The organism is Pseudomonas sp., assembly GCF_017744435.1.
Lineage (GTDB): Bacteria > Pseudomonadota > Gammaproteobacteria > Pseudomonadales > Pseudomonadaceae > Aquipseudomonas.
Genome location: NZ_JAGIBG010000015.1, coordinates 1 through 56,322, shown reverse-complemented (window position 1 = coordinate 56,322; position 56,322 = coordinate 1). Strand labels below are relative to the sequence as shown.

The window sequence follows — 56,322 nt, the reverse complement described above, 5'->3', positions numbered from 1 at the left end:
GTGCGCCAGGAGGCCGAGGAGGCGCTCGCCGTCAAGCTGGCCAGCCTGGAGCAGCTGATGGGGCATTTGCTGGAGCCGATCGCCGAGCAGGACACGCAGATCGAACGCAGCATGGTGCATCTGGTTGCCCACATGGCGCGCCAGGTCGTCGGCCGGGAACTGCGCAGCGACTCCAGCCAGATTACTCAAGTACTGCGCGAGGCACTGAAGCTGCTGCCGATGGGCGCCGACAACATTCGCATCCACCTCAACCCGCAGGATTTCGAGCTGGCCAAGGCTTTGCGCGAACGCCATGAGGAGAGCTGGAAGCTGCTCGAAGACGAAGCCCTGCTGCCAGGCGGCTGCCGGATCGAGACCCTGCACAGCCGCATCGACGCGACCATGGAAACCCGCATCGAGAAAGCCGTGGCGCAATTGTTCGACCAGCTGCACGACCAGGCCCTGCATCCGGCGGCTGCGGACCTGTCGGTCGAACTGGACACCCACGATGCGCCTTGACCGCACCAGCTTCGGCAAGCGCCTGGGCGGCTACGCCGAGGCGATCGAGCTGCCGGTGCAGCCGGTGGTCGAAGGCCGCCTGTTGCGCATGGTCGGCCTCACCCTCGAAGCCGAAGGCCTGCGTGCTGCGGTAGGCGGTCGCTGCCTGGTGATCAACGACGACAGCTACCACCCGGTGCAGGTGGAGGCCGAGGTGATGGGCTTTGCCGGCAACAAGGTCTTCCTGATGCCGGTGGGCAGCATTGCCGGCATCGCGCCGGGTGCCCGTGTGGTGCCGCTGGACGACAGTGGTCGCCTGCCCATGGGCATGAGCATGCTCGGCCGGGTGCTCGACGGTGCCGGGCGCGCCCTCGACGGCAAGGGCGGCATGCGCGCCGAAGACTGGGTGCCGATGGATGGCCCGATCATCAACCCGCTCAACCGTGACCCGATCAGCACGCCGCTGGACGTAGGCATTCGCAGCATCAACGGCCTGCTCACCGTCGGTCGCGGCCAGCGCCTGGGGCTGTTCGCCGGTACCGGTGTGGGTAAGTCGGTGTTGCTGGGCATGATGACCCGCTTCACCGAGGCGGACATCATCGTGGTCGGCCTGATCGGCGAGCGGGGCCGCGAGGTCAAGGAATTCATTGAACACATCCTCGGCGAGGAGGGGCTCAAGCGCTCGGTGGTGGTGGCATCGCCCGCTGACGATGCGCCACTGATGCGCTTGCGCGCAGCCATGTACTGCACGCGCATTGCCGAGTACTTCCGCGACAAGGGCAAGAACGTCCTGCTGTTGATGGACTCGCTGACCCGTTTCGCTCAGGCCCAGCGCGAGATCGCCCTGGCCATCGGCGAGCCGCCGGCCACGCGTGGCTACCCGCCGTCAGTGTTCGCCAAGCTGCCCAAACTGGTGGAGCGCGCCGGTAACGGTGAGCCCGGCGGTGGCTCGATCACCGCGTTCTATACCGTGTTGTCCGAGGGGGACGACCAGCAGGATCCGATCGCCGACTCGGCGCGGGGCGTGCTCGACGGCCACTTCGTGCTGTCGCGGCGCCTGGCCGAGGAAGGTCATTACCCGGCCATCGACATCGAGGCCTCGATCAGCCGGGTCATGCCGCAGGTGGTGGATGCCGACCACTTGCGCCAGGCACAGAAATTCAAGCAACTGTGGTCGCGCCTGTCCCAGAGCCGTGATCTGATCAGCGTTGGCGCCTATGTCGCCGGCGGCGATCCGGAAACCGACCTGGCCATTGCCTTGCAGCCCAGGCTGGTGGACTTCCTGCGCCAGGGCCTGGACGAGAATGTCGGCATGGGCCAGAGCCGCGACGAGTTGGGGGCGATCTTCACGCCTCCGGCCAAGGGCTGATAGGCCATGAGCCTGCCCGGTCGCGCCGCGCGCCTGGCCCCTGTGGTCAACATGGCCGAAGAGGCTGAGCGCAAGGCTGCCCAGCGCGTGGGGCACTTCCAGCAGCAGGTGGTTCAGGCCCAGGCCAAGCTGGCCGAGCTGGAATCGTTCCGCGAAGGGTACCAGGCGCAGTGGATCAATCGTGGCGGGCAGGGGGTCAATGGCAGCTGGCTGCTCAACTACCAGCGCTTCCTGGCCCAGCTGGAAACCGCCATGACCCAGCAGCGGCAGAGCCTGGCCTGGCATGAGAACAACCTGAAGAATGCCCGTGGCACCTGGCAGCAGGCCTATGCCCGGGTGGAAGGGTTGCGCAAGCTGGTGCAGCGCTACATGGACGAGGCGCGGCGCGCTGAAGACAAGCGCGAGCAGCGTTTGCTGGATGAACTGTCGCAGCGCTTGCCTCGGCAAGGCCATCTGTAACCTGTGCCGGCCTCTTCGCGGGCACGCCCGCTCCTACAGGTGTCGCGTAGCCCTCAGGTCTTGTGAGGTTCCTGTGGGAGCGGGCATGCCCGCGAAGAGGCCAGTGCAGGCTTGCCTTGCTAGTCCTGCCACTGGCTGCTAAACCTTGAAGAGTTGCATTCGCCATCATCGAAGGAATCGCTAGCATGGCAGTCGAGACTGATTTTTCGCAGGACGGGAAAAAGCTCACGATCAAGGTCAAGGGCCGTTTCGATTTCGGCAAGCATCAGGAATTTCGTGATGCCTACGAACGCCAGCCTAAAAGGCCTGATTCGGTGGTAGTCGACTTGAAGGACGCCACTTATCTGGACAGCTCTGCGCTGGGCATGCTGCTGTTGCTGCGTGATCATGCCGGCGGTGACGACTCGGACGTGCGCGTGGTGCATGCCAGCTCCGACGTGCGCAAGATTCTGGCCATTTCCAATTTCGAAAAATTGTTCGATATCAGTTGAGTGTCGAGATGCCGGCCGAACAGGCATTGACCGTGCTGGTGGCTGAGGACGGGGCGGTTGACCGTCTGCTGCTGGCGCAGATCGTCCGTCGTCAGGGCCATCATGTGTACACCGCGGAAAATGGCGAGCAAGCTGTGGCGCTGTTCGCCGAGAAGCGTCCGCAGCTGGTGTTGCTCGACGCCTTGATGCCGGTGATGGATGGTTTCGAGGCGGCGCGGCGGATCAAGGCGCTGGCCGGTGAGGCGCTGGTGCCGATCATCTTCCTGACCTCGCTGAACGAGGAGGATGCCCTGGTGCGTTGCCTGGAGGCCGGGGGCGACGACTTCATGGCCAAACCCTACAGTGCGGTGATCCTCGGTGCCAAGATCCGCGCCATGGACCGCCTGCGCCGCTTGCAGGCGACCGTGCTCGAGCAGCGGGACCAAATCACCCGTCACCATCACCACTTGCTCAACGAGCAGCGGGTGGCCAAGGCGGTGTTCGACAAGGTCGCGCATTCCGGCTGCATCACGGCGCCGAACATCCGCTACCTGCAGTCACCCTATGCGCTGTTCAATGGCGACTTGCTGCTGGCCGCGTTCACCCCGGCCGGTGACATGCATGTGCTGCTGGGTGACTTCACCGGCCATGGGTTGCCAGCCGCAGTCGGCGCGATGCCGCTGGCAGAAGTGTTCTACGGCATGACCGCGAAAGGCTACGGCCTGGCGCAGATGCTGCGCGAGATGAATGCCAAGCTCAAGCGCATCCTGCCGGTGGACATGTTCTGCTGCGCGCTGCTGCTCAACCTGAGCGTGCAGCGCGGTGCGGTGGAGGTGTGGAATGGCGGCATGCCGGATGGCTACCGGCTGTCGGCCGACGGCGACGTGCTCGGCTGTCTCGGTTCGCGTCACCTGCCGCTGGGCATCCTGGCGCCAGAGCGTTTCGATGACAGCACCGAAGTGCTGCCGCTGGCGGCGGGAGAGCGGCTGTTGCTGCTGTCCGATGGCGTGGTCGATACTGCGGACGAGCAGGAGCGCCTGTTCGGTGTCGAACGCTTGCGCGAGGTGCTGGCCGCCAATCGTGACCCGGCGCACTTGTTCGATGAAGTGATGCAGGCCCTGGAGCGTTTCGGCGGGCGGCCCCGGGATGACATCAGCCTGTGTGACATTCGCATGTTCAGTGGCGAAGACCGGGTGCCCGCGCCGACCCTGTATTCCGACAGCGGGCGCTCCAGCCCGCTGGACTGGGCGCTGGGGTTCGAATTGCGCGGTGAAAGCCTCAAGCGATTCAACCCGGTGCCTTACCTGGTGCAGTTGTTGCAGGAAATTCATGGCCTGCGGCCGCGCACCGGCGCCTTGCACAGTGTGCTCAGTGAACTGTATTCCAATGCCCTGGAGCATGGTGTGCTGGGTCTGGATTCACAGCTCAAGCGTGATGTGCAGGGGTTTGCCGACTACTATCAGGAACGGGCCCGACGCCTGCTGGTGCTGAACGAGGGCTTCGTGCGCATCGACCTGAAGGTGGAGCCCTCAGGGGCGGGTGGGCGTCTCACCGTCGAGGTCCGCGACAGTGGTGCGGGGTTCGACGTGCAACGTGTGTTGTCGCGCCCGTCCCAGGAGCAGGAATTGAGCGGGCGCGGGCTGAACCTGGTGCAGCGGCTTGGCAGCCATGCCGAGTGGTGCGAAGGCGGACGCTGCGCCCGCGTACGGTTTGATTGGTGATGCGCCTGGAGCGTCGCCTGGCTGCTCAGGCATAATCCGGCTTGATCAAGGAGTGAACAAGTGACTGACATGCATATTGACCACAAGGTACTCAGCGACTTGCAGGAGGTCATGGAAGATGGCTACTTGCAGCTGCTGGAAACCTTTCTGGAAGACTCCGAGCGGCGTTTGAGCCAGCTGCATGAGGCCAAGAGCGCCGATGAACTGGGCATGGCCGCGCACAGCTTCAAGGGCAGTAGCAGCAACATGGGTGCTGTTGGCCTTGCCCAGTTGTGCCAGCAACTGGAGGAGCGGGTGAGGGTGCGGCCGCTGTATGGCATCGAAGACCTGATCAACCGAATCGATCAGGAATATGTCGAAGTACAGCGCTTCTACCGTGGCGAGCGTGAGCGCGTTTCGGCGAATTGAGTGCGAGTTGGCGCGAGTCTTGCTTTTCTGTGGCCAGATGATTTTCCAGTTTCTGGCGCGGAGACCGCTCAATGCCTGTCGCATCCAACCCTTTGTTGCAAGCCAACACCCTGAGCAAGCCTTCGAATGCAGGCTCATCGCGGCTGGACAAACCGCTACAGGCGGCGGGTGGACTGGGCGGCGGCTTCGACCAGGTCATGGCTGGGCAGGGGCGTGACAAGGCACCCGTGCGCAATGACAAAGTTGCCCAGCCCGCCCCGAAAGACAAGCCTGAGGTTGCCCAGGGCGGCAAGCAGCAGGACGCCGATAAACCGGCGGTTGCCGATGACGGCAATAGTTTGCCAGCAGACGATGCGGCACCGGCACCGGCACCGGCACCGGCACCGGCACCGGCCACTGCCGATGCTGCAGCGCCCAGCGACTCGGGGCTGCTCGATGCCAGCCTGGTGGCCGGCCAGGTGACCGATGCGCAACCCGGCGCGCAGTTGCTGCAGGCCCAGGCCGAAGCAGTGGCGCCGATGTTGCAGGCAGCTATCCAGCAGCCTCCCGTGGCAGCGGTTGCCGAACCAGTGCCGGAGCAGCCCGAGGCCGAGGCCTTCGATCCGGATGCCGACCCCTTGGCCAACCTGCCAACCTTGCGCCTGGCCCTGGAGCAGAACGCCCAGGCCAAAGGCACGACGTCGGCGCACGCTGCCGACCCTGGTAAAACCCAGGCCGATGATGGGCAGGCGGCCGTCAATCCGTTGGCGACCCTGATCGACAAGGTCGAGGGCGAGGCAGGAAAGTCCGAGACTGGCGACAAGGCTTTTGGCGCCTTGCTTGAAGACGGGCTCAAGGACACCAAGAGTGCCAGCAGCGATACCCGTGTCGATGACTTTGCCAACCGTCTGGCCAGCCTGACCCAGGCCGTCACAGCCAAGACCGCCAATGCCGTGCCGGTAAGTGCCAACCCCCTGCATCAGCCATTGCAGATGAACCAGGGCGCGTGGGCTGAAGGCCTGGTCAACCGGGTCATGTACCTGTCCAGCCAGAACCTGAAGTCTGCGGATATCCAGTTGGAACCCGCTGAGCTCGGACGCCTCGATATCCGGGTCAATGTCGCGACCGACCAATCCACCCAGATTACCTTCGTCAGTGGCCATGCTGGCGTACGTGATGCACTGGACAGCCAGGTGTATCGCCTGCGCGAGCTGTTTGCCCAGCAGGGGCTGGCGCAGCCGGACGTGAATGTCGCCGACCAGTCGCGCCAGCAACAGCAGCAGGCGCAGCAGGATGGCTCGCAGCTGTCCGGGGTGGCCGCGCGCCGGGCCCAGGGCGCAGAGGGCGAGCAAGGTGGGCTGGGCGACGTCGCTCGTCCTGTCGAGCAACAGGTGGTCATTGGCGACAGCGCTGTCGATTATTACGCTTAAACCATTTACTGCCTGTGCTGGCCCTTTCGCGGCGGTTCGGCGTCCCGATGAACCCGCTCCCACAGGGTTTCTCGTTGTCTGGAGGGCGGTGCCATACCTGTGGGAGCGGGTTCACCCGCGAATGGGCCGGGACAGGAAAAACACATCCTGACAAATCTGGCATAACACTTGCTCAAGCCACGTCATCCTCCTTTGAAACCCCGCTGGACGACGGATTATTGGCATGGCGAAGAGCGACGCAGTGAAAGACCCCGCCGCAAAAGGCAAACTCAAGCTGATCCTGCTGCTGGTGCTGGCCCTGTTGCTGGCAGTCGGCCTGTCGGTGGGTGCCACCTGGTTCATCATGCACAAGAGTGAATCGGCACCCGCCCCTGAAGCGGCCGCTACCAACGTCAAGGCTCCCGCGATCTACGTGCCGCTGGCGCCCGCCTTCGTGGTCAACTTCAACCAGAATGGCCGCCAGCGCTACATGCAGCTGAGCATCACCATGCAGGGCCGTAGTCAGGCCGACCTGGACGCGCTCTCGGTGCACATGCCGGTGATTCGCAACAACCTGGTGATGATGTTCTCCGGGCAGGGCTTCGACACCCTGGCGGCCAGTTCGGTGGGCCAGGAAATGCTGCGTCAGAAAGCCACCGCGGTGGTCCAGGAAGTGGCGCAGAAGGAAGTCGGCAAGCCGGTGGTCGACCAGCTGCTGTTCACCAATTTCGTATTGCAGTAGGAGTCCGCAATGGCCGTACAGGACCTGCTGTCCCAGGATGAGATCGATGCCCTGTTGCATGGCGTCGACGATGGTCTGGTGCAGACCGAGAGCGTTGCCGAGCCTGGCAGCATCAAAAGCTACGACCTGACCAGCCAGGATCGGATCGTGCGGGGTCGCATGCCGACCCTGGAAATGATCAACGAGCGTTTTGCCCGCTACACCCGTATCAGCATGTTCAACCTGCTGCGCCGCTCTGCGGATGTGGCGGTAGGCGGCGTGCAGGTGATGAAGTTCGGTGAGTACGTGCATTCGCTGTACGTGCCGACCAGCCTCAACCTGGTCAAGATCAAGCCACTGCGTGGCACCGCGCTGTTCATTCTCGATGCCAAGCTGGTGTTCAAGCTGGTGGACAATTTCTTTGGCGGTGACGGTCGTCACGCCAAGATCGAGGGCCGCGAATTCACCCCCACCGAGCTGCGCGTGGTGCGCATGGTGCTGGACCAGTGCTTTGTCGATCTCAAGGAAGCCTGGCAGGCGATCATGCCGGTCAACTTCGAGTACATGAACTCCGAGGTCAACCCGGCCATGGCCAACATCGTCGGCCCGAGCGAGGCGGTGGTGGTGTCGACCTTCCATATCGAACTGGACGGTGGCGGCGGCGACCTGCATGTGACCATGCCGTATTCGATGATCGAGCCGGTGCGGGAAATGCTCGATGCCGGCTTCCAGTCCGACCTCGATGACCAGGACGAGCGCTGGGTCAAGGCCCTGCGCGAGGACGTGCTGGACGTCTCCGTACCGGTGAGCGCCACGGTTGCCCGCCGCCAGCTGAAGCTGCGCGACATCCTGCACATGCAGGCCGGTGATGTGATCCCGGTGGAGTTGCCCGAGCACCTGGTGCTGCGCGCCAATGGCGTGCCGTCGTTCAAGGCGCGCCTGGGCTCGCACAAGGGCAACCTGGCCCTGCAGATCATCGACCCGATCGAACGCCGCTGAACGCGTACCGGTCGCTCTTAACGAATTGAATGCCTGTCGAGGACATCATGGCTAACGAAAACGAGATCACTTCCCCGGAAGACCAGGCTTTGGCCGATGAATGGGCTGCGGCCCTGGAAGAAACCGGTGATGCCGGCCAGTCCGATATCGACGCGCTGCTCGCCGGTGACAGTGGCAAGCCCGGTGCCGGTCGCCTGCCGATGGAAGAGTTCGCAAGCTCCCCGCGACCGAACGAAAACGTCAGCCTCGAAGGCCCGAACCTGGATGTGATCCTGGACATTCCGGTGAGCATTTCCATGGAAGTGGGCAGTACCGAAATCAACATCCGCAACCTGCTGCAGTTGAACCAGGGCTCGGTGATCGAACTCGATCGCCTGGCCGGTGAGCCGCTCGATGTGCTGGTCAACGGCACGCTGATCGCCCATGGCGAAGTGGTCGTGGTCAACGAGAAGTTCGGCATCCGCCTGACCGACGTGATCAGCCCCAGCGAACGTATCAAGAAGCTGCGCTGAGTGAAGGGTACGATGCGGGCCGTGATGGCCCTGGCCACGATGTTGGTCAGCGATCTGGCCATCGCCGCCGCTTCGCCTGCAGCCAGCCCGGCTGCGGCGCCGGCCGCTGCGCCTGGCAGCCTGGGCGGGCAGCTGGCGCAGATGGTGTTCGGCCTGTTGCTGGTGGTAGGGCTGATCTTCTTCCTGGCCTGGGCGCTGCGCCGCATGCAGGGCGCCACGCCCAAGGGCGGCCAGGTGATCGAGATCGTCGGTAGCCGTGCCATCGGCCCGCGTGACCGGCTGTTGCTGGTGCAGGTCGGCAAGGAGCAGATCCTCATCGGCCATACCCCAGGCAGCATCGAGGCCTTGCATGTGCTGGCCGAGCCCGTCGAAGTGCCCGCCAGCGCCCGCCAGGCGACGCCGGAATTTGCCCAGCGGCTGATGGAGCTGATGGGCAAGGATCAGAAGGACAAGAAGTGATGAGCAGCGCGCTGCGCATTGTAGTGACCCTGGCGCTGCTGCTGGCCGCGCCACTGGCTTTGGCCGCCGACCCGCTGTCGATCCCGGCCATCACCCTGTCCAACACCGCGGACGGGCAGCAGGAGTATTCGGTCAGCCTGCAGATCCTGCTGATCATGACGGCGCTGAGCTTCATTCCGGCGTTCGTCATCCTGATGACCAGCTTCACCCGCATCATCATCGTGTTCTCGATCCTGCGTCAGGCCCTGGGCCTGCAGCAGACACCATCGAACCAGGTGCTGACCGGCATGGCGCTGTTCCTGACCATGTTCATCATGGCGCCGGTGTTCGATCGGGTGAACCAGGATGCCCTGCAGCCGTACCTGAGTGAGAAGATGACGGCCCAGCAAGCCATCGAAAAGGCCCAGGGTCCGCTCAAGGACTTCATGCTGGCACAGACCCGGCAGAGTGACCTCGACCTGTTCATGCGCCTGTCCAAGCGCACCGACATCGCCGGCCCCGATCAGGTCCCGCTGACGATCCTGGTGCCGGCGTTCGTCACCTCGGAGTTGAAAACCGCGTTCCAGATCGGCTTCATGATCTTCATCCCGTTCCTGATCATCGACATGGTGGTGGCCAGTGTGCTGATGGCCATGGGTATGATGATGTTGTCGCCGCTGATCATCTCGCTGCCATTCAAGATCATGCTGTTCGTCCTGGTCGATGGCTGGGCGCTGATCATGGGCACCTTGGCCGGCAGTTTCGGCGGCGTCTGACGCCGTCAAGGAGAGCCCCGCATGACACCTGAAGTAGCTGTCGACCTGTTCCGTGACGCGTTGTGGCTGACCACCCTGATGGTGGCGGTGCTGGTGGTGCCGAGCCTGCTGGTCGGCCTGGTGGTGGCGATGTTCCAGGCCGCCACGCAGATCAACGAACAGACCTTGAGCTTCCTGCCGCGCTTGCTGGTGATGCTGGTCACGCTGATTGTCGCCGGGCCCTGGCTGGTGCAGAAGTTCATGGAGTACATCACTGGCCTGTACACCAGCATCCCGCAGCTGATCGGTTGAGCCTGCCATGCTGGAGCTGACCGACGCGCAGATCGGCACCTGGGTCGCCACCTTCATCCTGCCGCTGTTCCGGGTGACTGCGGTGCTGATGACCATGCCGATCTTCGGCACGCGCATGTTGCCGGCACGCATCCGCCTGTACGTGGCGGTGGCCATCACTGTGGTGATCGTACCGGCGCTGCCACCGTTGCCTGAGTTCGATCCGCTGAGCTTGCGCGGCCTGCTGCTGTGTGGCGAGCAGGTGATCGTCGGCGCGTTGTTTGGTTTCTCCTTGCAGTTGCTGTTCCAGGCCTTCGTCATCGCCGGGCAGATCATCGCCGTGCAGATGGGCATGGCCTTCGCCTCGATGGTCGACCCGGCCAACGGCGTCAACGTGGCGGTGGTCAGCCAGTTCATGACCATGCTGGTGAGTGTGCTGTTCTTGCTGATGAACGGCCACCTTGTGGTGTTCGAGGTCATGACCGAGAGCTTTACCACCTTGCCGGTGGGTAATGCCCTGGTGGTCAACCACTTCTGGGAGATGGCCGGCCGCCTGGGCTGGGTGTTTGGTGCCGGCCTGCTGCTGATCCTGCCGGCGATCACCGCGCTGCTGGTGGTGAATATCGCCTTCGGCGTGATGACCCGTGCGGCTCCCCAGCTGAACATCTTTTCGATCGGTTTTCCGCTGACCCTGGTGCTGGGCATGGGCATTTTCTGGATTGGCCTGGCCGATGTGCTTTCCCACTACCAGACGTTGGCCAGTGAAGCGCTGCAATGGCTGCGTGAACTGGCGAGGGCGCCCTGAGCATGGCGGAGAGCGAGAGCGGTCAGGACAAGACGGAAGACCCCACCGACAAGCGCAAGCGCGACGCGCGCGAGAAAGGCGAGATCGCCCGTTCCAAGGAGCTCAACACCGTTGCTTCGACCCTGGCCGGTGCCGGGGCGCTGCTGGCCTTCGGCGGCAACCTGGCGCAGACGTTGATGACGCTGATGCGGATGAACTTCTCGCTGACCCGCGAGGTGCTGACCGACGAGCGCTCGATGGGCATGTTCCTGCTGGCCTCGGGCAAGATGGCGATCTGGGCGGTGCAGCCCGTTCTCATGCTGTTGTTCGTCATCGCCTTCGTTTCACCGATTGCCCTTGGCGGGTTCATTTTCTCAGGCAGCCTGCTGCAGCCTAAATTCAGCCGCATGAACCCATTGTCGGGTATCAAGCGGATGTTTTCGCTGAACTCGCTCACCGAGCTGCTCAAGGCGATGGCCAAGTTCATGGTGATCCTGGTGGTGGCGCTGGTGGTGTTGGGCAACGACCGGCAGGCGCTGCTGGCGATTGCCAATGAGCCGTTGGAGCAGGCGATCATCCATAGCGCCCAGGTGGTTGGCTGGAGTGCTCTGTGGATGGCGGCCGGGCTGCTGTTGATCGCGGCGGCCGACGTGCCGTTCCAGCTGTGGCAGACCCACAAGAAGCTGAAGATGACCAAGCAGGAGATCAAGGACGAGTACAAGGACAGCGAAGGCAAGCCCGAGGTCAAGCAGCGCATCCGCCAGCTGCAGCGCGAGGTGTCGCAGCGGCGCATGATGGCCGCCGTGCCTGAGGCTGACGTGATCATCACCAACCCGACGCACTATGCCGTGGCCCTGCAGTACGACCCGGAGAAGGGTGGGGTGGCGCCATTGCTGGTGGCCAAGGGCACCGATTTCATCGCCTTGAAGATTCGCGAGATTGGCGTCGAGCACAAGGTGCAGATCCTCGAATCGCCGGCCCTGGCGCGGGCGATCTACTACTCCACCGAGGTCGAAGGGGAAATCCCGGCAGGGCTGTACCTGGCGGTGGCGCAGGTGCTGGCCTACGTGTTCCAGATCCGCCAGTACCGCGCCGGCAAGGGCAAGCGGCCCGAGCCGCTTAAAGAAGACCTGCCGATTCCGTCGGACCTTCGTCGCGACGATTGATTCAAGCCTGTGCCGGCCCCTTCGCGGGCGCGCCCGCTCCCACAGGGATATCACAAGGGTTGAGTGTGCGCTGTACTTGTGGGAGCGGGCGCGCCCGCGAAGAGGCCGTTACAGGCAACATGAATCCATAACCGAGTAAAGTTGGAAGGCTTCTTGCAGAGCCACGCCCAAGCGCCCCTTGGGCGTCAAAGTTTTGCATCAAGAGGACTCGCGGTGGATCGCACTCAGTTAATCAGCAACGCCCGCAACAACCTGGCCGGGCTCGGCCGGGGCAACCTGGGCGTACCGTTGCTGCTGCTGGTGATGTTGGCAATGATGATGTTGCCGATACCGCCGTTCCTGCTCGACGTGTTCTTCACCTTCAACATCGCCCTGTCGATCGTGGTCCTGCTGGTCTGCGTGTACGCCTTGCGCCCGCTGGACTTCGCCGCGTTCCCGACCATCCTGCTGGTAGCGACCTTGTTGCGCCTGGCGCTGAACGTGGCCTCCACGCGGGTGGTCATGCTCCATGGTCAGGAAGGCCACGGCGCTGCCGGTAAAGTGATCCAGGCCTTCGGTGAGGTGGTGATCGGCGGCAACTATGTGGTCGGTGCGGTGGTGTTCGCCATCCTCATGATCATCAACTTCGTGGTGGTCACCAAAGGTGCCGGGCGTATTTCCGAGGTGAGCGCACGCTTCACCCTCGACGCCATGCCCGGCAAGCAGATGGCTATCGACGCCGACCTCAACGCTGGCCTGATCGACCAGGCCCAGGCCAAGGCGCGCCGCGCCGAGGTGGCCCAGGAGGCCGAGTTCTACGGTTCGATGGACGGTGCCAGCAAGTTCGTCCGCGGTGACGCCATCGCCGGCCTGCTGATCCTCTTCATCAACCTGATCGGCGGCATGCTGATCGGTATGCTGCAACACAACATGTCGTTCAGCGATGCGGGCAAGGTCTATGCCTTGCTGACCATCGGTGACGGTTTGGTGGCGCAATTGCCATCACTGCTGCTGTCTACCGCCGCCGCGATCATGGTCACCCGTGCCTCGGGCTCCGAGGACATGGGCAAGCTGATCAATCGTCAGATGTTCGACTCGCCCAAGGCGCTGGGTGTGTCCGCGGCACTGATGATCATCATGGGCCTGGTGCCGGGCATGCCGCACATGGCCTTCCTCAGCCTTGGCCTGCTGGCCGGTGGCGGCGCCTACCTGGTGTGGAAGAAACAACAGAAGGCCAAGGTAGAAGCGCAGAAGGAAGCTCAGCGCCAGCAGGACCTGCTGCCGTCGCCGCAGCGCGCGCTGGAAACCAAGGAGCTGGGTTGGGACGATGTGACACCGATCGACATGATCGGCCTGGAAGTTGGCTACCGGCTGATTCCGCTGGTCGACCGCAACCAGGGTGGCCAACTGCTGGCGCGTATCAAGGGCGTGCGCAAGAAGCTGTCCCAGGACCTGGGCTTCCTCATGCCGACCGTGCATATTCGCGACAACCTCGACCTGCAGCCCAGTGCCTATCGCCTGACGCTGATGGGGGTGATCCTCGCCGAGGCCGACATCTACCCGGACCGCGAGCTTGCGATCAACCCGGGTCAGGTGTTTGGCGTTCTCAATGGCATCGCCGCGCGCGATCCGGCATTCGGTCTTGAGGCGGTATGGATCGACGTCGGTCAGCGCGCCCAGGCGCAGTCGCTGGGTTATACCGTGGTCGACGCCAGCACCGTGGTTGCCACCCACCTCAACCAGATCCTGCAGAAGCACTGCCACGAGCTGATCGGCCACGAAGAGGTTCAGCAGCTGTTGCAGGTATTGTCCAAGGCATCGCCTAAACTTGCAGAAGAGCTGGTGCCCGGTGTCATTTCCTTGTCGGGGCTGCTCAAGGTCCTGCAAGCATTGTTGTCCGAGCAAGTGCCGGTGCGTGACATCCGCAGTATTGCCGAGGCCATCGCCAACAATGCCAGCAAGAGTCAAGATACCGCCGCGCTGGTGGCGGCAGTGCGCGTCGGATTGTGTCGTGCCATCGTCCAAAGCATTGTCGGCGTTGAGTCCGAGCTGCCTGTGATCACCCTTGAGCCAAGGTTGGAACAGATCTTGCTCAATAGTTTGCAAAGGGCCGGGCAAGGTCAGGAAGACGGTGTTCTTCTTGAGCCGAGCATGGCCGAAAAGCTGCAGCGTTCGCTGATCGACGCCTGCCAGCGCCAGGAAATGCAAGGCCAACCGGCCATTCTTCTGGTAGCTGGCCCGATCCGTGCCATGTTGTCGCGCTTCGGTCGCCTGGCTGTACCGAATTTGCATGTTCTGGCGTATCAGGAAATACCGGATAACAAGCAAGTCACCATCGTTGCCACAGTGGGCCCCAACGGCTGAGGTAGTGGGTTATGCAAGTCAAGCGTTTTTTCGCCGCCGATATGCGTCAGGCCATGAAGCTGGTCCGTGATGAGCTGGGCTCCGATGCCGCCATCATCGGCAACCGCCGCATCGCCGGTGGTGTCGAGCTGACCGCCGCGCTGGACTACAAACTGTCCGCGCTGGCCCCGCGCGTGCCCAACGTCGAACTGGAAGAAGAGCTGCGCAAGACCCAGTCGCGCATCGCCACTGCCCAGGCCGAGCTGGACAACCGCGCCGAGGCCAGCGAAGGCAACCGCCAATTGTTCGCCGGCCAGTCGCTGACCGCCGCCGAGCCGTTGATCGAGCCGCATGTCGATGCCCCGGCAGCCGCTGCGGCACCTGCTCCGGCCCCGATTGACCCGCGCCTGTTCGACGCCATGCGTTCGGAGCTGTCGGGCCTGCGTGAACTGCTCGAAGTGCAGCTCGGCTCGCTGGCCTGGAACCAGCTGCAAGGCAGCAAGCCGGCCCAGGCCAACCTCTGGCGTCGCCTGCAGCGCATTGGCCTGTCCGGCCCGATCGCCCGCGAACTGCTCGATCTCACCAATGGGATCGAAGAGCCGCGCCAGGCCTGGCGCATGCTGCTGGCGCACCTGGCGCGGATGATCAAAGTGCCACAGGTCGAACCGATCGAAGAGGGCGGCGTGATCGCCATGGTCGGCCCGGCCGGCATGGGCAAGACCACCACCCTGGCCAAGCTGGCAGCGCGTTACGTGCTCAAGTACGGCCCGCAGAACCTGGCCCTGGTGAGCATGGACAGCTTCCGCATCGGTGCCCAGGAGCAGCTCAAGACCCTGGGGCGCATCCTCAACGTGCCGGTGACCTATGTCGATCCGGGCCAGTCGCTGGCAGCCGCGTTGGAACCGCTGCTGCGCAAGCGCGTGGTGCTGATCGATACCGCCGGCCTGCAAGCCAGCGACCCGGCCCTGCGCATGCAGCTGGAAACCCTGGCCGGGCGTGGCATTGCCGCGAAGAACTACCTGGTGCTGGCTACCACCAGCCAGAAGCAGGTGCTGACCGCTGCCTACCACAGCTACAAGCGCTGCGGCCTGGCTGGCTGCATCCTGACCAAACTCGATGAAACGGCGAGCCTCGGCGACGTGCTGAGCCTGGCCATCAGTCATGAACTGCCCGTGGCCTACCTCACTGACGGTCCGCGCATTCCTGACGACCTGCACCTGCCGCGTCCGCACCAGCTGGTGACCCGCGCGGTCAACGTGCAGTTGCAGGACGAGCCCAGCGAAGAGGCGATGGCCGACATGTTCGCTGATCTCTACCACAACCCGCGGCGCGCAGGTTGAGGATGAAGCGTATGCAAAGTACCTACATTCCGGGGCTGGCAGTGCTACCCCGCGTGTGGCTTGGGTCCAAGCGAGACAAGGTAAACAACGAACATGGGTAGCATGCATCCCGTACAGGTGATCGCCGTCACCGGTGGCAAAGGTGGCGTCGGCAAGACTAACGTTTCAGTGAACCTGTCCCTGGCGCTGGCCGAACTCGGCCGCCGGGTGATGTTGCTGGACGCCGACCTTGGCCTGGCCAACGTCGACGTATTGCTGGGCCTCACCCCGAAGCGCACCCTGGCCGATGTCATCGAAGGGCGCTGCGAGCTGCGTGATGTGCTGTTGCAGGGGCCTGGCGGTGTGCGCATCGTGCCGGCCGCCTCCGGCACCCAGAGCATGGTGCACCTGGCCCCGGCCCAGCATGCCGGGCTGATCCAGGCCTTCAGCGAGATCGGCGACAACCTCGATGTGCTGGTGATCGACACCGCTGCGGGTATTGGTGACTCGGTAGTCAGCTTCGTGCGCGCGGCCCAGGAAGTGCTGCTGGTGGTGTGCGACGAGCCGACCTCGATCACCGATGCCTACGCGCTGATCAAGCTGCTCAACCGCGACTACGGCATGAACCGTTTCCGCGTGCTGGCCAACATGGCGCAGAGCCCGCAGGAAGGGCGCAACCTGTTCGCCAAGTTGACCAAGGTCACCGATCGCTTCCTTGACGTCGCGCTGCAATACGTCGGCGCCGTGCCGTATGACGAGAGCGTGCGCAAGGCGGTGCAGAAACAGCGCGCGGTCTACGAGGCCTTCCCGCGCTCCAAGTGTGCCCTGGCCTTCAAGGCCATCGCGCAGAAGGTCGACAGCTGGCCGCTGCCGGCCAACCCGCGCGGGCACCTTGAGTTCTTTGTCGAGCGCCTGGTGCAACCCACCAGCGCAGGACCCGTGCTATGAACGCGAGCGGCTTCAAGATGTACAGCAAGGCGTCGAAAGACGCCCAGTTCGAGCTGGTGGAGCGCTACGCGCCGCTGGTCAAGCGTATCGCCTACCACTTGTTGGCACGCTTGCCGGCCAACGTCCAGGTCGAGGATCTGATCCAGGCCGGCATGATCGGCCTGCTGGAAGTGGCCAACAAGTACGACGCCAGCAAGGGCGCCAGCTTCGAAACCTACGCCGGCATCCGCATCCGCGGGGCGATGCTCGACGAGGTCCGCAAGGGCGATTGGGCACCGCGTTCGGTGCACCGCAATACGCGCATGGTCAGTGATGCGATGCGCGCCGTGGAAGCAAGAACTGGCCGCGACGCTAAAGATCATGAAGTTGCTGCCGAACTCCAATTGAGTCTCGATGATTACTACGGGATCTTGAACGATACCTTGGGGAGCCGCCTGTTCAGTTTCGACGACCTGTTGCAGGACGGCGAGCACGAAGGGCTGCACGAGGACGGCGCCAGTGGCCAGGTCGAGCCGTCGCGCGATCTGGAGGACGAGCGCTTCCAGGCTGCCCTGACCGATGCGATCGCCAACCTGCCGGAGCGTGAGCGCCTGGTACTGGCGCTGTACTACGACGAAGAGCTGAACCTCAAGGAAATCGGTGAGGTGCTGGGGGTCAGCGAATCGCGTGTCAGCCAGTTGCACAGCCAGTGTGCCGCGCGCCTGCGCAGCCGCCTGGGGGAGTGGCGGGCGCGTTGAGCCCGGGGTCGTTGCAGTCGTTTTCCATGTTGTACCGAATTGAATGAATGCGCGCTCGGGGGCCGAGCGCGTTTGAGACTGCTTGGAGGTCTACTTGAACAAAGACATGAAAATCCTCATCGTTGACGACTTTTCGACGATGCGGCGGATCATCAAGAACCTGTTGCGTGACCTGGGCTTCACCAACACCGATGAAGCCGATGACGGCACCACCGCGCTGCCGATGCTTGAAAGCGGCCATTACGACTTCCTGGTGACCGACTGGAACATGCCTGGCATGTCCGGTATCGACCTGCTGCGCAAGGTCCGTGCCCACGATCGCCTGAAAACCATGCCGGTGCTGATGGTGACCGCCGAAGCCAAGCGCGACCAGATCATCGAAGCGGCCCAGGCCGGCGTCAATGGTTACGTGGTCAAGCCGTTCACCGCCCAGGTGCTCAAAGAAAAGATCGAGAAGATCTTCGAACGCGTCAACGGCTGAGTCACGTCAGGGGGCGCCATGGAATCAACACAGACGTCTTTGGGGGAGTTCGAGTCGACCCTGAAGAAACATGCCCAGGAGCTGGTCGAGAGCCTGGAACGGGGGCGTTTCGGCGATGCGGTGCAGCTGATTCATCAGCTCAACCAGACCCGCGACCGTGGCCTGTACCAGGAAGTCGGCAAGCTTACCCGTGAGCTGCACAGTGCGATCGTCAGCTTCCAGATCGACCCGCGCATGCCGCAGGCCGAGGAAGTCTCGCAGATTACCGATGCCACCGAGCGCCTGTCCTACGTGGTCAAGCTCACCGAGGGTGCCGCCAACCGCACCATGGACCTGGTGGAGGAGAGCACCCCGGTGCTCAACGAGCTGGCAGCCGAGGCGCAAGGCCTGAGCGTCGACTGGCAGCGCTTCATGCGCCGTGAAGTCGCAGCGCCGGAGTTCCGCGAGCTGGTCAGGCGCGTCGACAGTTTCCTGACGCACAGCGCCGAGGGCAACCGCAAGGTCGCCGGCCACCTCAACGACATTCTGCTGGCCCAGGACTATCAGGACCTGACTGGCCAGGTGATCAAGCGCGTGACCGCGCTGGTCACCGAAGTGGAAAGCAATCTGCTCAAGCTCGTGCTGATGGCCAGTCAGGTCGACCGGTTTGCCGGTATCGAACACGACCACCAGCAGCTGCGCGCTGAAAAAGATGAAGAAAAACATCCGACTCGGGGTGAAGGTCCGCAGATTCATGCCGATAAGCGTGAAGACGTTGTGTCCGGTCAGGACGACGTCGACGATCTGCTGTCCAGCCTGGGTTTTTAAGGAGCACGTTTAATGAGCTTCGGCGCCGATGAAGAAATCCTTCAGGATTTCCTGGTAGAAGCCGGCGAAATTCTTGAGCAACTGTCCGAGCAACTGGTCGAGCTGGAAAGCCGGCCCGACGATGCCGACCTGCTCAATGCGATCTTTCGCGGTTTCCACACTGTAAAAGGGGGCGCCGGCTTCCTTCAGCTGAACGAGCTGGTGGAGTGCTGCCACATCGCCGAGAACGTGTTCGACATCCTGCGCAAAGGTGAGCGCCGGGTCGACGCGGAACTGATGGATGTGGTGCTCGAAGCACTGGACACAGTCAACAGCATGTTCGGCCAGGTGCGCGAGCGCAGCGAAGTGACCCCGGCCACGCCGGAGCTGCTGGCGGCCCTGTCGCGCCTGGCGGAGCCTGCCAGCGCCGACGCCCCGGCACCTGTGGTCGAGGTTGCGCCGGAGCCGGTGGCCGCCGAGGCGGATATCACCGACACCGAGTTCGAACAGCTGCTCGACTCGCTCGACGCGGTCAAGGCCGAAGCGGCCGCTGCCGAAGAGCAGATGCAGGGCGAGGCCCTGGGCGGCGCGGGTGACGACATCACCGATGCCGAGTTTGAATCGCTGCTCGACCAGTTGCATGGCAAGGGCCAGTTCTCGCCCGAAGTCGCCGCTGCCGAAGCGGTGGTCGATGCCAGTGCGCCGGTGAGCGACGAGATCACCGACGAAGAATTCGAGTCGTTGTTGGACCAGTTGCACGGCAAGGGCACCTTCCAGGCCGATGCCTTGCCAGCTGCCACTGCTGCAGTGGAGCGCGTTGTTGCGCCCGGCAGCGGCGACGAGATCACCGAGCATGAGTTCGAAGCCTTGCTCGACCAGTTGCACGGCAAGGGCAAGTTCACCGGTGAAACCGTTGCTGCCGAAGCGCCTGTCGCCGTGGCAGCGCCGGTTGCGGCCGTGGCTGAAAGCAAACCGGTCGCCAAGCCTGCTGCAGCCCCGGCTGCCGCTGCACCTGCTGCCGCCGCCAAGCCGGCCGCGCCAGCCCGCAGCCCGGCTCCGGCCGCGGAAAAGCCTGCCAGCGAAGCGGAAACCACGGTGCGTGTCGACACTGCGCGCCTGGACGAGATCATGAACATGGTCGGCGAACTGGTGCTGGTGCGTAACCGCCTGGTGCGCCTGGGCCTGAACAGCGGTGACGAGGCCATGTCCAAGGCCGTGTCCAACCTCGACGTGGTCACCGCCGACTTGCAGACCGCGGTGATGAAGACCCGCATGCAGCCGATCAAGAAGGTCTTCGGGCGCTTCCCGCGCCTGGTCCGCGACCTGGCTCGGCAACTGAAGAAAGAGATCAACCTGGAGCTGGTCGGCGAAGAAACCGACCTCGACAAGAACCTGGTCGAGGCCCTGGCCGACCCGTTGGTGCACCTGGTGCGCAACGCCGTCGACCACGGTGTCGAGATGCCGGACGAGCGTGAAGCCTCTGGCAAGGCCCGGACCGGCCGCGTGGTGCTGTCGGCCGAGCAGGAAGGCGACCACATCCTGCTGTCGATCTCCGACGACGGCAAGGGCATGGACCCGAACATCCTGCGCGCCAAGGCCGTGGAAAAAGGCCTGATGGACAAGGACGCGGCCGATCGCCTGAGCGAGTCGGACTGCTACAACCTGATCTTCGCCCCGGGCTTCTCGACCAAGACCGAGATTTCCGACGTGTCCGGCCGCGGTGTCGGCATGGACGTGGTGAAGACCAAGATTTCCCAGCTCAACGGCTCGATCAACATCTTCTCGGCCAAGGGCCAGGGCTCGAAGATCGTCATCAAGGTGCCGCTGACCCTGGCGATCATGCCGACCCTGATGGTGATGCTGGGCAACCAGGCGTTCGCCTTCCCGCTGGTCAACGTCAACGAGATCTTCCACCTCGACCTGTCGCGCACCAACGTGGTCGACGGTCAGGAAGTGGTGATCGTGCGCGACAAGGCGCTGCCGCTGTTCTACCTCAAGCGCTGGCTGGTTCAGGGCCAGGTGCATGAGGAGCAGCGCGAGGGCCATGTGGTGATCCTCTCGGTCGGCACCCAGCGTATCGGCTTCGTGGTCGACCAGTTGGTGGGCCAGGAAGAGGTGGTGATCAAGCCGCTGGGCAAGATGCTGCAGGGCACCCCGGGCATGTCCGGCGCCACCATCACTGGTGACGGCCGCATCGCGCTGATTCTCGACGTGCCGAGCATGCTCAAGCGTTACGCGGCACGGCGTATCTGATTTTCGGCGGCGCGCCCTGGCGGGTGGCGCCGCCTATATGGAGTGTTTATGGCAGTCAAGGTCCTGGTGGTGGATGATTCCGGTTTCTTCCGCCGCCGCGTTTCGGAAATCCTCTCGGCGGACCCGACGATCCAGGTGGTCGGCACCGCGACCAACGGCAGGGAAGCGATCGACCAGGCACTGGCGCTCAAACCCGATGTCATCACCATGGACTACGAAATGCCCATGATGGATGGCATCACCGCCGTGCGGCACATCATGCAGCGCTGCCCGACGCCAGTATTGATGTTCTCCTCGCTGACCCATGAAGGCGCCCGCGTCACCCTCGACGCGCTGGATGCCGGTGCGGTGGATTACCTGCCGAAGAACTTCGAAGACATCTCGCGCAACCCGGAGAAGGTCAAGCAGCTGCTGTGCGAGAAGGTGCATACCATCTCACGCAGCAACCGCCGTTTCGGCGGCTACACCAGCCACGCGCCGGTCAGCGCACCTGCACCGGCCGCCAGCCATGCACCCGCCAGCAGCCTGGCCAGCGCCGCGCCGGTCCGTCCTGCCGCGCCTGCCCGTGCGGCGGCGCCGGCAGCGGCGCATGCCCCGGCTCCCAAGCGCAAGCCTTACAAGCTGGTGGCGATCGGTACCTCCACCGGCGGCCCGGTGGCCCTGCAGCGGGTGCTGACCCAGTTGCCGGCGAACTTCCCGGCGCCGATCGTGCTGATCCAGCACATGCCCGCCGCGTTCACCAAGGCATTCGCCGAACGCCTCGACAAGCTGTGCAAGATCAGCGTCAAGGAAGCCGAGGACGGCGATATGCTGCGCCCGGGCCTGGCGCTGCTGGCCCCGGGTGGCAAGCAGATGATGATCGACGGCCGTGGCACGGTGAAGATCCTGCCGGGCGACGAGCGCCTGAACTACAAGCCGTGCGTGGACATCACCTTCGGTTCGGCGGCCAAGTCCTATGGCGATAAGGTGCTGTCGGTGGTGCTCACCGGCATGGGCGCCGATGGTCGCGAAGGCGCGCGCCTGCTCAAGCAGGGTGGCAGTACCGTGTGGGCCCAGGATGAGGCCAGCTGTGTGATCTACGGCATGCCCATGGCCATCGTCAAAGCCAACCTGGCGGACGCGGTGTACAGCCTGGATGAAATCGGCAAACACCTGGTCGAGGCTTGTGTCTGATGGATGTGCTCAGCCTGATTGGCCTGATCCTGGCGTTCGTCGCCATCGTCGGTGGCAACTTCCTTGAAGGTGGCCACGTCGGTGCCTTGCTCAATGGCCCGGCGGGCCTGATCGTGCTCGGTGGCACCCTGGCAGCGGCACTGCTGCAGTCGCCGCTGTCGGCGTTCAAGCGCGCGTTGCAGATCCTGCGCTGGATCTTCTTCCCGCCGCGGGTCGACCTGGCCGGTGGTATCGACCGGGTGGTCAACTGGAGCCTGACGGCGCGCAAGGAAGGCCTGCTCGGCCTGGAAGGGGTGGCCGATGCCGAACCCGACCCTTACGCCCGCAAGGGCCTGCAACTGCTGGTCGATGGTGCGGAGCCGGAATCGATCCGCAGCATCCTCGAAGTCGACTTCCTGACCCAGGAAAGCCGTGACATCCAGGCCGCCAAGGTGTTCGAGAGCATGGGCGGCTACGCCCCGACCATCGGTATCATCGGTGCGGTCATGGGCCTGATCCACGTCATGGGCAACCTGGCCGACCCGTCGCAACTGGGCAACGGCATTGCCGTGGCCTTCGTCGCCACCATCTATGGCGTGGCCAGTGCCAACTTGATCCTGCTGCCGATCGCCAACAAGCTCAAGGCCATCGTCATGCGCCAGTCGCGCTACCGCGAGATGCTGCTCGAAGGCCTGCTGTCGATCGCCGAGGGCGAGAACCCGCGCTCGATCGAGTTGAAGCTGCAAGGCTTCATGGAGTAAGCCATGCGCCGTCGCCGTCATACCGAGGAGCACGAGAATCACGAACGCTGGCTGGTGTCGTACGCCGACTTCATCACCTTGCTGTTCGCCTTCTTCGTGGTCATGTATTCGATCTCCTCGATCAACGAGGGCAAGTACAAGGTCATCTCGCAAGCGCTGCTCGGGGTGTTCAACGACCCTGAGCGGAGCATGAAGCCGATCCCGATCGGCGATGAGCAGCCGCTCAGCGTGAAACCCGCAGAACCCTTGATCAAGGACAGCGAGCAGACCGATGCGGGCCTGGCGCAGACCAACGTCGACCCGCTGAAGACCATCAGCGACGACGTGCGCGATGCCTTCGGCGACCTGATCAAGTCCGACCAGATGACCGTGCGCGGCAACGAGCTGTGGGTGGAAATCGAGCTCAACTCGTCCTTGCTATTCGGCAGTGGCGATGCCATGCCCAGTGACCAGGCGTTCGCCATCATCGAGAAAGTCGGCAACATCCTCAAACCGTTCGCCAACCCGGTGCACGTCGAGGGCTTCACCGACAACCTGCCGATCCGCACGGCGCAGTACCCGACCAACTGGGAACTGTCGGCGGCGCGGGCGGCGAGCATCGTGCGCCTGCTGGCGATGGAAGGGGTCAACCCGGCGCGCATGGCCTCGGTGGGTTACGGCGAGTACCAGCCGGTGGCCAGCAATGACACCGCCGAAGGGCGTGCGCGCAATCGCCGGGTCGTGCTGGTGATTTCCCGCAACCTCGAAGTACGCCGCAGCCTGACCGGTTCGGGCAGTGCCAATGCGACCCCGGACGCAGCGTTGCGCCGTGCTGGCACACAAAGTGCACCGCCAGCCCCAGCAGCGACGATGGCCAAGTGAGCCGTCAATTCTCCGTCACCGCATGCCCTGTGGCAGCCGGCGGCACCCATGAAGCAAGAGTTGTCCTATGAGAGTCTGGGCAGTAGCCAATCAAAAAGGTGGCGTTGGCAAGACCACGACCACCATCGCCCTGGCCGGCCTGCTGGCCGAGGCGGGCAAGCGTGTGGTCGTCGTCGACCTCGACCCGCATGGCTCCATGACCAGCTATTTCGGGCACAACCCGGATGCCCTGGAGCACAGCTGCTACGACCTGTTCCTGCACAAGGGCAGCGTGCCCGAAGGCCTGCCGGGGCAGTTGTTGCTGCCCACCAGCGATGAGCGTATCTCGCTGCTGCCGTCGAGTACCGCATTGGCCGTGCTGGAGCGTCAGTCGCCGGGGCAGAGTGGCCTGGGCCTGGTGATCGCCAAGAGTCTGGCGCAGTTATGGCAGGATTTCGATTTCGCCCTGATCGACAGCCCGCCATTGCTCGGCGTGCTGATGGTCAATGCCCTGGCTGCCAGCCAGCAGCTGGTGATACCGGTGCAGACAGAATTCCTCGCGGTGAAAGGCCTGGAGCGCATGATCGGCACCTTGGCCATGGTCAACCGCTCGCGCAAGCAAGCGCTGCCTTACCAGATCGTGCCGACCTTGTTCGACCGCCGTACGCAAGCTTCTTTGGGCACCCTCAAGGTGCTGCGAGATACCTATGAACACCAGGTGTGGCAGGGCTACATCCCGGTCGACACACGCCTGCGCGATGCCAGCCGCAATGGCGTCACGCCGTCGCAGTTCGATGGCAAGAGCCGCGGGGTGATCGCCTACCGGGCATTGCTCAAGCACATGCTCACCTACAAGCCGGTTGCGCAGGTGGTTTCATGAACCGGCCTGTCGGTACCAATCCACAACTGGCCCTGCAGTCGTACCTCGATGGGCTGTTGCAGGAGGCCACCGAGGCCGAGGATATCCTCGACCTGCCAGCGCCGGCTGAAGCGCTCGGGGCCAATGATGAGTTCGCCGCTGCCGTGCGCGAAGAGCAGGTGCGGGACGCTCGCCAGCCAACACCCGCAGCCAGGCCTTTTGCCGAGCCGCAGGTAAAGGTGCTGCCAGCCGTGCTGCCGGTCGAGCAGCCGGTGGTGGCGGTGGTCGAGACTGAAGTGGTGGCTGAGGCCAGTATCCCGGTGCTGACCGAAGTGCCGGCGCCGGAGCCGGTTGCCCCCTTGGTGGACGTGCACCTGCCAGCGGCAGGCATGGCCGACACGCCGGCCCCGCCGGCCAGCGTCGACGGCCGCCCGGCCTGGGCCGCAGAACCGTTCGAGTGCCTGCTGTTCGACGTCGCCGGGCTGACCCTGGCGGTGCCGCTGGTTTGCCTGGGCTCGATCTACAGCCTGGAAGGCCAGGAGCTGACACCGCTGTTCGGCCAGCCAGACTGGTTCCTGGGCATCCTGACCTGCCAGGCCGGCAACCTCAAGGTGCTGGATACCGCGCGCTGGGTCATGCCCGACCGTTACCGCGACGACTTCCGCCAGGGCCTGAATTACGTGATTTCCGTGCAGGGCTACGAATGGGGCCTGGCGGTGCATCAGGTCAGCCGCTCGCTGCGCCTGGACCCCGCCGAGATCAAGTGGCGCAGCCAGCGTGGCCAGCGTCCCTGGTTGGCCGGCACGGTCATCGAACACATGTGTGCACTGCTCGACGTTGCCGAACTGGCCGAGTTGATCGCCAGCGGCGCGGTCAAGCAGTTGCATGCCAAACAGAAATGACACCGAACACAACCGCCAACAGCGGATTTAGAGGGCTAGGGGAATGAAAAAGTCGTCTGCGCAAGGTTCTGAAGATCCGATCCTGCAGTGGGTAACCTTCCGTCTGGACAACGAGTCCTACGGCATCAACGTCATGCAGGTGCAGGAAGTGCTGCGCTACACCGAGATCGCTCCGGTGCCGGGCGCGCCAAGCTACGTGCTGGGCATCATCAACCTGCGCGGCAACGTGGTGACGGTGATCGACACCCGCCAGCGCTTCGGGCTGATGCCGTCGGACGTGACCGACAACACCCGTATCGTCATCATCGAGGCTGACAAGCAAGTGGTCGGCATCCTGGTCGATAGCGTTGCCGAGGTGGTGTACCTGCGTCAGTCGGAAATCGAAACGGCGCCGAACGTGGGTAACGAAGAGTCGGCCAAGTTCATCCAGGGCGTGTGCAACAAGAACGGCGAACTGCTGATCCTGGTCGAGCTGGACAAGATGATGACCGAGGAAGAGTGGTCCGAGCTGGAGAACATCTGAGTTGATCTTCGAGGTGGCGGTAATCTTCCTGGCGCTGCTGTGGGCCCTGAGCCTGTGGTTCTTCCTCAACTACAGCAAGCGCCAGCGCGAACTGGCGGCGCAGCAGGCCGAGGGCGACGCCCTGCGCGACCAGCGCATCAAGGACCTGGCCAAGCGCCTGGATGACTACCAGAACGGCACCGTGCGCATGGGTGAAGCCCTCCATGAACTGCGCGCGACCGTGGCACCGCTGCCGGAGAAGCTCCAGCAGCTGGAGCAGCGCGACCCCAACAGCGTGACCTTTACCCAGGCCGCCAAGCTGGTGGGCATGGGCGCCAGCGTGGCGGAGCTCACCGAAACCTGCGGCCTGACCCAGGCCGAGGCGGAGTTGATGAGCAAGCTGCATCGCGGCGAATGAAATTCAAAGGGCGCCTGCGGGCGCCCTTTGATTTTCTGGCCCAGTGCGCGACGCACTACGTCAATGATTCAGGTTGCGCCAACCGAACCCGTTATTGACGCGCACTACCCGTGAAACACGGAACAGTGACTGGAGCGTGTTCTGCAACTCTTCGGTCGAAACAGGGTGCAGGTCGGCCCCCAGCAGCGTGGGCGGGTTCAGCAAGGGGCAACTGAACAGCTTGTAGATCTTTTTCATCTGCCGCAGTGCAGGCAGGCTATGGTCCACGGCCTGATTGAACATGCCAATGCCGGTGAGCTCGCTCAGGGCTTTGGCATAGGTTGCATACTTGGGGGCATGAGCGCTTTTGCCCGGCCAGTGGCTGTTCTGTGTGAAAAAACCAGGCCGTGTATCCAGCTGAAGGTCCATGTTGCGAATCACATTCAGCAGTGTCGGGTTGCCGGGATGGCTGCCGATCACGCTGGTGTTGTATTGCTGGTGCACCCCTTTGAACGGGTTCGATGTAGGCTGCTCCAGCAATAGCCCGTCGAGCGTGGTCCGCAGGGGTATGTTGCCTATCCATTCACTGGGTGAGGCTTCATTGCTGATGCCTGCCGCTGAAGGGTGAGCCGACGGGGCCAGCAGGTCGTTGCCAATGTCCATGTACAAGCCGCCATTTTGATGCAACGCATGGTACTTCAGCATGTCGGTGGCGGCGGTCAGGTGGGATGAGCCCCGCGCAGGGCCTTCCATGGCAGCATCGTAGAAGCGCCTGGTGTATCCCATGTTGGCGAAAAAGCCTTGTTGCTCAAGCGGGAGTACCTGCAGGTTGGGTGCGGCAACCGCCAAGGCACGGGCATTCTGGTTGAACGCTGCGGCGTTTTGTTCGGAAAGATAGAGGCAATGGCCATAACCCGCGTCCCTGAGCAGCCTGGAATTGCGGGCGATGCGTGTGAGCATGCCAGGTGCAAGGAGATCGTCGTTGACCCACAGGAACATCACGCGCCTGGGAATATCTATCTGGTTTACCTCAGGCACCCTTGGTATTTCGATGGGCAGGCTTATTTCTATGCCGAGGGTGCGCAGCGTGCTTTCGCGCATGGCGTCCGTTACCACACGTGGGCCGTTGATTTCTGGCAGGTAGACACTCAAGCGGGAATTCTCGGCGATGTAGCGTTCGGGCGAGTGTTGTTCAAGGTCACTTGTTTTTACAAAGGCGTCCGTTTCGAGCTCATACACCCACTGCGTTACCGGATTGCTTGTATTCACGAGGGTATCCATGCCCGCGTGGGTGGTCTGGCGGCTGATCAGCATCTGGCGAGCAGGTGCCGGCAGTGGCTCGACCGGGACCGGTTGCTCAAAGAACTTCTCGAAGTTGGCTCCGACCCATCGCGACCTGGGTGCCCGTATCGGGCTGAGCGGGTAGCCGATCTGTCCATTGACCCTGCCAGGGGCGACGAATCCATCGAATTGTGTCCGGAATACCTTCTTGCCGGCGGACCACACCTTGTCAGCCAACGGCAGGGCACACAGTGCTCCAAACGCGACGTTCAGGGCACCATCGGCTTTTTCCTGAAGATTCTTGCCATTGATGACTTCATCCAGGCCCAGGCCGAGCTGGGCGATTCCGCCAATGGCAACCACCCATCCCAGGCCAGGCACCACCAAGGTTAACGGTGCAAGCAGAGTCATCGTCTGATTCAGGTAGCCTCGCCATCTGGCCTTGATTACATCGCTGTTGGTCGTGATGATGAACCGGGCATCTTCATAGCTTCGTTGGCGTAACCGCGAGGTGATGTGGCTGAACAGGCCGTCGGTTATCAGCGGGCTGTATTCGTCGACCTTGTGATTGATGTACTGCGTTGACCAGCCGCTGGCCGGGATGACCAGGTTGTTGACATACAGGAAGCGCGGCCCCTGGTAACTGGCCAGCCCTTTGAGGGTATCCTCCAGCCCTGTGTAGCCGAGCCCGGTTGAAAAGTCCTGGAGGCGAAAGTGCGTCAGCAATGACTTACGCTTTTCGCTGTCCTTGCACTGTTGCACCAGCCAGGCTTTCATCGCGCTGGCGTTCTCGAACTCGTGCAAAGGCGACGAATTGCCGGGAACGTACAGCAAGGTCAGCCCTGAGTTTCGATCCGTAAGGCACGGGATATCAGTGGCTACATAGCCGTAGATGTTGAGCATGCGTGCTTCTACGGTGTCAGCGTGCTTTGTCGAGGCTTCATCATCATGTGCGATGCCAATAGCGCGCCAGGCCAGGTCGCAACCTGCTTCGCTCAGACTGCCTTCCTCGACCTGCTTGTTGCAGGCCGCGAGAAAATTCACCTGGGACAGCGTCGCGTAATCGTCGAACTTGTGTTGCCAGTAGTCGTCGAGTCTGGCGATGTACTCATCGTGCAGATCCAGTTCCCAGATGAACGTTTGAAATGCTCGCGTGTCGGTGGAGATCTGAGTTTGCTGGGTATACCGCATGGGCTGCGTCTTGCGGAACACGCCTTGATAGACGGCGTAATCATCCAGCGTGCCGAACAGACCGCCCTCTGGGAGCTCATCGACGATCTGCACGTTCCCTTGGGCAAACGCCCTGGCCCAGCTCTCCTGAGGCAGGCTCCAGTCGCGCAGGAGCCCGAGAAAGTCGAGCACAGCATAGGTACTCAGCGCAATGTGCTGCAGGTTGTCGGGTTGTTCTTGCCACTTTGACAGCACCGCCTGGCCGAGGGGTATCTGCTCGACGACCTTGGCAATCCAGCCTCCCTCAGGGTTGGGCTTGTAATGCAAGGTCACCGCCAAGGCGGTGTCGGGATCGAAGTCCGAGCCCTGGGTCTTGGCCCACTCCCGTATTCGTTCGATGCTGAGCCGATCGGGGCGCGGGATCTGGGTGAGGTGATCGAGTGCGTGCTGGATCCCGGAGGGGTGCAATTGAGTCGTCATATGCTGACCTGCCATTGTCGTGGGGCCTGCATGATGGACGCAGGCCCGACGCCGCAAGGGGTATGTATGTACTCAGGTCGTGACCCAGGAATGGTTGCCGCCGACCTTGACCAGGCGGTTCAGTGGTAGCAGGTTGTGCAATGCCTGTTGGTAGTGGTCGAGGGTGACGAACTGCCAGGAGTGGATGCGCGGCATGTTGTACAGGTTCATGATCTGGCGCAGGGTGCGCAGAGCCGGCAGGCGTTGATCGACAACATGGGTGAGCAGGTCAGGCCCTGTCAGGTAGCTCAGGCGCCTGGCGTAGCGATAGAAGCCTGCAGGGTCTTCGGCCAGGCTCGGCTTGCTGTCGTAGAAATCCCGATTGGCCTGGTAACGGGCGAGCATTTCCTCGGAAATTGCCTCGAGTGTGGGGTTGCCTGCATGGCTGCCGATCACGCTGGTGTTGTAGAGGCAGTTCATGCTCATTTTCTCGTTGGACATCGGGGGCGGCAGCAGCAGGCCATCCGGGGCGGTGAGCAGTGCAAGCTGGTCAAGCGCTTCACCAGGGCTGCCGACGGGGTGCCCGTCGACCACCAGGGGCGGTTCGCCCTCTGCCAGCAGGTAGTCGTCCACATCCATGTACAGCCCACCTTCATGGTGCAGCATGGGGTAGCGCAGGACGTCGGAAGCTGAGGCGAAGTTGCACGCCACTCCGCCGTTCCCGTCCAGCGCAGCCTGGTACTGGGCGTAGTATCGGCTTTGCTGGAAGGTGCGGAAGAAGGTCTGCTCTTCCAACGGCAGCACCTGCAGGCCCGGGGCCTGCTCGGCGAGGAGACGCAGGTTTTCGGCATAGGCCGATGGCGACTCAGCGGAAAGAAACAAACGGACAACATAGGCGCTGTCGTTGGTGCGCGTGGCATTGCTCGCCAGGTTGGCGATGAGCGACGGGCTGATCACCTTGTCGCCAACCCAAAGGCAGGAGATCGTTTTTGGGATTGCCTGGCTGCTCTCGTCCGGCACCAGAGGAAAATCCACCGGCAGTGGCAAGTCGACGCCCAGAGCCCGAAGGGTGCGCATGCGGGTGGCGTTGCTGACTTCCCGACCGGTACCTGCCGGCACCAGATCGTGGCTGCCAGGGCGGGCGATGTAGGCAATCGAGTCGACTTCATTGAGTGCGTATTCATGAATGAAGGCGTCTCGCTCCATGTCGTAGACGACGCGTGCGTTGTAGGTATCGATACGTGCGTCGAGGTTATCGGGTGTGCCATCGTAGCGAGGCACCCGTATCACCGAGTCGGCCACGGCCTGGTCGCCTTCCGGCAATGGCGGGATGGGGTCAGGGATATGGAAGTACGGCGCGATATCGACATCGGGCAGGTGCGGCGGTGAAAGCGGGCTGAGCGGGTAACCGAGCTGATCGTTGATGCGGCTTGGCACTACGAAACGGTCGCTCTTGCTTTCGAACAGCACCTTGCTGCGGGCAACCCCGTGCACGATCAGCGGCACGGCATTGAGCAGGCCCCAGGCGATGTCGGCCACGCCGTCTTGCCTGTCTTGCAAGCCCTTGCCATTGATCGCCTGGTCCAGCCCAAGGCCGAGCTGGGCGATACCACCGAGCGCCAGCAGCGGTGCCAGGCCGGGTATCACAAGACTCAGCGGCGCTAGTAGGTTGAGCGTGGTGTTCAGGTAGGCGCGCCAACTTGCCTTGGTGACGTCACTGTCGGTGGTGATGATGAAGTCGACATCATCGTAGCTGCGCTGGCGCTGCCGTTCAGCCAGGGCCTGGAACAGGTCGCCAGTGATTCTGGGGTTGTACTTGCCAGGCCGATAGTTCACATAGTCGCGGGGCGACCAGGTGCCATCGTCGTTGAAAAAGCCGTGTTGCGGCGGCAAACGATGCCTGCGGGGATATTCGCCCAAACCTTCCAGGGCGGTATCAAGGCCACTGAAGTCTAGGCCCTGGGGGCCGTCGGCCAGTCTGAAGTGCTGCCTGAGGGCCTGGCGGCTGGCGGGTGCCTTGCATTGTTGGCCAACCCAGTCCTTGAGTAGCGTCTCGCTGGCGAACTCCAACAGCGGAGCGCTGTTGCCTGGGGCGTAGAGCAGGGTGAGATCGGTACTGGCGTCGTTGATGTACAACAGGTCGGTTGCGGCGTAGCCATAGATGCTCAGCGTGCTCAGGCGCAGGCCTTGGCCGCGCGGCAGCAGGTCGGCGGCACGCCAGGCCAGGTGGCGTCCGGCATCGCTGAGGCTGCCTTGTGCGACCTGAAGGTTGCAGGCGGCGACGAAATTGAGCTTGCTGGACAGCCGATAGCTCTCCAGATGGTCACGCCAATAGGCGTCGAGCATGGCTTTGAACGGCGCATGGAAGTCCAGTTGCTCGATGAATTGCTGAAAGGCCTCGGCGGCTATTGGCAGCTGCGTGGAGGTGTCGTAACGGGCCGGTTCGCTGCGGCGGAAGAGGCCGTTGAACACGCTGTAGGCAGCACCATAGTGGTTGAGCTCAGGTGCGGGCAGGGTTTCGACAAGGCGAATGGGGCCGTCAGGCAGGGTGCCTGCCCAAGGGGTTCCGAACAGCCCTCCGAACAGATCGTTGTTCGATTCGCCCTGCCAGTTGGCCAGCAGTGCCTGCGCAAGGCTCTGACGCTGGACGACGGCGGCCAGGTGGCTGCCCTCGCCATCGCTGCGATAGTGCAGCGTGACCACATCGATCTGTTCCGGGTCCAGGTCGATGCCGTGTGGCACGAGCCATTGGCGGATCAGTCGGTTGGCTTCGCGGTCCGGGCGTGGGACGTTGCCTAGATGATCGCGCACGTACTGCACGCCGAGGGCGTTGATGTTGCTCGTGGACATGGTGCTCATCCTGCACTGAGTGGGGGCGGCGAAGGATGAGCGGGTGAGGGGGGGAGCGGTGGTAGATATCTATCGGGCCTGCTGTAACGGGCGGTCGAAGCTTGCCTGTTGTCAATAGCCCTGGGCGTTCCCTGCATTAGCCACGTCTTCAAGAGGCAGTAGCCGTAGCTCTGCGCGTTGCAGGGCTGAAACGTCTATGAGCGCCTCGTGGTAAAAGGCGGGAATGTTCGCCAGATCCGCCAACTGCCTGTAGGTATAGAGCGCTGGCAGGCGTTGATCGATCACGTGGTTGAGCACCGCAGGGCCTGTCAGCTGGTTGAGCTGGCGAGTGTAGGCCTGGAACGCAGCTTCGCTATGCCGAGCGGGCTTGGGGGCCCGGTAGAAGTCCTGGCCCTCTGGGGTGAGGTAGCGATTGAGGATCTCGTCGGATATATCATTCAACACCGGATTGAAAGCACGGCTGCCGATCATGCTGGTGTTGTAGCTTGTGTACATCCCCAGCTGTGCGTTGCACACCGGACTGCGCAGCAGCAGGCCGTCGATGGGGGTATTCAGTGCTACACCGTCGATTCTGGCGCGCGGCAGCCCGCTCGAGGGATCAGGCTCGGTCAACAGGTGATCGTCCATGTCCAGGTAGATCCCACCTTCACTGTGCAGTATCCGATAGCGCAAGATGTCCGAGGCCGAAGAAAAATTGGACGCCACGCCGCCATTTCCGTTGATTGCCGCCTGATACTGTTCGAAGTACTCGCTTACCATGAACTGGCTGTAGAAGGTCTGATGCTCCAGGGGGGCAACCTCCAGGCCTTTCTGCATGCGGCTTTGCAGCAGGACCATGTTACGTTCGAATGCCTGCGGATCAGCCTTGGAAAGGTACAGTTTCAGCCTGAAGTCGCTGTTGCGCAGCACGTTGACATTGTTGTCCAGCGCATTCAGGTAGTCCCCGGCAATCATCCGGTCGCCCACCCAGATATGAAATACCTGCCTGGGGACGGGCATCCCGGGCTCGTTGCCGAGCGCATCCAGGTCTAGCGGCAGTTGCAGGTCTATACCCAGGGCGCGCAGCGTTCGCGAACGTGTGGCCGGGCTTGTTTCACGGGAAGGTTCGGTATCGGGTACCAGTCGACTGGTTTCAGGGCGAAGCGGGTCGGCGGTGGCGACGTAATGCTGGGCACCCCGTGTTCCATCGGCATGCTTGAGCACGAAACTGTCTTGGCTGGCATCGTAATAGAGCGCTTGAAGGCCATTCCCGACATCGCCCCTCAGTTCGTCGCCTGTGCCAAATGCCCGAAAGCGCGTGACGCAGTGGGCAATGTGCGGGTCGGCACCCGGGCTGGCGGCGGCCGTCTCCTCGCCGACTTCAGCCAGTTCGCGGAAGAAGGGCGTCATCGCCGCACCTGGCAGGTGAGGCGGTGTTACCGGGCTCAGTGGGTAGCCGATTCGACCATTGAGCCTGACGGGTTTGATGAAGCCCAGCGGGCGGCTACCGAACAAGGTTTTGCTCGCGCTCACTCCCCGAGCGAGCCCGGGGGCGGCATTCAGCAGGCCGAAAACGGCTTGCTCGGCGCCTTCTTCCTGCTGTTCCAATGGCTTGTCGTTGAGCATCTGGTCCAGGCCGACACCGAATTGCGCGGCGCCGGCGATGGCCAGCAGAGGAACGAGTTCGGGGGCCAGCAGCAGAAACGGCGTAAGCAAGTTCATGGTCAGGTAGAAGTAGCCACGCCAGGCTGCTTTGGTTACGTCACTATCGCGGGCAATCAGGTAGTCGCCATCGCTTTGGCTACGTAGTCGCTGCGCTTGCGCGAAGGCCGTGAACACGTCGTTTTCGATCTGTGGGCTGTAGGTGTCGGCCTTGTAATTGATCAAGGCATGCGGGTTCCAGACTCTCGCCAACCGGTAGACGGAGGTTGCCGGCAGGATGTTGTGGCGAGGCGGCCAGGCCGCCATGCCCTGAAGAATGGTGGCCAGCCCGGAGCGGGTGAGCCGGTCGGCAATGTCACTGGCGCAGAAGTGTGCGAGCAGTGCGGCACGCTTGCTGGCATCACGACATTGCCTGGCCAGCCAGGTGCGCATGGCGCTGATACTGGCGAACTCATGAAGGGGGCTGGTGTTGCCAGGTAGGTACAGCAGGGTCAGGCCGCTGCTGGCGTCGCTCAGGCAAAGGATATCGCTCGAGCGGTAACCATTGATACTGAGCATCCTGGCGATGACGCCGTTGTTGCTGAGCCTGCTGTCGTGGTGCCAGCGCGCGACGCCTGCAGCGCGCCATGCCAGGCTGCGCCCGCGCTCGCTCAGGTTGCCTTGCTGTGTTTGTCGGTTGCAGGCGGCCAGGAAGGCAATGCGTGAGCTGACGATATAGTGGTTGAAAGCGTGCCCCCAAAACGTTTCAAGCTGGCGTTTGTACACCTCATGAAAATCCAGCTTCCAGATGAAGGCTTGGAATGCCGCGGCGTCGAACTGGACAAAGGTACTGGCGTCGTAACGCAAGGGTTGACTCAGGCGGAAGAGCCCATTGAAAACGGTAGAGACCTCGATGTCGTGCCACAGGCCGGCTTTGGGCAGTTGTGCGACGATTTCAACCTGGCTTGTGCCAAACGCTTTGGCCCAGGACTGCCGGCCGTGCGGTAGCTGAAGTTCGGGCAATGCACCAAGCAGGTCGAGCGCACCGGTCAGTGGGTTCACGGCCAGCTGGAACGCTTGCTGCACGGTCAGTGACAGCGCGCGGTCCTGCCAGTTGGTCAGTAACGCCTCGGTCATGGTCATCTGCTCGGCCACTTGTGCGAGCCAGCCTCGACCGGGGATGAGTCTGCAGTGCAGGGTAATGGCAAGCGTCTGGTCGGGGTCGAGGTCCAGTTGCTGCTGGCGGGCCCAGCCGAGGATGGCATCTCTGGCGTATCGATCCGGGCGAGGTACGTGGGTGAGCACCTGTTTGAAGAAGTTTTTGCCGGTTTGGCCGACAGGGGGCTGGCGCTTTCTCATGATCTGCTCTGCAATCTTGCCACTTTGAAAAAAGGCAAGGTTGGGCGCAGGCGGGTGGCGCAGGGTGGTAGATAGCTACCGGTTGTTGCTCGGTGGCAGCAGGGCGGTTTGTGGGGTAACGTCCCTGCAAGCATAGGCTTCGTCGTCGAAACCAGCAGGTACCTTGCCCCGCAGTTGCCAGGCAAAGGCAATGATTTCGGCAATGGTCAGGTAGAGCGCTTCAGGGATCTGCTCACCCAGATCAAGGCGCGCCAACAGGCGCACCAGTTCGGCATTTTCGTAGATCGGCACTTCATGTTCGCGGGCCAGTGCCAGAATCGCCTCAGCCAGTTCGTCATCGCCTTTGGCCGTCAAGGTCGGGGCTTGCTGGCCGTCATAGCTCAGGGCAATGGCCTGTCGCGGTTGCTTGTCGATCATGCAGTTTCGTCCACCCAGCGTTGTTCCACCCGCGTACGCGGGCCCTGTGGCGGAATGCCGGGGTGGCATTCCAGGTCACCGACCTCCAGGCCACGGGCCAGCAGGCGTTCGCGCAGAGCGCCGAGCTGGCTGTCGATCAGCCGCGCGGTCTGCTCGCGCTCGGCCCACAGCTGGCCGGACAGGCGCCCCTGAATCAGTTGTGCCTGGACTTGCAACGGGCCCAGAGGGGCAAGATCAAAGGCCAGGTCGATCCGCCATAGCGCCTGCAGCGGGTCTTGCTGCTCGCGCTGCTGACGCTCGGCCTGTTGTTCCGGGGTTTCTTCGCGCTGCAGCTTCACTTGCAGAGGGATGAACTCCTGGCCGTGGCGGACGGGTATTTCGGTTTGCCAGGTGGTCTGCAGGTTGCCGTTATCCAGCGTGCCGGATTGCTGCAGGCTGCTCAGGGCGTGGCTCTGCAGGCGCGAGATGGCAGCGGCGGCCAAGCGCAGCAATTGTTGCAGGTCGCCTTCGTTTTCCATGGCCTGCAGCAACCGTGATGGCAGCGGGAATGCGCCTGGCGGTGTCCTTGGGCTGACCCGGTCGAGCATGCCTAGTGCGCTGCGGGCAATGGCCGGCAGCGCCTGGGCCAGTGTGCTGGAGGCGGTCACCGGGTTGGCCGGCGCGTTGACCGAGGCCTGCGCCACCAGCCGCACCAGTTGTGCCTTGAGGTCGGTGGCCACGCTGGCGCTGAGGCCGCCGAGCAACTTGGCCTCGAGAAAGGCGCCGCTGTTGTTCAAGGCCTGGGCAAGCGCCTTGCCATCACTGAGTTGGCGGGCATCCGGCAGGCTGGCCAGCAGGTTGCTGGCGGTGCTGCGCAGTTCACCGTCACTGCCCGGGCTGTTGGCAATCTGCTGCAGCGCACCGAGCAGGCCGGGCAGGGAGGCCTGGCGGCCCTGCTGGGTAAGCAGCTGCTGGGCAATGTTCAATTGCTCCTGGCGACCGCTGAGTGGCACAAAGCGCAGTGACTGGTCGCCTTGCACCAGGGCGCTGAGCAGGCTGCCGATCGGCAGTGGGCGCGGGCTGTCGATGGTCAGCGTGGCGCCGGCCTGGGCAGTGTTGAGCAGGCTGACCAGCGAGCGGAAGCTGGCCACTTCGCCCGCCGCTTGTGGCAGTGGCTGGTTGGTCAGGACCTTGCCCTGCAGCAGGGTGCCGATTGGCACCTTACTGGTGTCGAGTTGGGTGAGGGTGGCGACGTTACTGGCGCTGGCCTGCTGCACCATGACAGCCAGGCGGTTGCTCTCGGGCTGGCTGACGGTGAACTGACTGCCTTGCGCGAACGGCTGGCTGGCAGTGGCCTGGACCTGGGTCTGGTTGCCGCTGGCCTGAATCACTTGCAGCACCAGCTGGAAGGTACTGCCGCTCTGGCGCATCGCCAGCACTTCGGCCTGGGCGGTTTCGCCGGGCTTGAGCAAACCGGGTTGGGCCTGGGTCAGGCTGAGCAGCTCACCGGTCAGCTGGGCCTTGATCGCCTGCGGATTGATGGCGGTTTGTGCGCCGAGACTATTGATTTCAGTCATGATTGTATACAACCTGTGGAGCCCGCCCTCTTGGCAGCGTGGCAGCACATGTAATAATGCCTGCCGCCTGTCACTGCCAGTATAACGGCAGCGAGTTGGGCGACTTGAGAAGCATATAGATAAGGCGAATCCGTGACCCTTCACCTCCAAGCCGTGGGCCTGGCCTGCGAGCGCGACTGGCGCCTGTTGTTCGAGCACCTCGATTTCGAGCTGCGCCCCGGCGACATGCTGCAGATCAGCGGCCCCAACGGCAGTGGCAAGACCAGCCTGCTGCGCCTGTTGGCCGGGCTGATGCAGCCGACTGCCGGGCAGATCCTGCTGGGTGGCCAGCCGCTCGGCGACCAGCGCCATGCCCTGGCCAGCATCCTGCTGTGGATCGGCCACGCGGCGGGCATCAAGGACCTGCTCACGGCGGAGGAGAACCTCACCTGGCTCTGCGCCCTGCACCAACCGGCGTCTCCCGAAGCCATCTGGTCGGCACTCGAAGCGGTCGGCCTGCGCGGTTTCGAAGATGTCCCCTGCCATACCCTGTCCGCTGGCCAGCAGCGCCGTGTGGCCCTGGCCCGGCTGCACTTGGACAGCCCGCCGCTGTGGATCCTCGACGAACCCTTCACTGCCCTCGACAAGCAGGGCGTGGCCCAGCTTGAAGCGCACCTGGCCGCCCACTGCGAACAGGGCGGCACGGTGGTGCTGACGACGCACCACACGCTGGAACGCAAGCCAACCGGCTACCGGGAACTCAATCTGGGGCAATGGGCGGCATGAGCGTATTCATCCTGTTGCTGCGCCGAGAAGCGCGCCTGCTGTTCCGTCGCCCGGCCGAGCTGGCCAACCCGCTGGTGTTCTTCGCCATCGTCGTGGCGCTGTTCCCACTGGCGGTGGGGCCGGAAAGCCAATTGTTGCAAACCTTGTCGCCTGGGCTGGTCTGGGTCGCGGCCTTGCTGGCCGTGCTGCTGTCGCTCGACGGCCTGTTCCGCAGCGATTTCGAGGACGGCTCGCTGGAGCAGTGGGTGCTGTCGCCACACCCGCTGGCCCTGCTGGTGCTGGCCAAGGTGCTGGCGCACTGGATCTTTTCCGGGCTGGCGCTGGTATTGTTGGCGCCATTGCTGGCGCTGATGCTGGGTTTGCCCAGCCACTGCCTGCCGGTGCTGCTCGGTTCACTGCTGCTGGGCACGCCGGTATTGAGCTTGCTGGGCGCTGTTGGCGCTGCGCTGACGGTCGGTCTCAAGCGCGGTGGTTTGTTACTGGCGTTGCTGATTCTGCCGTTGTATATCCCTGTATTGATCCTGGGCAGTGGTGCGCTGCAGGCGGCATTGCAGAATATGCCTGCCACCGGCCATCTGCTCTGGCTCGCCAGCCTGACGGCCCTGGCGGTCACCCTGGCGCCCTTTGCGATAGCGGCCGGCCTGAAGATCAGCGTCGGCGAATAACGAGTCCCGGGCTCCCAAGCCCGGCTAATACCGGATGTACCTGATGAAAATGAGCTGGACGTGGTTCCACAAACTGGGTTCGCCGAAATGGTTCTATGCCATCAGCGGCCGCATGCTGCCATGGCTGGCCGTTTCCGCCGTGCTGCTGCTGGTCACCGGCGTGATCTGGGGCCTGGCCTTCGCCCCCGAGGACTACCAGCAGGGCAATAGCTTCCGCATCATCTATATCCACGTGCCGGCGGCCATGCTGGCGCAGTCCTGCTATGTACTGCTGGCAGTGGCTGGCGTGGTGGGGCTGGTGTGGAAGATGAAACTGGCCGATGTCGCCCTGCAATGCGCAGCCCCCATCGGTGCCTGGATGACCGCCGTGGCACTGGTCACCGGGGCTATCTGGGGCAAGCCGACCTGGGGCAGCTGGTGGGTCTGGGACGCACGGTTGACGTCGATGCTGATCCTGCTGTTCCTGTACTTCGGCATCATTGCCCTGGGCCAGGCCATCAGCAACCGCGACAGCGCGGCCAAGGCCTGTGCGGTGCTGGCCATCGTCGGTGTGATCAACATTCCGATCATCAAGTACTCGGTGGAATGGTGGAACACCCTGCACCAGGGCGCGACCTTCACCCTCACCGAAAAACCGGCGATGCCGGCCGAGATGTGGCTGCCGCTGCTGTGCACGGCGCTGGGTTTCTACTGCTTTTTCGGTGCCGTGCTGCTGCTGCGCATGCGCCTCGAAGTGCTCAAGCGCGAGGCGCGCGCCAGTTGGGTCAAGGATGAAGTGTTGAACAGCCTGGGGCGGAGGGCCGCGCGATGAGTTTCGCTTCCTTCGGCGATTTTCTCGCCATGGGCCATCATGCCCTGTATGTCTGGTCGGCCTATGGCATCTGCCTGGCGGTGCTGGCGCTGAATGTCGCTGCACCGTTGCTGGCCCGCCGTCGCTACCTGCAAGATGAGGCGCGCCGTTTGCGCCGGGAGAACCACCAGTGAATCCGCAACGCAAGAAACGCCTGTTCATTATCCTCGGCCTGCTGGTCGGGGTTGCGGTTGCCGTCGGCTTTGCCTTGAGCGCGCTGCAGCAGAACATCAACCTGTTCTACACCCCGACCCAGATCGCCAACGGCGAGGCGCCGCTGGACACGCGCATCCGTGCCGGCGGCATGGTCGAGAAGGGTTCGGTGCAACGTTCCTCCGATTCCCTCGACGTGCGCTTCGTGGTCACCGACTTCAACAAGTCGGTGCCGATCACCTACCGCGGCATCCTGCCGGACCTGTTCCGTGAAGGGCAGGGCATCGTCGCACTCGGCAAGCTCAATGGCGACGGCGTGGTGGTGGCTGACGAAGTGCTGGCCAAGCACGACGAGAAGTACATGCCACCCGAGGTCACCAAGGCCCTGAAGGAAAGCGGCCAGGCGGCCAGCGGTGCGGGGGCCAAGCCATGAACGCGGCACTGGTGATTCCCGAACTCGGCCAGTTGGCGATGATCCTGGCAATCTGCTTCGCTGCCGTGCAGGCCACGGTGCCGCTGCTGGGGGCCTGGCGGGGCGACAGCCTGTGGATGAGCCTGGCGCGCCCGGCTGCCTGGGGCCAGTTCACCTTCCTGGTCTTCGCCTTTGCCTGCCTGACCCACGCCTTCATGACCGACAACTTCTCGGTCGCCTACGTGGCCAGCAACTCCAACAGCGCCTTGCCGTGGTACTACAAGTTCAGTGCCGTCTGGGGCGCCCACGAAGGCTCGTTGCTGCTGTGGGCACTGATCCTCGGGGGCTGGACCTTTGCCGTGTCGATCTTCTCGCGGCAACTGCCGCAAGTCATGCTGGCCCGCGTGCTGGCAGTCATGGGCATGATCAGCGTCGGCTTCCTGAGCTTCCTGATCATCACCTCCAACCCGTTCCAGCGCCTGCTGCCGCAGGTGCCGACCGATGGTCGTGACCTCAACCCGTTGCTGCAGGACTTCGGCCTGATCGTCCACCCGCCGATGCTGTACATGGGCTATGTGGGCTTCTCGGTGGCCTTCGCCTTCGCCATCGCCGCGCTGCTCGGCGGGCGCCTGGACGCGGCCTGGGCGCGTTGGTCGCGGCCTTGGACCATCGTCGCCTGGGCCTTCCTCGGCGTGGGTATCACCTTGGGCTCGTGGTGGGCCTACTACGAACTGGGCTGGGGTGGCTGGTGGTTCTGGGACCCGGTGGAAAACGCCTCGTTCATGCCCTGGCTGGTGGGTACCGCGCTGATCCACTCGCTGGCGGTGACCGAAAAACGCGGGGTATTCAAGAGCTGGACCGTGCTGCTGGCGATTGCCGCTTTCTCGTTGAGCCTGCTGGGGACCTTCCTGGTGCGCTCCGGGGTGCTGACCTCGGTGCATGCGTTCGCCGCCGACCCGGCGCGCGGCGTGTTCATCCTGATCTTCCTGCTTTTCGTGGTGGGTGGCTCGCTGACCCTGTTCGCCCTGCGCGCCCCGGTGGTCAAGAGCCAGGTCGGCTTCGCCCTGTGGTCGCGTGAAACCCTGCTGCTGGCCAACAACCTGATCCTGGTGGTGGCGGCTTCGATGATCCTGCTGGGCACCTTGTACCCGCTGGTGCTCGATGCCCTGACCGGGGCCAAGCTGTCGGTCGGCCCACCTTACTTCGATGCCCTGTTCCTGCCGCTGATGGCGCTGCTGATGGTGGTGCTGAGCGTGGGGGTGGTGGTGCGCTGGAAGGACACCCCCGGCAAGTGGCTGGCAAACATGATGACCCCGGTGCTGATCGGCAGCGCGGTGCTGGCGCCGATCGCCGGCTTGATCGTCGACGACCTCGACTGGCCGGTCCTCAGCGCTTTCGCCCTGGCGGCCTGGGTGGTGCTCGGCGGGCTGCGTGACATCGTCGACAAGACTCGCCACAAGGGCCTGGCCAAGGGCGTGCTGGGCCTTTCCCGCAGCTACTGGGGCATGCAGCTGGCGCACCTGGGCCTGGCGGTGTGTGCCCTGGGCGTGGTGCTGTCGAGCAACAACAGCGCCGAGCGCGACCTGCGCATGGCGCCGGGCGAGAGCGTCGAGCTGGGCGGTTACCACTTCCTGTTCGAGGGCGCCAAGCACTTCGAGGGGCCGAACTTCATCTCCGACAAGGGCACCATCGTGGTCACCCGCGACGGCCGCGAAGTGACCACCCTGCACCCGGAGAAACGGCTGTACACCGTGCAGCAGTCGATGATGACCGAGGCCGGCATCGATGCCGGTTTCACCCGTGACCTGTACGTTGCCCTGGGCGAGCCGCTGGAGAACGGCGCCTGGGCGGTGCGCGTGCATATCAAGCCTTATGTCCGCTGGATCTGGCTGGGCGGTCTGCTGACCGGCCTGGGCGGGTTACTGGCGGCCTTCGACCGGCGCTATCGCGTCAAGGTCAAGACCCGGGTGCGTGAAGCCCTGGGCGTGTCTGGAGCTGCTGCATGAAGCGTTGGATCATGGTCGTGCCACTGGCGGTATTCCTGCTGATGGCGGTTTTCCTCTACAAGGGGCTGTTCCTCAAGCCCGACGAGCTGCCATCGGCGATGATCGGCAAGCCGTTCCCGGCGTTCGCCCTGGCGTCGACCCAGGGTGACCGCAACCTGACCCAGGCCGACCTGCACGGCCGGCCAGCGTTGGTCAACGTGTGGGCCACCTGGTGCCCATCGTGCAAGGTCGAACACCCGTATCTGAACCAGCTGGCCCAGCAGGGCGTGGTGATCCACGGCATCAACTACAAGGACGACAACGCTGCCGCGCAGAAGTGGCTGGCCGAGTTCCACAACCCGTACCAGCTGGATATCCGCGACGAGCAGGGCAGCCTGGGCCTGGACCTGGGCGTGTATGGCGCGCCGGAGACCTTCCTTATCGACGCCAAGGGCATCATCCGCTACAAGCACGTCGGCATCGTCGATGCCGACGTGTGGCGCGAGCAGCTGGCGCCGCTGTACCAGGGCCTGGTCGACGAGGCCAAACCATGAGGCGCTGGCTGGCAGCCGCCGTGCTGGGCTTGAGCCTGGCCGGCGTGGCCAAGGCGGCCATCGATACCTACCAGTTCCGCGATGACGCCGAGCGCGAGCGTTACCAGCAGCTGACCAAGGAACTGCGCTGCCCCAAGTGCCAGAACCAGGACATCGCCGACTCCAACGCTCCGATCGCCGCCGACCTGCGCCGCGAGATCTTCCGCATGCTCGGCGAAGGCAAGAGCAACCAGCAGATCGTCGACTTCATGGTCGACCGCTATGGCGATTTCGTGCGCTACAAGCCGGCGCTCAGCGGCCGTACCTGGCTGCTGTGGTTCGGCCCGGGCATCTTGCTGGCCGGTGGATTCGTGGTGCTGGCGGTGATCGTCCGCCGTCGCCGTGGCCCGGCGACCCAGGCTGCGCAGGAACTGTCCGTCGAAGAACGCGAGCGTCTCGCCAAACTGCTGGAAAAAGAACAGACCCATGACTGAATTCTGGCTTAGCGCGGGCCTGCTGCTGCTCGCCGCCCTCGGCTTTTTGCTGATCCCGATCCTGCGTGGCCGTCGCCAGCAGCAGGAAGAAGACCGCACCGCGTTGAACGTCGCCCTGTACCAGGAGCGCGTCGCCGAATTGGCCGCCCAGCAGGCCGCCGGCGTGCTCGACGAGGCGCAAATGGCCAAGGGCCGCGATGAGGCGGCCCGTGAGTTGCTGGCCGACACCGAAGGCGCGGAAGCGGCGCGCCAGGGTCACCTGGGCAAGGCCCTGCCATTGCTGGCGGCCGTACTGGTGCCTGCATTGGCGCTGGGGCTGTACCTGCACTTTGGCGCGGCGGACAAGGTCGAGCTGACCCAGGAGTTCGCCGCCGCACCGAAGACCATGGATGAAATGACCACGCGCCTCGAACGTGCCGTGCAGGCCCAGCCGGACTCGGCCGAAGGCCTGTACTTCCTTGGCCGTGCCTACATGGCTCAGCAACGCCCGGCCGACGCGGCGCGGGCCTACGAGCGTGCCGTCGCCCTGGCCGGTCGCCAGCCCGAGCTGCTGGGCCAGTGGGCCCAGGCGCTGTACTTCGCCGCAGACAAAAAATGGAGCCCGCAGGTGCAGGCGCTGACCGACGAAGCGCTCAAGGCCGACCCGAACGAGGTCACCAGCCTTGGCCTGCGGGGCATCGCCGCCTTCGAGGGCGAGCGCTACCAGGAAGCCATCGACTACTGGAACCGCCTGCTGGCGCAATTGCCTGAAGGCGATGCCTCGCGGGCGGCGCTGCAAGGTGGCATCGACCGCGCCGCAGAGCGCCTGGGCAGCACCGGCAGCAAAGCGCAGGCCACCACGGCAGCCCGCCTGAAGGTGCGGGTGGAGCTGGCAGCGGCGCTCAAGGACAAGGTCAAGCCTGACGACACCGTGTTCATCTTCGCCCGTGCCAGCAACGGCCCGCCCATGCCGCTGGCGGCCAAGCGGGTCACTGTGGCGCAATTGCCGCTGGAGGTGGAATTGTCCGATGCTGACGCTATGCTGCCGCAGATGAAACTGTCCCAATTCGCCGAAGTCCAACTGGTTGCACGCGTATCGCGCGCCGGCCAGCCGACCCACGGCGAATGGATCGGCCAGGGCGCGCCGCTGGCCAATACCACCCAGGCCACCCAGCACCTGACCATCGACAGCCCCGACCAGTAAGAGAACAACGCCATGCACAGCACCGTCCGCCTGACCCTAATCACCCTGGCCCTGGGGTTGTCCGCGTGTACGGCGCATCAACCGTATGAGCAGCCGTCGCCGCCGATCGAGACAGCGCCACCGCACCAGGGGCCCGCGGTGAAACCGTTGCCAGGTGGCCAGCCGTCGACCCAGCCGAGCAAGCCGGCTGCGATCCCCAAGCCGATGCCGCGTACCTCCGCCAGCTTCGCGCCACCGCCGGGTGGCGCCAGCCACTGGGACCCCAAACTCGGGGTGTATGTGCTGGAGAACAAGACCAATGTCTTTTACCGGCAGCGTACCTACTACCGCTATGACAATGGCTGGAGCTGGTCGCTGAACCCGGACGGCCCATGGCAGGAAACCGACAGCAGTGGTGTGCCTGGAGGGCTGGGGCGCGCCTACGGGCAGTAATCCGTAAGCCGGTACAGTACAGTTTTGGCTGGATATTTCAGTTGACTGTACTGGTCGGTGACTCCGCATAATGCCCCTTCGAATTGACTCGGAGGTGGCATGAGCAAGACAGTCCTGGTACTGGTAGAAACCGTCGATGACTATCTGCCATTACTCGAAAAGGCCGGCTACCGCCTGATTCGTGCTCCCTCCCCGCAAATGCGCGCTGACGCCATCCAGCGCCATGCCGGCCAGATCGACGCCGTGCTTACCCGAGGCCCGCTGGGCCTGACCGCTGCTGAAATCGCCGCCTTGCCCAAGCTGCAGATCATCTGCGTGATCGGTGCTGGCTACGAGCAGGTCGACCTGGCCGCCGCTGCCGCCCGTGGCATCACCGTCACCAATGGCGCCGGCGCCAATGCCGCGGCAGTCGCCGACCACACCCTGGCCATGCTGCTGGCGCTGTTGCGCGACATCCCTCGCGCTGACGCCAGTACCCGTCGTGGCGAGTGGAACCGGGTGATCAGCCCGTCGGTCAGCGGCAAACGCCTGGGCCTGCTGGGCCTTGGCGCGGTTGGCCAGGCCATCGCCCAGCGCGCCAGCCTGGGCTTCGACATGAACATCAGCTATCACAGCCGCACCCCGCGAATGGACGTGCCTTACACCTGGTACGACAGCCCGTTGCACCTGGCAGAGGCCGTCGACATCCTGGTCGTTGCCACCCCCGGTGGCGCCCGCACCCGCCACCTGGTCGATGCCCAGGTGCTCGAGGCACTGGGCGCGGAGGGTTACCTGGTGAATATCGCCCGGGCCAGCGTGGTCGACACCCAGGCGCTGGTATCAGCCCTTGAACAAGGCCGGCTCGCCGGCGCCGCGCTCGATGTGTTCGATGACGAACCCTTCGTGCCAGATGCCCTCAAGGCCCTTGGCAATACAGTGCTCACTCCGCATGTGGCCGGCCAGTCGCCCGAGGCCGCTCGCGACACCGTGACCCTGGTGCTGCGCAACCTGCAGGCCTTCTTTGCCGGCGAACCGGTGCTCACGCCGGTCCGCGCGTAACTCTTTAATTACCCACCCGGCATTGCCCGGATCACAAGGAGCGTTAGATGCAACTCGAAATCTTCCAGGTCGATGCCTTCTCCGCCGAGCCTTTTGGTGGTAACCCGGCGGCGGTGATCCCGCTGCAAAGCTGGCTGCAGGACGATGTGCTGCAACGCATCGCCGAAGAGAACAACCTGTCGGAAACAGCCTACTTCGTGCGCAATGGCGAGGCCTTCGACCTGCGCTGGTTTACCCCCACCGTCGAAGTCGACCTGTGCGGCCACGCCACGCTGGCTTCGGCCTACGTGCTGTTCGAACAACTGGGCGAGCAAGCCGAAGTGCTGCGCTTCAACACCCGCAGTGGCGAGCTGCGGGTCAGCCGTGGCGCCAACGGCCTGCTGGCCATGGACTTCCCGGCCAAGCAGCCGCAAGCCGTGGACGTGCCAGCCGGCTTGCTGGAAGCGCTGGGCCTGAGCGCGGCCAAGGCCGTCTACCGCTCCGACGACTATGTGGTGGTGGTCGATGACGCCGCGCTGCTCGACCCGCTGAAGCCCGATTTCGTCGCCCTGTCGGCATTCGACGTGCGTGGCATCGCGGTCACTGCCGCCGGCCGTGGCTACGATTTCGTCACCCGCTGGTTCGGCCCGCGGGTCGGCGTCAATGAAGACCCGGTTACCGGCTCTGCGCATACCTCTTTGGCGCCGTTGTGGGCCGAGCGACTGGGCAAGTCGTCGCTGAGCTGCGAGCAGGGCGGGGCGCGCAAAGGGCAATTGCACTGTGAAGTCCCGGGCAATGGCCGGGTGATCATCAGCGGGCGTGCGGCGCTGTACCTGCGCGGTAGCGTGTTCATCTGACCGGCCGGGTGGGGCTGCGGGCGCTGTGGTGTGGGGCCCGATCTATACTTGCTGACCCAACCTGCAAGGAGCCCCATCATGACTTTGGAAAAAAGCGGTAGCTGCCTTTGCGGTGAAACCCGTCTGCGGGTCACTGTCGACAATACTCACGTCAGTGCCTGCCATTGCAGCATGTGCCGCAAATGGACCGGTGGCCCGCTGCTGGTCGTGGATTGCAGTGAAGTGCCACGTTTCGAGGGACGGGCACCCGCAGTCTACGACTCCTCCGAGTGGGCCCAGCGTGGTTTTTGCAGCCGTTGCGGCACGCACCTGTATTACCGGCTCAAGGGCAAAGAGCACTTTGCGGTGCCTGTGGGCCTGCTGGACGGCGACGAGGCCTGGGATTTCGACCTGCAGATCTTCGTCGAGCAGAAACCCGCCTGGTATTGCTTTGCCAACCAGACCACGGAACTGACGGGCGAAGAAGTGTTCGAGCAGTTCGGCTGAGCCATTCCCCACGGGAATGCCTGCATGCGCAAAGATCCTTTGCCGCCGGCCCTGCACAGCGTTAGCCTGCGCGCATCCACGAACAGGAGCGGAAAGCGTGAAGCGCGGTGTGATGTATGCCGGCGGGGCCGGTGCGTTATGGGGCATGGTACTGATGGTTCCGGAGCTGTTGCCGGAGTTCAACCCGATGCTGTTAAGCAGCGTGCGCTACGGGATGGTCGGCCTGATCTCGTTGTTGCTGGCGGTGCCGATGGCCCGGCAGCTGCGCCAGCTGACCCTGACGGACGGCTGGATGCTGCTGCGCCTGGCAGTGGTCGGCAACCTGCTGTACTTCATCTGCCTGGTGGCGGCGATCCAGCGCCTGGGCGTGGCACCTGCCTCGCTGATTGTCGGTGTGTTGCCGTTGACCATCACCCTGTATGGCCGCAACGACAGCGGCGCAGTGCCGATCCGGCGGCTGATCGGCCCGCTGGCGCTGATCCTTGCCGGAATGCTGTGCATCAACCTGCAGACCTTTGCCTTCGCCCCGGGCGATATCGGCGACAAGCTCATGGGGCTTTTCTATGCCTTGGCTGCACTGGCCTGCTGGACCTGGTACGCGGTGCAGAACAGTCGTTATCTCAAGCAGAGCGGGCATTTCGACAGCCACCAGTGGTCCGTGCTGATCGGCGTGCTGACCGGCTTGAGCAGCGTGCTGATGGTGGCTGCCCTGGCGATGTGGCAGCCGCAGCAGCTGCAGGTCGAGGCACCGATGGCGCGCTGGTGGCTGTTCTGGGGCGCTTGCCTGGGTTGCGCGGTGCTGGGTTCGTGGTTGGCCACGGCGCTGTGGAATGCTGCGTCCAAACGCCTGCCGTTGACCTTGAGCGGGCAGCTGATCGTGTTCGAGACCCTGTTCGCGCTGTTGTATGCCTTCCTCTGGCGGCAGGCCGGGCCAAGCCTGCTGGAAGCGGCGGCGATCATGCTGGTGATCGGCGGGGTGTTGTGGTCGATGCGTCAGCATGGATCACCACGCGAGCTTGCCAAACCGGTGCATTCCTGAGAAAAGGTCGCCCTTGAATTTCAGCGTTGGAGCCTGCCCATGAGCAGCGAACTGCAGATCACCGACCTCGTCGAAGGCGACGGCAAAGCCGCCGTCAAAGGCGCCCTGATCACTACCCAGTACACCGGCTGGCTGGCCGACGGCAGCGAGTTCGACTCGTCGTGGTCGCGCGGCAAACCGTTCCAGTGTGTGATTGGCACCGGCCGCGTCATCAAAGGCTGGGACCAGGGGCTGATGGGCATGCGCGTGGGCGGCAAGCGCAAGCTGCAGGTGCCGGCGCATCTGGGGTATGGCGAGCGTAGCGTGGGGGCGATTCCGCCGAATTCGGACCTGACCTTCGAGATCGAATTGCTGGAAGTGCTGACGCGGGATGATTGAGTAGTTCACGTCCTACAGTGGGCGGAAAAGGACTACACAATCTGTTGACTTGCATCTGATTGTGGTGCTTTCTGCGGACGGTTACCCTTGCAGCACTCAACGAGTCAAGAGGGTGGCATGCCCATGAAATCGCATTTTTCGTCGAAAGTAATCCGTGAAGCGAACGCTCTGCTGGTGGCTTCGGGTGGCCGAATGGAAATACCTTTGCCGCGGGAGCTAGCAGGTGTCGTCACCAGTACCCGTAAAACCCGTTCGGAGCTGAACGCGGCGTTCGAAAGTGCTTACACACGTTTACGCAAGGAGTAACAGCCTCATGGCTGACGGCTGTTACAACCACATCTACTCGGTCCTAGTGGAAAGTGATCAGGATACGCTCGGGATCATTGCCTACGCGCTGTACAAACGACAGAAAATTGAGTTTCGCAATCAGGCGAGCCAACTGGTTCAAGGCTTTCTGGATGCATCAATTGCCACCCAGGCGTCTGAACTCGATCGTTATTACTCCGATAAGGCCAGCATCGAAATCAGAAATGCCAAACCCGGCTTTTCTCGTGTTCTTTACCTGGAGTCTGAACCAGGGGCCGAAACAGGTGATCGAGCAGGTCTTCGATGTGGTCATCACTGATTCGCACTCGACATAATTCGGCAACACTCCTGCTCTAACGTAATCGTTGCCTAGGGAACGGCATCCACACTCAAGGAGGAACCAAACGGGTTGCGGACACTCTGAGTCCTGCTCGTTGCCAAGGATGGCGATCACTTATACGGATGCCTTGCGGCATAGGCCGCGGGGCAATGTGGCGGGTATCCAGATACCTATTGCCACAAGAGCCTGCCTACATGAAGTTGCCTTCTTTCTTTCGACGCCGCCGCCACCTGTTGCTCAGCCTGGCCCTCGTCGCTGCGGCTGTACCGCTGACACTGGAAGTGGTCGAAAGCCGTGCTCAACCGGTCGACGGCACCCAGACGCTGGTATTCCTGCGCCATGCCGAAAAGCCCGGTGAAGGCCTTGGGCAACTGAACTGCCAGGGGCTCAACCGCGCGCTGGACCTGGCCACCTTGTTGCCGGAGCGTTTTGGCAAGGCGGATTACGTATTCGCGGCCAACCCCTCGCGGCACGTCGAGGAAGGCAGTCAGAACCAGAGCTACAGCTACATCCGCCCGCTGATGACCATTACGCCCAGCGCCATTCGCCTGGGGTTGCCGGTCAATATCGACTTCGGCGCCAACGACACCGACGAGCTCGCCGACGAACTGCTCAGCGAGAAATACCGTAATGCCACCGTTTATACCGCCTGGTCCCATGGCTACTTGCCAGAGCTGATCAACGCCGTGGCCGGCAAGGCGCTGGGCGATGATCGGGTGATCACCAAGGACTGGAGCGGCGACGATTTCGATACCCTCTACGTCCTCACCCTGACCTGGCACGATGGCAAGGCCAGCCTGCTCAGCCGCAACGTCCGCCAGGGCCTGAATGGCGGTGCCCATAGCTGCCCGACCTGATCCGCTGTTACTGTCCTGGCAGGGAAGCCACGACAGGGAAGCGCAATGACGCAACGGGTGACGGTAATCGGTGGTGGCGTGGTCGGCCTGGCGACGGCCTATGCGCTGGTGCGCGAAGGCCTGTCGGTGGTGCTGGTCGAGGCGCGAGACCAGTTGGCCTCGGCGACCAGCTTCGCCAATGGTGGGCAGCTTTCCTATCGCTATGTGGCGCCATTGGCTGATGCCGGTGTGCCGTGGCAGGCGCTTGGCTGGCTATTGCGGGGCGACTCGCCGCTGCGCCTGCGTGTGCGCCTGGACCCCGCACAATGGCGCTGGTTGCTGGCGTTCATGATGGCTTGCCGCGGCAGCGTCAATCGCCGCAATGCCGCACAGCTGCTGGAGTTGGCCTTGCACAGCCAGGCCACCTTGAAACGCTGGCGTGAAGACGACGGCCTGAGCGATTTTGCCTGGCGGCAGAACGGCAAGCTGGTGGCCTTTCGCAGTGAGCGGGCGTTCGCCCATGGTCGTGAACAGTTGCTCGACCCCGGCAATCAACGGGTGCTCGGCGCCAGCGAAGTCAGGGCGCTAGAACCGGCATTGGCGGATTCGCCCTTTATCGGCGCCGTGCTGACGCCTGACGAAGAAGTCGCCGATTGCCATCGTTTCTGCGAGCGGCTGGCGGAGCGTTTGCGTGCGTCCGGGCAGTGCCGGTTCCTGCTGGGGAGCCCGGTCACGCGCCTGATCAGCCGTGATGATCAGGTGGTGGCACTGCAATTGGGGCACGAGCAAATGGACGTCGAGCGCCTGGTGCTGTGCGCCGGCCATCGAAGTGCCGGGTTGGCGCTACCGGGGCTGCGACTGCCGGTCTACCCGCTCAAGGGTTACAGCCTGACGGCAGCGATCACAGCGGAGCATCGGGCACCGGAGGTGAGCATTACCGACTACGAGCGCAAGATCGTCTATGCACGGCTCGACCAGCAGCTGCGGGTGGCGGCGATGGTGGATATCGTCGGCTACGACGAAACGGTAGATGCGCGCAGGCTCGACAGCATGCGTCGGCAGGCGCTGGAGACCTTGCCACGGGCTGCGGATTACGCAGCGGCGGTGGAGTGGGCGGGGATGCGGCCGGCGACGCCGACCGGGGTGCCTATCGTGGGGGCCTCAGCCTACCGTAACCTGTGGCTGAACCTGGGGCATGGGGCCTTGGGGTTTACCTTGGCCTGTGGCAGCGGGGAGCGGCTGGCCCGATTACTGTGTTGACCTCTTCGCGGGCACGCCCGCTCCCACAGGTACTGCACAGCTTTCAAGATCTGTGCGATTCCTGTGGGAGCGGGCGTGCCCGCGAAGAGGCCGGTACAGTCTAGCGCCCGAACTTCATCGGCCAGCCCACCACTTTTTTCGCCCGCGGTGTGGCATAGGTGCGCACCTTGGAGGTGCTGAGCCCCATCCGTACCAGCGACTCGGCTATGGTCACCGCCGCACTCACGCCATCGACCACCGGCACCCCGGTACGCTGGCGAATCTGCTCATCCAGCCCGGCCATGCCGCCACAGCCCAGGCAGATCACCTCGGCCTTGTCGTCACGCACGGCACGTTCGGCCTGCTCGACGATGGCCTCCACCGCGCGTAGCGGGTCTTCTTCCAGTTCCAGCACAGCCAGGCCACTGGCCCGCACCGAGGCACAACGGTCATACAGCCCGGACAGCTTCAGGCGGTCTTCGATCAGCGGCACGGTGCGGTCCAGGGTGGTCACCACCGAATAGGCGTGGCCCAGGTACATGGCGGTGCTGGCGGCGGCATCGGTGATATCCACCACCGGCACGTTGAGCAGCTCCTGCAGGCCTTCGCGGCCATGCTCGCCGTAGCCGGCCTGGATCACGGCATCGTAAGGGCCGTCGTAGGCCAGCACCCGGTCCATCACGGCGATGGCGGCCAGGTAGCTCTCGAAATTGCCTTCCACCGATTCGGCGCCGAACCAGGGGGTCAGGCCGATGATTTGCGTACCGGGCGCGGCGACGCTGCGCGCCTGCTCGGCAATGGCCTCGGTGATGGCTTCGGTGGTGTTGACGTTGGCGATCAGAATACGCATGGGCAGTCCTCCTTGATCAATGGCTGCTGTGGTCGACGGCGATGCACTCGCCGCTGACATCGTGGTATTGGCGGTTGCGCGGGGCGATCAGCAGGTACACTGCGGCGGCGATGCCGGCGCCGATCAGCCAGGAAAACGGCGCAATGCCATGGAAGTTCGGCACCAGCGCCAGGATGATGGCCAGCAGCGCAGAGGGCACGAAGGCAGCCACGGCGCGCAGGTTGATGCCCTTGCTGTAGTGGTAGGCGCCGGTCGGGTGCTCGGTGTACAGCTCCGGCACGTTGATGCGGCCTTTGCGCAGCAACCAGTAGTCGGCCATGATCACCCCGTACAGCGGGCCGAGCAGGGCGCCCAGGCCGGACAGGAAGTACACGATCACCAGTGGGCTGTTGTAGAGGTTCCAGGGCAGGATCAGCACCGCCAGGGTCGCGCTGATCAGCCCGGCGCGGCGGAAGTTGAGGTGACGTGGCGCCAGGTTGCTCAGCACGAACGCCGGTGCGACGAAGTTGGCCATGATGTTCACCGCCACGGTGACGATCAGGAAGGCCAGGCAGCCGAGCACCAGGAACGGCGTGCTGGGGATGCTGGCGACGATCTGGGTCGGGCTGTCGATGATCTGGCCGTTGATCTGGAACTGCGCGCCGCACAGCACCACGGTGATCATGGCGAATACCAGGATGTTCACCGGCAGGCCCCAGAAGTTGCCGACGCGGATGGTCTTGCGGCACGGCGAGGAGCGGGCGAAGTCGCAGAAGTTCAGCACCAGGGTGCCGTAGATCGCCAGCCATAGGGCGCCACCGGCGAAGATGTTGCGCCACATCTCATAGCCGGTCAGCGGTTCGGCCACCGACCAGGCGATGCGCGCATCGGCCCTGAAGTACATGAACACCGCCAGGCTGGCCACGGTCAGCAGGATCACCGGGCCGGCGAAGGCCTCGTAGCGGCGGACCATCTCCATGCCGTAGGCGAGGATCACCAGCTGCACCAGCCAGATCGCCACGAAGCACACCCAGCCCAGGCTCGACAGGCCAAGGATGCTGTCGTGGTCATAGGCAGCGACCTGCGGCCACACGGCGGTGAGCAGCACGCGCAGCACCACCGAGGCCAGGTAGGTCTGGATGCCGAACCAGGCGATGGCGATGACCGCACGGATCAGCGCCGGGATCTGCGCGCCATGGATGCCGAAGGCGATGCGGCTGATCACCGGGAACGGTACCCCGGTCTTCTGCCCCATGTAACCGGACAGGTTCATGAAGAAGTACACCAGTGCCGCGCCGATCGCCAGCGACAGCAGGATCTGCCAGCCGCCCAGGCCAAGGGCGAACAAGCCCATGGCGAAGGAGTAGTTGGCAATGTTGTGCACATCGTTGGTCCACAGCGCAAAGATGCTGTAGCGGCCCCAGCGGCGGCCTTCGATACGGGTGGGCGCGAGGTCGCGGTTATGCAGGCGCGGGCTCAATGCGAGTGGCGGCATCTCGCCTGCAAGGGTGGAAGAGGGGCTGGTGCTGGCGACGGATAGTTCAGGGGCAAGGTCGAGGCTGGTACTCATTCCGGCAGGCTCCTGATGCACGTGGACTGCGATGAGCGGGCATGCGCACGGGCTCGCCATCTCGTCGGTGCAGCTTGGCATCACTGGGTTCTGGGCGCGGCGGCCGGTGTTGGGCCGGCGTCGCGAGTTCTTGTGTATTTATGTTTCGTAGGATTTGTATACAAAACACGGACACACAAAAGCGAGTTCCATGCCAGGGAAAAAGCGAGTCTCAGGTGGCCACTAATTTGAATCTAAGCAGTTGAAAATTAAGTTGATGAAATAAAGGAAGTATAAGTTGACCAAATGAACAGGTTTAATTTTTTAGTTGCCTGATTAGTTGATCATTTGGTCAAAATTAGTTGCACGGGATGTGTAACGTATTGGGGCGTTACCTGGAAAAGTGCACACAAAAATGGCACCTATGGTGACATTCTTGTGCACAAAAAATAGTCAGTATCCCTTTCGAATGGATACACTCAGTCCATCGGCGGCAACCGTCGCTTCACCGGGGTCTTCTTGATGATTGCGGTGTTGGTATCGGCCAGCACATTGATGCGGTCGAGCAGGGTATCGAGCTGCTCCATCGAGCGCACATGCAGCCGTGCGATGAAGCAGTCCTCGCCGGTGACCTTGTCGCACTCGGTGAACTCGGGGATGGCGATGATCTGCCGCTCCACTTCCTGCAACTGCCCCGGCAGCGGGCGAATGCGCACGATCGCCTGCAACTGGTAGCCGAAGCTGCGCGGGTCGATATCCACGGTGTAACCGCGCAGCACGCCGCGTTCTTCCAGGCGGCGCAGGCGCTCGCTGACGCTGGGGGCAGAAAGGCCGCTGATTTGCGCCAGCGCCTTGAGCGAGCGGCGTGAGTCTTCCATCAAAGCATTGATCAGCAGTTGGTCGATGGCGTCGGTCATGCTTACCTCATCAGGCAAATCGGGAAAGTTGCCTTGATAGTAAAGGTGAACGGGCTGATCTGCCTTGGTTATCAGCTGGAAGGTGCACGGCGACCCTCCGCATACTATGGCCATCATCCAAGGGAGGTTTGAGATGGACAGTTCATTGCGCCGTGGCTCGCTGGAAATGGTCGCCGCCATGCTGATTTCCGGGACTATCGGCTGGTTCGTGCTGGTGTCGGGGCAGCCGGTGCTGGAAGTGGTGTTCTGGCGCTGCGTGTTCGGGACCGGCACCTTGCTGGCGATCTGCGCGGCGTTCGGCTTTCTCAAACCGGGCGTGATCACCCGGACGGCATTCCTGCTGGCCATCGCCAGCGGGGTCGCCATCGTCGGCAACTGGGTGCTGCTGTTCGCCTCCTACTCGCGGGCGTCGATTGCCATCGGCACGGCGGTGTACAACGTCCAGCCGTTCATGCTGGTGGGGCTGGCAGCGCTGTTCCTGGGCGAGAAGATCACCGCCGCCAAGGTCACCTGGCTGAGCGTGGCATTCCTTGGCATGCTGGCGATCGTCAGCGCCCATGGCGCGGGGCAGGCCAGTGGGGAGGACTATTTGCAAGGCATTGGCCTGGCGCTGGGCGCGGCGTTCCTCTATGCGATTGCCGCGTTGATCATCAAGCGGCTGAAAGGCACGCCGCCCCACCTGATCGCGCTGATCCAGGTCGCCACCGGGGTACTGCTGCTGGCGCCGTGGGTGAAGCTGGGCGGGCTGCCTGGCGAGCCGTCGGCCCTGGCCAGCCTGGTGACCCTGGGCATGGTCCACACCGGCTTGATGTATGTGCTGTTGTACAGCGCCATTCAACGCCTGCCGACGGCGTTGACCGGTGCGCTGTCGTTCATCTACCCGATTGCCGCGATCCTGGTCGACTGGGTCGCCTTCGGGCACCGCCTGGCTCCGTTGCAGTGGCTGGGGGTGGCGTTGATCCTGCTGGCGGCAGCGGGCATGCAGCAAGGCTGGTGGTTCCGTTCTGCACAAGTGCCGGCCAAGGGGTAGAATGGCGGCCTTTTCACTTGCTTGCGACCCGCCATGACTTCGCCGATCCACACCCTCGAACAGCACTTGCTCGCTGCCCTTGACCCTGCCCCTGCAGAAACCCGTCGGTTGTTCCATGGCCGCGGCCGTTGCTGGGAAGGCCTGGAGCAGGTCACGGTGGACTGGTTGCAGGGTGTGCTGTCGGTGGCGCTGTTCCGCGAACCGCCAGAGGGCCAGCTGGGCGAGCTGGAAGCCATGCTGCGCAACCTGGCCGCACACCCGCAATGGACCGGCCAGGCAATCCTCATCCAGCACCGTTACCTGCCCGACAGCCCGGGTCAATGGCTGCTGGGCGAGCCCTGCCAGCAGCGCGAAGTGGTCGAGGATGGCCTGACCTACCTGCTCGACCTGGGCGTGCGGCAGAACAATGGCCTGTTCCTCGACATGCGCTACGGCCGGCGCTGGGTACGTGAGGAGGCGGCGGGCAAGCGCGTGCTCAACCTGTTCGCCTATACCTGCGGCTTCTCGGTGGCGGCGATTGCTGGCGGTGCCGAACAGGTGGTGAACCTGGACATGGCCAAGTCGGCGCTGTCGCGGGGGCGCGATAATCATCGCCTGAACGGGCACGATGCGTCGCGGGTCGCCTACCTGGGGCATGAGCTGTTCAAGTCGTGGGGCAAGGTGCGCAAGTACGGGCCTTACGACCTGATCATCATCGACCCGCCGACCTTCCAGCGTGGCAGCTTCGTGCTGACCCAGGATTACGCCAAGATCCTGCGGCGACTGCCGGAATTGCTGAGTGAAGGTGGGACGGTGCTGGCTTGCGTCAACGACCCGGGGATCGGGCCGGAGTTTCTGATCGAGGGGATGGCCGAGCAGGCGCCATCGCTGGTTTTCGTCGAGCGGCTGGAGAATCCGCCGGAGTTTCCGGATGTGGACCCGGCAGGCGGGCTGAAGGCCCTGGTATTCCGCCAGGTTTGATGTTGCCTGTGCCGGCCTCTTCGCGGCTAAAGCCGCTCCCACAGGTACAGCGCAGGGCCCTGGGAGCGGCTTTAGCCGCGAAGAGGCCGGCACAGGCAACATCAAACCTGGCGGAATACCAGGGCCTTCAGCCCGCCT

At 63.5% G+C, this 56,322-nt stretch carries 57 protein-coding genes (1 of these 57 only partly in view); 49 read left to right on the top strand and 8 right to left on the bottom strand.

Annotated features, from left to right (window positions below; translation table 11 throughout):
- The 29 genes from fliH to J7573_RS12290 form a co-directional block, all read left to right on the top strand.
- Positions 1-498, top strand: the 3' portion of a protein-coding gene (fliH, locus tag J7573_RS12430) for a flagellar assembly protein FliH (RefSeq protein ID WP_294335149.1). Its footprint begins 264 nt before the window's first position; 498 of the gene's 762 nt are visible here — the last part of the coding sequence; its start codon lies beyond the left edge, outside the window; it ends in the stop codon at positions 496-498.
- Complete coding sequence (gene fliI / locus J7573_RS12425) at positions 488-1,846, top strand: flagellar protein export ATPase FliI (RefSeq protein WP_103446487.1); 1,359 nt, start codon at positions 488-490, stop codon at positions 1,844-1,846. The genes fliH and fliI overlap by 11 nt, the downstream gene beginning before the upstream one ends.
- A 6-nt stretch (positions 1,847-1,852) precedes the next feature.
- A complete protein-coding gene (gene fliJ / locus J7573_RS12420; protein WP_294335144.1) occupies positions 1,853-2,305 on the top strand; it encodes a flagellar export protein FliJ in 453 nt (150 codons plus the stop codon).
- A 185-nt stretch (positions 2,306-2,490) separates the two neighbouring features.
- Positions 2,491-2,796: an STAS domain-containing protein gene (locus J7573_RS12415; protein ID WP_110636523.1), complete on the top strand. Its 306-nt coding sequence runs from the start codon at positions 2,491-2,493 to the stop codon at positions 2,794-2,796.
- 8 nt (positions 2,797-2,804) lie between these two features.
- Positions 2,805-4,496 carry a fused response regulator/phosphatase gene (locus tag J7573_RS12410; RefSeq protein ID WP_294335138.1) on the top strand — a complete coding sequence of 564 codons (1,692 nt, stop codon included), beginning with the start codon at positions 2,805-2,807 and terminating at the stop codon, positions 4,494-4,496.
- A 60-nt stretch (positions 4,497-4,556) separates the two neighbouring features.
- Positions 4,557-4,904: an Hpt domain-containing protein gene (locus J7573_RS12405; RefSeq protein WP_294335135.1), complete on the top strand. Its 348-nt coding sequence runs from the start codon at positions 4,557-4,559 to the stop codon at positions 4,902-4,904.
- Between the two features lie 71 nt (positions 4,905-4,975).
- The gene (locus J7573_RS12400; RefSeq protein ID WP_294335134.1) at positions 4,976-6,313 is read left to right on the top strand and encodes a flagellar hook-length control protein FliK; all 1,338 of its coding nucleotides are present in this window, start codon (positions 4,976-4,978) and stop codon (positions 6,311-6,313) included.
- Positions 6,314-6,536: 223 nt separating this feature from the next.
- Complete coding sequence (gene fliL, locus J7573_RS12395; protein WP_261943215.1) at positions 6,537-7,034, top strand: flagellar basal body-associated protein FliL; 498 nt, start codon at positions 6,537-6,539, stop codon at positions 7,032-7,034.
- Between the two features lie 9 nt (positions 7,035-7,043).
- Positions 7,044-8,012: a flagellar motor switch protein FliM gene (gene fliM / locus J7573_RS12390; RefSeq protein ID WP_294335124.1), complete on the top strand. Its 969-nt coding sequence runs from the start codon at positions 7,044-7,046 to the stop codon at positions 8,010-8,012.
- 47 nt (positions 8,013-8,059) lie between these two features.
- Entirely contained in the window at positions 8,060-8,524 is a 465-nt protein-coding gene (gene fliN, locus J7573_RS12385) for a flagellar motor switch protein FliN (protein WP_110636814.1), read from the top strand.
- Positions 8,525-8,536: 12 nt separating this feature from the next.
- Positions 8,537-8,983 (top strand): flagellar biosynthetic protein FliO, encoded by a 447-nt coding sequence (gene fliO, locus J7573_RS12380; protein ID WP_294335352.1) that lies wholly within the window; start codon positions 8,537-8,539, stop codon positions 8,981-8,983.
- Positions 8,983-9,738, top strand: coding sequence for a flagellar type III secretion system pore protein FliP (gene fliP, locus J7573_RS12375; RefSeq protein ID WP_103446495.1), 756 nt, complete (start codon positions 8,983-8,985; stop codon positions 9,736-9,738). The genes fliO and fliP overlap by 1 nt, the downstream gene beginning before the upstream one ends.
- A 21-nt stretch (positions 9,739-9,759) precedes the next feature.
- Positions 9,760-10,029 carry a flagellar biosynthesis protein FliQ gene (gene fliQ, locus J7573_RS12370; protein ID WP_294335116.1) on the top strand — a complete coding sequence of 90 codons (270 nt, stop codon included), beginning with the start codon at positions 9,760-9,762 and terminating at the stop codon, positions 10,027-10,029.
- A 7-nt stretch (positions 10,030-10,036) separates the two neighbouring features.
- Positions 10,037-10,813, top strand: a complete 777-nt coding sequence (gene fliR / locus J7573_RS12365) for a flagellar biosynthetic protein FliR (RefSeq protein WP_294335114.1) — start codon at positions 10,037-10,039, stop codon at positions 10,811-10,813.
- Between the two features lie 2 nt (positions 10,814-10,815).
- Positions 10,816-11,958 (top strand): flagellar biosynthesis protein FlhB, encoded by a 1,143-nt coding sequence (gene flhB / locus J7573_RS12360; protein WP_294335112.1) that lies wholly within the window; start codon positions 10,816-10,818, stop codon positions 11,956-11,958.
- Between the two features lie 213 nt (positions 11,959-12,171).
- Positions 12,172-14,301, top strand: a complete 2,130-nt coding sequence (gene flhA / locus J7573_RS12355; RefSeq protein WP_294335111.1) for a flagellar biosynthesis protein FlhA — start codon at positions 12,172-12,174, stop codon at positions 14,299-14,301.
- Positions 14,302-14,312: 11 nt separating this feature from the next.
- The gene (flhF, locus tag J7573_RS12350) at positions 14,313-15,620 is read left to right on the top strand and encodes a flagellar biosynthesis protein FlhF (protein ID WP_294335109.1); all 1,308 of its coding nucleotides are present in this window, start codon (positions 14,313-14,315) and stop codon (positions 15,618-15,620) included.
- Between the two features lie 93 nt (positions 15,621-15,713).
- Positions 15,714-16,547 (top strand): flagellar synthesis regulator FleN, encoded by an 834-nt coding sequence (gene fleN / locus J7573_RS12345; RefSeq protein WP_054884183.1) that lies wholly within the window; start codon positions 15,714-15,716, stop codon positions 16,545-16,547.
- Positions 16,544-17,284, top strand: coding sequence for an RNA polymerase sigma factor FliA (gene fliA, locus J7573_RS12340; RefSeq protein WP_103446502.1), 741 nt, complete (start codon positions 16,544-16,546; stop codon positions 17,282-17,284). Before fleN ends, fliA begins: the two co-directional genes overlap by 4 nt.
- A 106-nt stretch (positions 17,285-17,390) precedes the next feature.
- The gene (locus J7573_RS12335) at positions 17,391-17,765 is read left to right on the top strand and encodes a chemotaxis response regulator CheY (RefSeq protein WP_103446503.1); all 375 of its coding nucleotides are present in this window, start codon (positions 17,391-17,393) and stop codon (positions 17,763-17,765) included.
- 18 nt (positions 17,766-17,783) lie between these two features.
- Entirely contained in the window at positions 17,784-18,572 is a 789-nt protein-coding gene (locus J7573_RS12330) for a protein phosphatase CheZ (RefSeq protein WP_294335103.1), read from the top strand.
- 12 nt (positions 18,573-18,584) lie between these two features.
- A complete protein-coding gene (locus tag J7573_RS12325) occupies positions 18,585-20,804 on the top strand; it encodes a chemotaxis protein CheA (protein ID WP_294335101.1) in 2,220 nt (739 codons plus the stop codon).
- A gap of 48 nt (positions 20,805-20,852) precedes the next feature.
- Positions 20,853-21,977, top strand: coding sequence for a chemotaxis response regulator protein-glutamate methylesterase (locus J7573_RS12320; RefSeq protein WP_294335100.1), 1,125 nt, complete (start codon positions 20,853-20,855; stop codon positions 21,975-21,977).
- On the top strand, positions 21,977-22,717 hold the full coding sequence (locus tag J7573_RS12315; protein WP_103446507.1) for a flagellar motor protein: 741 nt from the start codon (positions 21,977-21,979) through the stop codon (positions 22,715-22,717). Before J7573_RS12320 ends, J7573_RS12315 begins: the two co-directional genes overlap by 1 nt.
- A 3-nt stretch (positions 22,718-22,720) precedes the next feature.
- Entirely contained in the window at positions 22,721-23,578 is an 858-nt protein-coding gene (gene motD / locus J7573_RS12310; RefSeq protein WP_294335096.1) for a flagellar motor protein MotD, read from the top strand.
- A gap of 67 nt (positions 23,579-23,645) precedes the next feature.
- A complete protein-coding gene (locus tag J7573_RS12305) occupies positions 23,646-24,437 on the top strand; it encodes a ParA family protein (RefSeq protein ID WP_294335094.1) in 792 nt (263 codons plus the stop codon).
- The gene (locus J7573_RS12300; protein ID WP_294335093.1) at positions 24,434-25,318 is read left to right on the top strand and encodes a chemotaxis protein CheW; all 885 of its coding nucleotides are present in this window, start codon (positions 24,434-24,436) and stop codon (positions 25,316-25,318) included. Before J7573_RS12305 ends, J7573_RS12300 begins: the two co-directional genes overlap by 4 nt.
- A 43-nt stretch (positions 25,319-25,361) precedes the next feature.
- On the top strand, positions 25,362-25,841 hold the full coding sequence (locus J7573_RS12295) for a chemotaxis protein CheW (protein ID WP_016393802.1): 480 nt from the start codon (positions 25,362-25,364) through the stop codon (positions 25,839-25,841).
- A 1-nt stretch (position 25,842) separates the two neighbouring features.
- Entirely contained in the window at positions 25,843-26,238 is a 396-nt protein-coding gene (locus J7573_RS12290; RefSeq protein ID WP_294335078.1) for a DUF2802 domain-containing protein, read from the top strand.
- A gap of 60 nt (positions 26,239-26,298) precedes the next feature.
- Here the strand turns inward: J7573_RS12290 and J7573_RS12285 are convergent, their stop codons facing one another.
- The 5 genes from J7573_RS12285 to J7573_RS12265 form a co-directional block, all read right to left on the bottom strand.
- Positions 26,299-29,148 carry a DUF6543 domain-containing protein gene (locus J7573_RS12285; RefSeq protein ID WP_294335077.1) on the bottom strand — a complete coding sequence of 950 codons (2,850 nt, stop codon included), beginning with the start codon at positions 29,146-29,148 and terminating at the stop codon, positions 26,299-26,301.
- Positions 29,149-29,220: 72 nt separating this feature from the next.
- Positions 29,221-31,977: a DUF6543 domain-containing protein gene (locus J7573_RS12280; RefSeq protein WP_294335075.1), complete on the bottom strand. Its 2,757-nt coding sequence runs from the start codon at positions 31,975-31,977 to the stop codon at positions 29,221-29,223.
- Positions 31,978-32,088: 111 nt separating this feature from the next.
- Positions 32,089-34,956, bottom strand: a complete 2,868-nt coding sequence (locus J7573_RS12275; protein ID WP_294335073.1) for a DUF6543 domain-containing protein — start codon at positions 34,954-34,956, stop codon at positions 32,089-32,091.
- A 75-nt stretch (positions 34,957-35,031) separates the two neighbouring features.
- Positions 35,032-35,373, bottom strand: a complete 342-nt coding sequence (locus J7573_RS12270; RefSeq protein ID WP_294335071.1) for an EscU/YscU/HrcU family type III secretion system export apparatus switch protein — start codon at positions 35,371-35,373, stop codon at positions 35,032-35,034.
- Positions 35,370-36,929, bottom strand: coding sequence for a flagellar hook-length control protein FliK (locus J7573_RS12265; protein ID WP_294335070.1), 1,560 nt, complete (start codon positions 36,927-36,929; stop codon positions 35,370-35,372). Before J7573_RS12265 ends, J7573_RS12270 begins: the two co-directional genes overlap by 4 nt.
- 132 nt (positions 36,930-37,061) lie before the next feature.
- On the opposite strand from J7573_RS12265, the gene ccmA reads away from it, so the two are divergent.
- From ccmA to J7573_RS12175, 18 genes are all read left to right on the top strand, one after another.
- Positions 37,062-37,694 carry a cytochrome c biogenesis heme-transporting ATPase CcmA gene (gene ccmA, locus J7573_RS12260; protein ID WP_294335068.1) on the top strand — a complete coding sequence of 211 codons (633 nt, stop codon included), beginning with the start codon at positions 37,062-37,064 and terminating at the stop codon, positions 37,692-37,694.
- Positions 37,691-38,359, top strand: coding sequence for a heme exporter protein CcmB (gene ccmB / locus J7573_RS12255; protein ID WP_012273477.1), 669 nt, complete (start codon positions 37,691-37,693; stop codon positions 38,357-38,359). The genes ccmA and ccmB overlap by 4 nt, the downstream gene beginning before the upstream one ends.
- Before the next feature lie 43 nt (positions 38,360-38,402).
- Positions 38,403-39,170: a heme ABC transporter permease gene (locus tag J7573_RS12250; protein ID WP_294335028.1), complete on the top strand. Its 768-nt coding sequence runs from the start codon at positions 38,403-38,405 to the stop codon at positions 39,168-39,170.
- The gene (ccmD, locus tag J7573_RS12245; protein ID WP_103446517.1) at positions 39,167-39,343 is read left to right on the top strand and encodes a heme exporter protein CcmD; all 177 of its coding nucleotides are present in this window, start codon (positions 39,167-39,169) and stop codon (positions 39,341-39,343) included. Before J7573_RS12250 ends, ccmD begins: the two co-directional genes overlap by 4 nt.
- A complete protein-coding gene (gene ccmE, locus J7573_RS12240) occupies positions 39,340-39,795 on the top strand; it encodes a cytochrome c maturation protein CcmE (RefSeq protein ID WP_294335024.1) in 456 nt (151 codons plus the stop codon). The genes ccmD and ccmE overlap by 4 nt, the downstream gene beginning before the upstream one ends.
- Before the next feature lie 11 nt (positions 39,796-39,806).
- Positions 39,807-41,780, top strand: coding sequence for a heme lyase CcmF/NrfE family subunit (locus J7573_RS12235; protein ID WP_294335351.1), 1,974 nt, complete (start codon positions 39,807-39,809; stop codon positions 41,778-41,780).
- The gene (locus J7573_RS12230; RefSeq protein ID WP_152958871.1) at positions 41,777-42,313 is read left to right on the top strand and encodes a DsbE family thiol:disulfide interchange protein; all 537 of its coding nucleotides are present in this window, start codon (positions 41,777-41,779) and stop codon (positions 42,311-42,313) included. The genes J7573_RS12235 and J7573_RS12230 overlap by 4 nt, the downstream gene beginning before the upstream one ends.
- Complete coding sequence (locus J7573_RS12225) at positions 42,310-42,786, top strand: cytochrome c-type biogenesis protein (protein WP_294335022.1); 477 nt, start codon at positions 42,310-42,312, stop codon at positions 42,784-42,786. Before J7573_RS12230 ends, J7573_RS12225 begins: the two co-directional genes overlap by 4 nt.
- Positions 42,779-43,969 (top strand): c-type cytochrome biogenesis protein CcmI, encoded by a 1,191-nt coding sequence (ccmI, locus tag J7573_RS12220; RefSeq protein ID WP_294335021.1) that lies wholly within the window; start codon positions 42,779-42,781, stop codon positions 43,967-43,969. The genes J7573_RS12225 and ccmI overlap by 8 nt, the downstream gene beginning before the upstream one ends.
- A gap of 12 nt (positions 43,970-43,981) precedes the next feature.
- Entirely contained in the window at positions 43,982-44,401 is a 420-nt protein-coding gene (locus tag J7573_RS12215) for a hypothetical protein (protein ID WP_103446523.1), read from the top strand.
- Between the two features lie 99 nt (positions 44,402-44,500).
- Complete coding sequence (locus J7573_RS12210; protein ID WP_294335018.1) at positions 44,501-45,439, top strand: 2-hydroxyacid dehydrogenase; 939 nt, start codon at positions 44,501-44,503, stop codon at positions 45,437-45,439.
- Positions 45,440-45,486: 47 nt separating this feature from the next.
- Positions 45,487-46,275, top strand: coding sequence for a PhzF family phenazine biosynthesis protein (locus tag J7573_RS12205; protein WP_294335016.1), 789 nt, complete (start codon positions 45,487-45,489; stop codon positions 46,273-46,275).
- A gap of 78 nt (positions 46,276-46,353) precedes the next feature.
- Complete coding sequence (locus tag J7573_RS12200; protein ID WP_294335014.1) at positions 46,354-46,761, top strand: GFA family protein; 408 nt, start codon at positions 46,354-46,356, stop codon at positions 46,759-46,761.
- A 97-nt stretch (positions 46,762-46,858) separates the two neighbouring features.
- Positions 46,859-47,800, top strand: a complete 942-nt coding sequence (locus J7573_RS12195; RefSeq protein WP_294335012.1) for a DMT family transporter — start codon at positions 46,859-46,861, stop codon at positions 47,798-47,800.
- Between the two features lie 39 nt (positions 47,801-47,839).
- Positions 47,840-48,178, top strand: coding sequence for an FKBP-type peptidyl-prolyl cis-trans isomerase (locus J7573_RS12190; protein ID WP_012315472.1), 339 nt, complete (start codon positions 47,840-47,842; stop codon positions 48,176-48,178).
- 313 nt (positions 48,179-48,491) lie between these two features.
- Positions 48,492-48,803 (top strand): hypothetical protein, encoded by a 312-nt coding sequence (locus tag J7573_RS12185; RefSeq protein WP_294335006.1) that lies wholly within the window; start codon positions 48,492-48,494, stop codon positions 48,801-48,803.
- A 215-nt stretch (positions 48,804-49,018) separates the two neighbouring features.
- On the top strand, positions 49,019-49,681 hold the full coding sequence (locus J7573_RS12180) for a histidine phosphatase family protein (protein WP_294335004.1): 663 nt from the start codon (positions 49,019-49,021) through the stop codon (positions 49,679-49,681).
- 45 nt (positions 49,682-49,726) lie between these two features.
- Positions 49,727-50,920, top strand: a complete 1,194-nt coding sequence (locus J7573_RS12175) for a D-amino acid dehydrogenase (RefSeq protein ID WP_294335002.1) — start codon at positions 49,727-49,729, stop codon at positions 50,918-50,920.
- A 100-nt stretch (positions 50,921-51,020) separates the two neighbouring features.
- Here the strand turns inward: J7573_RS12175 and J7573_RS12170 are convergent, their stop codons facing one another.
- From J7573_RS12170 to J7573_RS12160, 3 genes are all read right to left on the bottom strand, one after another.
- Positions 51,021-51,749: an aspartate/glutamate racemase family protein gene (locus J7573_RS12170; protein ID WP_294335001.1), complete on the bottom strand. Its 729-nt coding sequence runs from the start codon at positions 51,747-51,749 to the stop codon at positions 51,021-51,023.
- Between the two features lie 16 nt (positions 51,750-51,765).
- Complete coding sequence (locus J7573_RS12165; protein ID WP_294334999.1) at positions 51,766-53,298, bottom strand: NCS1 family nucleobase:cation symporter-1; 1,533 nt, start codon at positions 53,296-53,298, stop codon at positions 51,766-51,768.
- A 458-nt stretch (positions 53,299-53,756) separates the two neighbouring features.
- Positions 53,757-54,194 (bottom strand): Lrp/AsnC family transcriptional regulator, encoded by a 438-nt coding sequence (locus tag J7573_RS12160; RefSeq protein WP_294334996.1) that lies wholly within the window; start codon positions 54,192-54,194, stop codon positions 53,757-53,759.
- 133 nt (positions 54,195-54,327) lie between these two features.
- On the opposite strand from J7573_RS12160, the gene J7573_RS12155 reads away from it, so the two are divergent.
- Positions 54,328-55,224 (top strand): DMT family transporter, encoded by an 897-nt coding sequence (locus J7573_RS12155; RefSeq protein ID WP_294334994.1) that lies wholly within the window; start codon positions 54,328-54,330, stop codon positions 55,222-55,224.
- 33 nt (positions 55,225-55,257) lie between these two features.
- Complete coding sequence (locus J7573_RS12150; RefSeq protein WP_294334992.1) at positions 55,258-56,184, top strand: class I SAM-dependent methyltransferase; 927 nt, start codon at positions 55,258-55,260, stop codon at positions 56,182-56,184.
- The last annotated feature ends 138 nt before the right edge of the window (positions 56,185-56,322 follow it).

Excerpts from the sequence above, each read along its gene's own strand:
- fliI (WP_103446487.1), top strand. The coding sequence starts at position 488 with ATGCGCCTTGACCGCACCAGCTTCGGCAAGCGCCTGGGCGGCTACGCC.
- fliJ (WP_294335144.1), top strand. The coding sequence starts at position 1,853 with ATGAGCCTGCCCGGTCGCGCCGCGCGCCTGGCCCCTGTGGTCAACATG.
- J7573_RS12415 (WP_110636523.1), top strand. The coding sequence starts at position 2,491 with ATGGCAGTCGAGACTGATTTTTCGCAGGACGGGAAAAAGCTCACGATC.
- J7573_RS12410 (WP_294335138.1), top strand. The coding sequence starts at position 2,805 with ATGCCGGCCGAACAGGCATTGACCGTGCTGGTGGCTGAGGACGGGGCG.
- J7573_RS12400 (WP_294335134.1), top strand. The coding sequence starts at position 4,976 with ATGCCTGTCGCATCCAACCCTTTGTTGCAAGCCAACACCCTGAGCAAG.
- fliL (WP_261943215.1), top strand. The coding sequence starts at position 6,537 with ATGGCGAAGAGCGACGCAGTGAAAGACCCCGCCGCAAAAGGCAAACTC.
- fliM (WP_294335124.1), top strand. The coding sequence starts at position 7,044 with ATGGCCGTACAGGACCTGCTGTCCCAGGATGAGATCGATGCCCTGTTG.
- fliN (WP_110636814.1), top strand. The coding sequence starts at position 8,060 with ATGGCTAACGAAAACGAGATCACTTCCCCGGAAGACCAGGCTTTGGCC.
- fliO (WP_294335352.1), top strand. The coding sequence starts at position 8,537 with ATGCGGGCCGTGATGGCCCTGGCCACGATGTTGGTCAGCGATCTGGCC.
- fliP (WP_103446495.1), top strand. The coding sequence starts at position 8,983 with ATGAGCAGCGCGCTGCGCATTGTAGTGACCCTGGCGCTGCTGCTGGCC.
- fliQ (WP_294335116.1), top strand. The coding sequence starts at position 9,760 with ATGACACCTGAAGTAGCTGTCGACCTGTTCCGTGACGCGTTGTGGCTG.
- fliR (WP_294335114.1), top strand. The coding sequence starts at position 10,037 with ATGCTGGAGCTGACCGACGCGCAGATCGGCACCTGGGTCGCCACCTTC.
- flhB (WP_294335112.1), top strand. The coding sequence starts at position 10,816 with ATGGCGGAGAGCGAGAGCGGTCAGGACAAGACGGAAGACCCCACCGAC.
- flhF (WP_294335109.1), top strand. The coding sequence starts at position 14,313 with ATGCAAGTCAAGCGTTTTTTCGCCGCCGATATGCGTCAGGCCATGAAG.
- fleN (WP_054884183.1), top strand. The coding sequence starts at position 15,714 with ATGGGTAGCATGCATCCCGTACAGGTGATCGCCGTCACCGGTGGCAAA.
- fliA (WP_103446502.1), top strand. The coding sequence starts at position 16,544 with ATGAACGCGAGCGGCTTCAAGATGTACAGCAAGGCGTCGAAAGACGCC.
- J7573_RS12335 (WP_103446503.1), top strand. The coding sequence starts at position 17,391 with ATGAAAATCCTCATCGTTGACGACTTTTCGACGATGCGGCGGATCATC.
- J7573_RS12330 (WP_294335103.1), top strand. The coding sequence starts at position 17,784 with ATGGAATCAACACAGACGTCTTTGGGGGAGTTCGAGTCGACCCTGAAG.
- J7573_RS12325 (WP_294335101.1), top strand. The coding sequence starts at position 18,585 with ATGAGCTTCGGCGCCGATGAAGAAATCCTTCAGGATTTCCTGGTAGAA.
- J7573_RS12320 (WP_294335100.1), top strand. The coding sequence starts at position 20,853 with ATGGCAGTCAAGGTCCTGGTGGTGGATGATTCCGGTTTCTTCCGCCGC.
- J7573_RS12315 (WP_103446507.1), top strand. The coding sequence starts at position 21,977 with ATGGATGTGCTCAGCCTGATTGGCCTGATCCTGGCGTTCGTCGCCATC.
- motD (WP_294335096.1), top strand. The coding sequence starts at position 22,721 with ATGCGCCGTCGCCGTCATACCGAGGAGCACGAGAATCACGAACGCTGG.
- J7573_RS12305 (WP_294335094.1), top strand. The coding sequence starts at position 23,646 with ATGAGAGTCTGGGCAGTAGCCAATCAAAAAGGTGGCGTTGGCAAGACC.
- J7573_RS12300 (WP_294335093.1), top strand. The coding sequence starts at position 24,434 with ATGAACCGGCCTGTCGGTACCAATCCACAACTGGCCCTGCAGTCGTAC.
- J7573_RS12295 (WP_016393802.1), top strand. The coding sequence starts at position 25,362 with ATGAAAAAGTCGTCTGCGCAAGGTTCTGAAGATCCGATCCTGCAGTGG.
- J7573_RS12285 (WP_294335077.1), bottom strand. The coding sequence starts at position 29,148 with ATGACGACTCAATTGCACCCCTCCGGGATCCAGCACGCACTCGATCAC.
- J7573_RS12280 (WP_294335075.1), bottom strand. The coding sequence starts at position 31,977 with ATGTCCACGAGCAACATCAACGCCCTCGGCGTGCAGTACGTGCGCGAT.
- J7573_RS12275 (WP_294335073.1), bottom strand. The coding sequence starts at position 34,956 with ATGAGAAAGCGCCAGCCCCCTGTCGGCCAAACCGGCAAAAACTTCTTC.
- J7573_RS12270 (WP_294335071.1), bottom strand. The coding sequence starts at position 35,373 with ATGATCGACAAGCAACCGCGACAGGCCATTGCCCTGAGCTATGACGGC.
- J7573_RS12265 (WP_294335070.1), bottom strand. The coding sequence starts at position 36,929 with ATGACTGAAATCAATAGTCTCGGCGCACAAACCGCCATCAATCCGCAG.
- ccmB (WP_012273477.1), top strand. The coding sequence starts at position 37,691 with ATGAGCGTATTCATCCTGTTGCTGCGCCGAGAAGCGCGCCTGCTGTTC.
- J7573_RS12250 (WP_294335028.1), top strand. The coding sequence starts at position 38,403 with ATGAAAATGAGCTGGACGTGGTTCCACAAACTGGGTTCGCCGAAATGG.
- ccmD (WP_103446517.1), top strand. The coding sequence starts at position 39,167 with ATGAGTTTCGCTTCCTTCGGCGATTTTCTCGCCATGGGCCATCATGCC.
- J7573_RS12230 (WP_152958871.1), top strand. The coding sequence starts at position 41,777 with ATGAAGCGTTGGATCATGGTCGTGCCACTGGCGGTATTCCTGCTGATG.
- J7573_RS12225 (WP_294335022.1), top strand. The coding sequence starts at position 42,310 with ATGAGGCGCTGGCTGGCAGCCGCCGTGCTGGGCTTGAGCCTGGCCGGC.
- ccmI (WP_294335021.1), top strand. The coding sequence starts at position 42,779 with ATGACTGAATTCTGGCTTAGCGCGGGCCTGCTGCTGCTCGCCGCCCTC.
- J7573_RS12215 (WP_103446523.1), top strand. The coding sequence starts at position 43,982 with ATGCACAGCACCGTCCGCCTGACCCTAATCACCCTGGCCCTGGGGTTG.
- J7573_RS12210 (WP_294335018.1), top strand. The coding sequence starts at position 44,501 with ATGAGCAAGACAGTCCTGGTACTGGTAGAAACCGTCGATGACTATCTG.
- J7573_RS12205 (WP_294335016.1), top strand. The coding sequence starts at position 45,487 with ATGCAACTCGAAATCTTCCAGGTCGATGCCTTCTCCGCCGAGCCTTTT.
- J7573_RS12200 (WP_294335014.1), top strand. The coding sequence starts at position 46,354 with ATGACTTTGGAAAAAAGCGGTAGCTGCCTTTGCGGTGAAACCCGTCTG.
- J7573_RS12190 (WP_012315472.1), top strand. The coding sequence starts at position 47,840 with ATGAGCAGCGAACTGCAGATCACCGACCTCGTCGAAGGCGACGGCAAA.
- J7573_RS12185 (WP_294335006.1), top strand. The coding sequence starts at position 48,492 with ATGGCTGACGGCTGTTACAACCACATCTACTCGGTCCTAGTGGAAAGT.
- J7573_RS12180 (WP_294335004.1), top strand. The coding sequence starts at position 49,019 with ATGAAGTTGCCTTCTTTCTTTCGACGCCGCCGCCACCTGTTGCTCAGC.
- J7573_RS12175 (WP_294335002.1), top strand. The coding sequence starts at position 49,727 with ATGACGCAACGGGTGACGGTAATCGGTGGTGGCGTGGTCGGCCTGGCG.
- J7573_RS12170 (WP_294335001.1), bottom strand. The coding sequence starts at position 51,749 with ATGCGTATTCTGATCGCCAACGTCAACACCACCGAAGCCATCACCGAG.
- J7573_RS12165 (WP_294334999.1), bottom strand. The coding sequence starts at position 53,298 with ATGAGTACCAGCCTCGACCTTGCCCCTGAACTATCCGTCGCCAGCACC.
- J7573_RS12160 (WP_294334996.1), bottom strand. The coding sequence starts at position 54,194 with ATGACCGACGCCATCGACCAACTGCTGATCAATGCTTTGATGGAAGAC.
- J7573_RS12155 (WP_294334994.1), top strand. The coding sequence starts at position 54,328 with ATGGACAGTTCATTGCGCCGTGGCTCGCTGGAAATGGTCGCCGCCATG.
- J7573_RS12150 (WP_294334992.1), top strand. The coding sequence starts at position 55,258 with ATGACTTCGCCGATCCACACCCTCGAACAGCACTTGCTCGCTGCCCTT.